Source organism: Yeosuana sp. (assembly GCF_057126245.1).
The window spans coordinates 1-46,807 of sequence record NZ_DBNGMQ010000092.1 but is presented as its reverse complement, the minus strand read 5'-3'; the positions used below and the strand labels follow the sequence as shown (position 1 = coordinate 46,807).

General features: G+C 31.7%; 43 protein-coding genes, 1 other RNA gene and 1 pseudogene. 20 read left to right on the top strand and 25 right to left on the bottom strand.

Going from position 1 to position 46,807, the window contains the following annotated elements; all coding sequences use genetic code 11:
* Together AC15TD_RS13075 and AC15TD_RS13070 are read left to right on the top strand one after the other, a co-directional pair.
* On the top strand, positions 1 to 692 hold a 692-nt coding region (locus tag AC15TD_RS13075; protein WP_484452599.1), incomplete at its 5' end, for a putative nucleotidyltransferase substrate binding domain-containing protein.
* Position 693: 1 nt separating this feature from the next.
* Positions 694 to 1,359, top strand: coding sequence for a 3'-5' exonuclease (locus tag AC15TD_RS13070; protein ID WP_484452598.1), 666 nt, complete (start codon positions 694 to 696; stop codon positions 1,357 to 1,359).
* A 49-nt stretch (positions 1,360 to 1,408) separates the two neighbouring features.
* Here AC15TD_RS13070 and acs read toward each other — a convergent pair whose 3' ends face one another.
* The 9 genes from acs to AC15TD_RS13025 all read right to left on the bottom strand — a co-directional run bounded on the left by acs (position 1,409) and on the right by AC15TD_RS13025 (position 12,701).
* Positions 1,409 to 3,316 (bottom strand): acetate--CoA ligase, encoded by a 1,908-nt coding sequence (gene acs / locus AC15TD_RS13065; protein WP_484452597.1) that lies wholly within the window; start codon positions 3,314 to 3,316, stop codon positions 1,409 to 1,411.
* 14 nt (positions 3,317 to 3,330) lie between these two features.
* Positions 3,331 to 5,223 carry an acetate--CoA ligase gene (locus AC15TD_RS13060; RefSeq protein WP_484452596.1) on the bottom strand — a complete coding sequence of 631 codons (1,893 nt, stop codon included), beginning with the start codon at positions 5,221 to 5,223 and terminating at the stop codon, positions 3,331 to 3,333.
* Positions 5,220 to 5,444 (bottom strand): hypothetical protein, encoded by a 225-nt coding sequence (locus tag AC15TD_RS13055; RefSeq protein WP_484452595.1) that lies wholly within the window; start codon positions 5,442 to 5,444, stop codon positions 5,220 to 5,222. The genes AC15TD_RS13060 and AC15TD_RS13055 overlap by 4 nt, the downstream gene beginning before the upstream one ends.
* A gap of 51 nt (positions 5,445 to 5,495) precedes the next feature.
* Positions 5,496 to 5,861 carry a response regulator transcription factor gene (locus AC15TD_RS13050; RefSeq protein WP_484452594.1) on the bottom strand — a complete coding sequence of 122 codons (366 nt, stop codon included), beginning with the start codon at positions 5,859 to 5,861 and terminating at the stop codon, positions 5,496 to 5,498.
* Between the two features lie 20 nt (positions 5,862 to 5,881).
* Entirely contained in the window at positions 5,882 to 8,572 is a 2,691-nt protein-coding gene (locus tag AC15TD_RS13045) for an ATP-binding protein (protein WP_484452593.1), read from the bottom strand.
* Between the two features lie 273 nt (positions 8,573 to 8,845).
* Positions 8,846 to 10,621, bottom strand: coding sequence for a sodium:solute symporter family protein (locus tag AC15TD_RS13040; RefSeq protein WP_484452592.1), 1,776 nt, complete (start codon positions 10,619 to 10,621; stop codon positions 8,846 to 8,848).
* A gap of 36 nt (positions 10,622 to 10,657) precedes the next feature.
* The gene (locus tag AC15TD_RS13035) at positions 10,658 to 10,918 is read right to left on the bottom strand and encodes a DUF4212 domain-containing protein (RefSeq protein WP_484452591.1); all 261 of its coding nucleotides are present in this window, start codon (positions 10,916 to 10,918) and stop codon (positions 10,658 to 10,660) included.
* An 11-nt stretch (positions 10,919 to 10,929) separates the two neighbouring features.
* A complete protein-coding gene (locus AC15TD_RS13030; protein WP_484452590.1) occupies positions 10,930 to 12,174 on the bottom strand; it encodes a hypothetical protein in 1,245 nt (414 codons plus the stop codon).
* A gap of 107 nt (positions 12,175 to 12,281) precedes the next feature.
* Complete coding sequence (locus tag AC15TD_RS13025) at positions 12,282 to 12,701, bottom strand: transposase (protein WP_484452589.1); 420 nt, start codon at positions 12,699 to 12,701, stop codon at positions 12,282 to 12,284.
* Between the two features lie 160 nt (positions 12,702 to 12,861).
* On the opposite strand from AC15TD_RS13025, the gene AC15TD_RS13020 reads away from it, so the two are divergent.
* Positions 12,862 to 14,781 carry a DUF294 nucleotidyltransferase-like domain-containing protein gene (locus AC15TD_RS13020; RefSeq protein ID WP_484452588.1) on the top strand — a complete coding sequence of 640 codons (1,920 nt, stop codon included), beginning with the start codon at positions 12,862 to 12,864 and terminating at the stop codon, positions 14,779 to 14,781.
* Positions 14,782 to 15,447, top strand: coding sequence for a 3'-5' exonuclease (locus AC15TD_RS13015; protein ID WP_484452587.1), 666 nt, complete (start codon positions 14,782 to 14,784; stop codon positions 15,445 to 15,447).
* Positions 15,448 to 15,452: 5 nt separating this feature from the next.
* Here the strand turns inward: AC15TD_RS13015 and AC15TD_RS13010 are convergent, their stop codons facing one another.
* The gene (locus AC15TD_RS13010) at positions 15,453 to 16,811 is read right to left on the bottom strand and encodes an alanine/glycine:cation symporter family protein (protein WP_484452586.1); all 1,359 of its coding nucleotides are present in this window, start codon (positions 16,809 to 16,811) and stop codon (positions 15,453 to 15,455) included.
* 100 nt (positions 16,812 to 16,911) lie between these two features.
* Here AC15TD_RS13010 and AC15TD_RS13005 point away from each other — a divergent pair, with 100 nt between their 5' ends.
* The 3 genes from AC15TD_RS13005 (at position 16,912) to AC15TD_RS12995 (ending at position 21,316) form a co-directional block, all read left to right on the top strand.
* Positions 16,912 to 18,000 carry a heparan-alpha-glucosaminide N-acetyltransferase domain-containing protein gene (locus tag AC15TD_RS13005; RefSeq protein ID WP_484452585.1) on the top strand — a complete coding sequence of 363 codons (1,089 nt, stop codon included), beginning with the start codon at positions 16,912 to 16,914 and terminating at the stop codon, positions 17,998 to 18,000.
* A gap of 263 nt (positions 18,001 to 18,263) precedes the next feature.
* Positions 18,264 to 20,138 (top strand): M1 family metallopeptidase, encoded by a 1,875-nt coding sequence (locus tag AC15TD_RS13000; protein ID WP_484452584.1) that lies wholly within the window; start codon positions 18,264 to 18,266, stop codon positions 20,136 to 20,138.
* A 386-nt stretch (positions 20,139 to 20,524) separates the two neighbouring features.
* Positions 20,525 to 21,316 carry a carbonic anhydrase gene (locus AC15TD_RS12995; RefSeq protein WP_484452583.1) on the top strand — a complete coding sequence of 264 codons (792 nt, stop codon included), beginning with the start codon at positions 20,525 to 20,527 and terminating at the stop codon, positions 21,314 to 21,316.
* 139 nt (positions 21,317 to 21,455) lie between these two features.
* Here the strand turns inward: AC15TD_RS12995 and AC15TD_RS12990 are convergent, their stop codons facing one another.
* Both AC15TD_RS12990 and AC15TD_RS12985 read right to left on the bottom strand, forming a co-directional pair.
* The gene (locus AC15TD_RS12990; protein WP_484452582.1) at positions 21,456 to 22,409 is read right to left on the bottom strand and encodes a phosphoribosylaminoimidazolesuccinocarboxamide synthase; all 954 of its coding nucleotides are present in this window, start codon (positions 22,407 to 22,409) and stop codon (positions 21,456 to 21,458) included.
* Between the two features lie 168 nt (positions 22,410 to 22,577).
* The gene (locus AC15TD_RS12985) at positions 22,578 to 23,531 is read right to left on the bottom strand and encodes a PhoH family protein (protein ID WP_484452600.1); all 954 of its coding nucleotides are present in this window, start codon (positions 23,529 to 23,531) and stop codon (positions 22,578 to 22,580) included.
* 243 nt (positions 23,532 to 23,774) lie between these two features.
* Between AC15TD_RS12985 and AC15TD_RS12980 the strand changes: the two genes are divergently transcribed.
* The 6 genes from AC15TD_RS12980 to dnaN all read left to right on the top strand — a co-directional run bounded on the left by AC15TD_RS12980 (position 23,775) and on the right by dnaN (position 29,141).
* Entirely contained in the window at positions 23,775 to 24,611 is an 837-nt protein-coding gene (locus tag AC15TD_RS12980; RefSeq protein WP_484452581.1) for an SAM hydrolase/SAM-dependent halogenase family protein, read from the top strand.
* A 6-nt stretch (positions 24,612 to 24,617) separates the two neighbouring features.
* On the top strand, positions 24,618 to 24,914 hold the full coding sequence (locus AC15TD_RS12975) for a putative quinol monooxygenase (protein WP_484452580.1): 297 nt from the start codon (positions 24,618 to 24,620) through the stop codon (positions 24,912 to 24,914).
* A gap of 103 nt (positions 24,915 to 25,017) precedes the next feature.
* The gene (gene gldF / locus AC15TD_RS12970) at positions 25,018 to 25,728 is read left to right on the top strand and encodes a gliding motility-associated ABC transporter permease subunit GldF (RefSeq protein ID WP_484452579.1); all 711 of its coding nucleotides are present in this window, start codon (positions 25,018 to 25,020) and stop codon (positions 25,726 to 25,728) included.
* A 4-nt stretch (positions 25,729 to 25,732) separates the two neighbouring features.
* Positions 25,733 to 26,224 carry a hypothetical protein gene (locus AC15TD_RS12965; RefSeq protein WP_484452578.1) on the top strand — a complete coding sequence of 164 codons (492 nt, stop codon included), beginning with the start codon at positions 25,733 to 25,735 and terminating at the stop codon, positions 26,222 to 26,224.
* Complete coding sequence (gldG, locus tag AC15TD_RS12960) at positions 26,211 to 27,848, top strand: gliding motility-associated ABC transporter substrate-binding protein GldG (protein ID WP_484452577.1); 1,638 nt, start codon at positions 26,211 to 26,213, stop codon at positions 27,846 to 27,848. Before AC15TD_RS12965 ends, gldG begins: the two co-directional genes overlap by 14 nt.
* A gap of 174 nt (positions 27,849 to 28,022) precedes the next feature.
* Complete coding sequence (gene dnaN / locus AC15TD_RS12955; RefSeq protein WP_484452576.1) at positions 28,023 to 29,141, top strand: DNA polymerase III subunit beta; 1,119 nt, start codon at positions 28,023 to 28,025, stop codon at positions 29,139 to 29,141.
* Between the two features lie 94 nt (positions 29,142 to 29,235).
* Here dnaN and AC15TD_RS12950 read toward each other — a convergent pair whose 3' ends face one another.
* Together AC15TD_RS12950 and AC15TD_RS12945 are read right to left on the bottom strand one after the other, a co-directional pair.
* Complete coding sequence (locus tag AC15TD_RS12950; RefSeq protein ID WP_484452575.1) at positions 29,236 to 29,574, bottom strand: DUF4870 domain-containing protein; 339 nt, start codon at positions 29,572 to 29,574, stop codon at positions 29,236 to 29,238.
* 90 nt (positions 29,575 to 29,664) lie between these two features.
* The gene (locus tag AC15TD_RS12945; RefSeq protein ID WP_484452574.1) at positions 29,665 to 30,504 is read right to left on the bottom strand and encodes a universal stress protein; all 840 of its coding nucleotides are present in this window, start codon (positions 30,502 to 30,504) and stop codon (positions 29,665 to 29,667) included.
* A 262-nt stretch (positions 30,505 to 30,766) separates the two neighbouring features.
* Between AC15TD_RS12945 and AC15TD_RS12940 the strand changes: the two genes are divergently transcribed.
* The 5 genes from AC15TD_RS12940 to AC15TD_RS12920 all read left to right on the top strand — a co-directional run bounded on the left by AC15TD_RS12940 (position 30,767) and on the right by AC15TD_RS12920 (position 34,401).
* Entirely contained in the window at positions 30,767 to 31,420 is a 654-nt protein-coding gene (locus tag AC15TD_RS12940; protein ID WP_484452573.1) for a DUF3108 domain-containing protein, read from the top strand.
* A gap of 13 nt (positions 31,421 to 31,433) precedes the next feature.
* On the top strand, positions 31,434 to 31,775 hold the full coding sequence (locus AC15TD_RS12935) for an FUSC family protein (RefSeq protein WP_484452572.1): 342 nt from the start codon (positions 31,434 to 31,436) through the stop codon (positions 31,773 to 31,775).
* 55 nt (positions 31,776 to 31,830) lie between these two features.
* On the top strand, positions 31,831 to 32,877 hold the full coding sequence (locus tag AC15TD_RS12930; RefSeq protein WP_484452571.1) for a M28 family peptidase: 1,047 nt from the start codon (positions 31,831 to 31,833) through the stop codon (positions 32,875 to 32,877).
* A 24-nt stretch (positions 32,878 to 32,901) separates the two neighbouring features.
* Positions 32,902 to 33,912 (top strand): M28 family metallopeptidase, encoded by a 1,011-nt coding sequence (locus AC15TD_RS12925; RefSeq protein ID WP_484452570.1) that lies wholly within the window; start codon positions 32,902 to 32,904, stop codon positions 33,910 to 33,912.
* 252 nt (positions 33,913 to 34,164) lie between these two features.
* Positions 34,165 to 34,401, top strand: a complete 237-nt coding sequence (locus AC15TD_RS12920; protein ID WP_484452569.1) for a DUF2007 domain-containing protein — start codon at positions 34,165 to 34,167, stop codon at positions 34,399 to 34,401.
* Between the two features lie 13 nt (positions 34,402 to 34,414).
* Here AC15TD_RS12920 and AC15TD_RS12915 read toward each other — a convergent pair whose 3' ends face one another.
* A complete protein-coding gene (locus AC15TD_RS12915; protein WP_484452568.1) occupies positions 34,415 to 36,040 on the bottom strand; it encodes an ABC-F family ATP-binding cassette domain-containing protein in 1,626 nt (541 codons plus the stop codon).
* Positions 36,041 to 36,377: 337 nt separating this feature from the next.
* On the opposite strand from AC15TD_RS12915, the gene AC15TD_RS12910 reads away from it, so the two are divergent.
* A complete protein-coding gene (locus AC15TD_RS12910; RefSeq protein WP_484452567.1) occupies positions 36,378 to 37,796 on the top strand; it encodes a TlpA family protein disulfide reductase in 1,419 nt (472 codons plus the stop codon).
* Positions 37,797 to 37,854: 58 nt separating this feature from the next.
* Here the strand turns inward: AC15TD_RS12910 and fsa are convergent, their stop codons facing one another.
* The 4 genes from fsa to ffs form a co-directional block, all read right to left on the bottom strand.
* Positions 37,855 to 38,508 (bottom strand): fructose-6-phosphate aldolase, encoded by a 654-nt coding sequence (gene fsa / locus AC15TD_RS12905; protein ID WP_484452566.1) that lies wholly within the window; start codon positions 38,506 to 38,508, stop codon positions 37,855 to 37,857.
* 111 nt (positions 38,509 to 38,619) lie between these two features.
* Complete coding sequence (locus tag AC15TD_RS12900; protein ID WP_484452565.1) at positions 38,620 to 39,045, bottom strand: hypothetical protein; 426 nt, start codon at positions 39,043 to 39,045, stop codon at positions 38,620 to 38,622.
* Between the two features lie 49 nt (positions 39,046 to 39,094).
* The gene (locus tag AC15TD_RS12895) at positions 39,095 to 39,898 is read right to left on the bottom strand and encodes an SDR family oxidoreductase (RefSeq protein WP_484452564.1); all 804 of its coding nucleotides are present in this window, start codon (positions 39,896 to 39,898) and stop codon (positions 39,095 to 39,097) included.
* 69 nt (positions 39,899 to 39,967) lie between these two features.
* Positions 39,968 to 40,066, bottom strand: an RNA gene (gene ffs / locus AC15TD_RS12890) — signal recognition particle sRNA small type.
* Positions 40,067 to 40,153: 87 nt separating this feature from the next.
* On the opposite strand from ffs, the gene AC15TD_RS12885 reads away from it, so the two are divergent.
* Positions 40,154 to 41,188 (top strand): glutaminyl-peptide cyclotransferase, encoded by a 1,035-nt coding sequence (locus AC15TD_RS12885; RefSeq protein ID WP_484452563.1) that lies wholly within the window; start codon positions 40,154 to 40,156, stop codon positions 41,186 to 41,188.
* A gap of 330 nt (positions 41,189 to 41,518) precedes the next feature.
* On the opposite strand, the gene AC15TD_RS12880 is transcribed toward AC15TD_RS12885, so the two are convergent.
* The 6 genes and pseudogenes from AC15TD_RS12880 to AC15TD_RS12855 all read right to left on the bottom strand — a co-directional run.
* A complete protein-coding gene (locus AC15TD_RS12880; protein ID WP_484452562.1) occupies positions 41,519 to 42,655 on the bottom strand; it encodes an MFS transporter in 1,137 nt (378 codons plus the stop codon).
* Between the two features lie 138 nt (positions 42,656 to 42,793).
* A complete protein-coding gene (glgP, locus tag AC15TD_RS12875; protein ID WP_484452561.1) occupies positions 42,794 to 44,437 on the bottom strand; it encodes an alpha-glucan family phosphorylase in 1,644 nt (547 codons plus the stop codon).
* 207 nt (positions 44,438 to 44,644) lie between these two features.
* On the bottom strand, positions 44,645 to 45,421 hold the full coding sequence (gene proB, locus AC15TD_RS12870; protein ID WP_484452560.1) for a glutamate 5-kinase: 777 nt from the start codon (positions 45,419 to 45,421) through the stop codon (positions 44,645 to 44,647).
* A 1-nt stretch (position 45,422) separates the two neighbouring features.
* Positions 45,423 to 46,223 carry a pyrroline-5-carboxylate reductase gene (gene proC / locus AC15TD_RS12865; protein ID WP_484452559.1) on the bottom strand — a complete coding sequence of 267 codons (801 nt, stop codon included), beginning with the start codon at positions 46,221 to 46,223 and terminating at the stop codon, positions 45,423 to 45,425.
* A gap of 66 nt (positions 46,224 to 46,289) precedes the next feature.
* The gene (locus AC15TD_RS12860) at positions 46,290 to 46,481 is read right to left on the bottom strand and encodes a hypothetical protein (RefSeq protein WP_484452558.1); all 192 of its coding nucleotides are present in this window, start codon (positions 46,479 to 46,481) and stop codon (positions 46,290 to 46,292) included.
* Between the two features lie 211 nt (positions 46,482 to 46,692).
* Positions 46,693 to 46,807: pseudogene (locus tag AC15TD_RS12855) on the bottom strand (PorP/SprF family type IX secretion system membrane protein); the annotation flags it as partial.

The following is a 46,807-nucleotide window of genomic DNA, read 5'->3' as shown; positions in this document are numbered from 1 at the left end:
AGATAATTTCTAACGATTTAAATACGGTTGGGTATGAATATTGTCCGTCTGATATGATGGCTACTAATCCTAAATGGTGCTTATCAATTTCACAATGGAAACGGCAATTTCAACGATGGATTACAGTACCCGATGAAGACAATTTAATGCTGTGTACCATATTTTTTGATTTTGAATTAATTTATGGTGATTCTGCTTTGGTAAACATCATGTCTGATAGTATTTATAAATCAATTCATTCTCATGAAATATTTTTAAACTATTTAGGTGTAAACGCATTAAAGAATCCACCGCCATTAAGTTTTTTTAGACAGTTTTTAGTTGAACAAAGCGGCGAACACAAAGACCAATTTGACATTAAAGCAAGAGCCATGATGCCACTAGTAGACGCTGCTAGGCTATTAACACTTTCAAATGGGGTCAAGACTCACAATAATTCCATTATGCGATTTACAAAACTGGTAGAACTTGAACCACAAAACAGAGACTTGTATCTTGAATGTATTGAAGCCTTTAAAAATTTATTACTTTTTAGAACCGAACAAGGCTTAAAACATAATGATTCAGGGAGATTTATTGATCTGGAGTCATTAAGTAAATCAAACCGCTTAGAACTTAAACATTGTTTTAAAGTCATAAAAGATATTCAAGAATTAATTTCAGTAAGGTTTAATCTTTCTCAATTTTTATAAGATGAAATGGTTCAAAAAAACAGAATACCCTGAGTATTGGAACACCTATTTTGCACATTTTAAAATTAAGGAAGAGACTAATGTTGACAGAATTAGATTTGTTGTTTTTGATACTGAAACCACGGGACTAAACATTAAACAAGACCGTATTTTATCAATAGGAAGTATTGTAATTTTTGAAAATACAATTAAAGTATCAGACAGTTTTGAATGTTATTTGAATCAGCGCATATATAATTCCGAAAGTGCAAAAATACATGGTATTTTACAAGATGGACATCATGAAAAAATAGAAGAAAAAGAAGGCATTATTCAATTTTTAGATTATATAAAAAATTCGGTTTTAGTGGCACATCATGCGGCTTTTGATTTGGCTATGATTAATGGGGCTTTGAAGCGTTTAGGTTTGCCAAAACTTAAAAATAAAGTCTTAGATACTGGACATCTTTACAATAAAACTAGTTTGAACAATTCCAACAAAACCCATTTTAGTTTAGACGATTTATCAAAGAAATTTAATATTACACAACACGATAGACATACGGCATCTGGGGATGCTTATATCACAGCGTTATTATTTTTAAAAATTATATCACATCTAAAACTAAATAAAAACATCACGCTAAATGATTTACAGTCTCCTGTGAAACGAATAGGTTTACTATAAAAAAGCACCATTAAAATGGTGCTTTTTACTTGTAATACATATAAAAATATTATAAGGCATTATCAATAATTTCTTGAACAACTTCAGGGTTTAGTAAGGTAGATGTATCCCCTAAATTACTAATATCTTTACACGCTATTTTTCTTAAAATTCGTCGCATAATTTTTCCGCTTCTTGTTTTAGGCAACCCACTTGTAAACTGAATTTTATCCAATTTAGCAATAGGGCCAATATGTTCTGTGATAATTTGATTGATCTCATTACGTACATTGTCATGAAGTCGTCCTTCCCCAGTTTCTTTTAAAATAACATAACCATAAAGCGCATTTCCTTTAATATCATGTGGAAAACCAACAATGGCAGACTCAGCAACTGCAGGATGTTCGTTAATAGCATCTTCTATAGGTGCCGTTCCTAAATTATGACCTGAAACGATAATAACATCATCTACACGACCTGTTATTCTGTAATAACCTACTTCATCCCGTAAAGCACCATCACCAGTAAAATATTTATTTTCAAAAGTTGAAAAATAGGTATCCTTATATCGTTGATGGTCGCCCCAAATTGTTCTTGCTATCGAAGGCCATGGAAATTTAATACATAAACGTCCTTCTACCAAATTCCCTCTTAACTCTATTCCAGTTTCATCCATCAAAGCAGGTTGAATGCCTGGAAACGGTAAGGTTGCATAGGTTGGTTTTGTTGGTGTTGCAAATGGTATAGGCGTTATCATAATGCCTCCTGTTTCCGTTTGCCACCACGTATCAACAATAGGACTTCGCCTCTTCCCAATCACATCATTATACCAATGCCATGCTTCTTCATTAATAGGCTCTCCGACAGACCCTAGTACTTTTAATGAAGACAGATCGTGTTCTTCAGCAAAAGAAATATTTTGTTTTGCCAAAGCACGTATAGCTGTTGGTGCTGTATAAAATTGATTGACTTTATGTTTGGCAACTATTTCCCAGAAACGCCCAAAATCAGGATAACTTGGAACACCTTCAAACATAACCGTAGTAGCTCCATTTGCCAACGGACCATACACTATATAGCTATGACCTGTTATCCAACCAATATCTGCTGTACACCAATAAATGTCATCTTCTTTATATTGAAATACATTCTTAAACGTATATGCTGTATAAACCATATATCCAGCAATACTATGAACCATTCCTTTAGGTTTTCCTGTTGAACCCGAAGTATACAAAATGAATAATGGATCTTCAGAATCCATAATTTCAGGTGAAGAATTATTATCTGCTGCATCCAATAACGGTTGTAGCCAAACATCTCGCCCTTCTTTCATTTTTATTTCTGAATTGATTCTATTAACAACTAATACATTTTCAACACAAGGACAGTTTTCTAAGGCTTCGTCTACAATGCCTTTTAAATCTATTGATTTTGACCCACGATAAGAACCGTCTGAAGTAAGGACTAACTTACAATCGCTATCATTGATACGAGTTGCTAATGCTGTTGAAGAAAAGCCAGCAAATACAACAGAATGGATAGCTCCTATTCTGGCACAAGCCAACAATGATACAGCTAACTCAGGAATCATAGGCAAATAAATACAAACACGGTCTCCTTTTGAAATACCTTTAGATTTTAAAACATTTGCCATTTTACAAACACGGTCATGCAACTCATTATAAGAAATATGTAGTGCCTCTTCATCCGGATTATTAGGCTCAAAAATAATTGCGATTTTGTCCCCTTTTGTTCTTAAATGTCTATCAATACAGTTTTCGGTAATATTTAATTTAGCACCTTCAAACCATTTTATTTCAGGTTTTGAAAAATCCCAAGTTAACACGTTGTCCCATTTTTTTCGCCACATAAAATGCTCTTCAGCGACTTCTTCCCAAAAATTTTCTGGGTCTCTAACCGATTTTCTATAAACTTGATAATATTCTTCTAAATGCTTGATGTGATAATTACTCATGATTTAATTCGTTTTTAGTGTTTTCCTACTTTATGTGTTTTTAGTTTGTGTATTATTTCATCTATAATAGATGGGTCATCAATCGTTGATGGTACCTTAAAATCATCTTGATCTGCTATACTACGAAGCAATTTACGAAGAATTTTTCCAGAGCGTGTTTTTGGCAAGCGCTCAACAATAATCACTTGTTTTAAGGCTGCAACGGCTCCAATACTTTTTCTAACATCACGAACAACTTCATCCTGAATAACAGATTCTGCTATCTCATTTTCAGATTTTTTTACTGCTAATGCCAATGGTATTTGGCCTTTAAGGTCATCATGAATACCAATAACAGCACATTCAGCTACGGATGGATGCGATGCCACAATTTCTTCCATTTCTGCAGTAGATAATCTATGGCCAGCTACATTTATAACATCATCAACACGACCTGTAATATACACATACCCATCTACATCTTTATAGCCACCATCTCCCGAGAAATAATATCCAGGAAAACGATCGAGATAACCCGCTTTAAAACGTTCTGGATTACCCCAAATATTCATTAAATTCCCTGGAGGTAATGGTAGTTTTACCGCCACAAAACCCTCCATTCCTGCATCAACGATATCGCCTTCATCACTCAATATTTGAATATCATAACCGCAAACAGGAAACGTTGCTGAACCAGGTTTTACTTTAGCTAATTCTAAACCAGCCATATTGGCTAACATAGGCCAACCCGATTCGGTTTGCCACCAATGATCAATAATTGGTATTTTCAATTTTTCTTCTGCCCACTTAAGGGTTGTTGCATCACAACGCTCACCTGCTAAAAACTGATGTTTTAAACTTGAAATATCATATTCTTCTATAAATTTACCTTGAGGATCTTCCTTTTTTATGGCTCTAAAAGCTGTTGGCGCTGTAAACATCACTTTAACTCGATATTCCTCAATAATACGCCAAAAGGTAGAGGCATCGGGTGTTCTAATAGGTTTTCCTTCAAACAAAATAGTTGTATTTCTATTTAATAAAGGTCCGTAAACAATATAACTATGCCCTACAACCCAACCAACATCACTTGCTGCCCAATACACATCGCCCGGATTAACACCATACACATATTTCATTGAGAATTTTAAAGCTGTTGCATAACCACCAGAATCTCTAATAATACCCTTAGGTTTTCCTGTAGTTCCTGAGGTATATAAAATATAGGATGGATGTGTAGATTCAACTTCTACAGGATCGGTAGGCGTTGCTGTACTAACTGCTTTTTGGTAGTCGATATCATAAGGCTTTCCGGGTGTATCGGCACCTAAATGTCTTTGATAAATGATAACACTACTTGGTCTATGTTCTGATAATTTAATGGCTTCATCGACATAAGGTTTATAGGGTATGATTCTGTCTATTTCAATACCACTAGAAGCGGTTATAATGACTTTAGGTTTGCAATCATCTATTCTAATTGCTAATTCATTAGGGGCAAATCCGCCAAAAACAACAGAATGAATGACACCTATTCTTGCACATGCCAACATTGCATAAACTGCCTGAGGAATCATAGGCATATAAATTATAGCTGTATCCCCTTTTTTTAAGCCAATATCTTTAAGTGCGCCTGCTAATTTTGAGACTTCTTTTAATAACCTATTATAGGTAATAATCTCTTTAGAATTAGTTACTGGAGAATCATAAATAATGGCATTTTGCCTTCCAAAGCCATCTTCAATATGCTTATCAATGCATAGATAGCTTAAGTTTAACGTACCATCTTGAAACCATTGATGATAATTATCATCATTTTTTAAAAGTATATTTTTTGGGGTTTTATACCATGCTAATTGTTGAGCTTGTTCTCCCCAAAATTGTTCCGGATTATTTATACTTTTTGAATAAAATTCTTGATACTTCATGGCTTCGACTTTTTAGAATTAAACATACCAAACCAATTAGGATTTAATATCTTCAATTTGATAAGAACCCAAATAATAACCACGAAAGAAATACCCATAACTATGGAATTTAAAAAACTCACGTCTGTATTATTCTCTAATTTAAACCGAAAGTATAAGGTAACAACAACATAGACACTTATTAAAATATCTGATGTTAAAGGGTTTAACTGAAACTTCATTTTTACTTACTTAAATTAAACATTGGTTTATTATGCACACAAAACCAAAACTTAATTTAGTAGTTCAAGCACCTCTGAAACTATTTTTTTTACTGAAAACGGCTTTGTTAAATACTTATCTGCTCCTAGTTTTAAGCCTTTTTCAATATCTGAAGCTTTATTTTTTGCAGTTAAAAAAACAACTTTGGTATCTTTTAAACTATCTTGATTCTTAATATAATTTAATGTTTGATATCCATCCACATCGGGCATCATAATATCTAATAAAACAACATCAGGAGAATTGTTTTCTAAAATATGTAATGCCTCACTTCCATCTCTTGCTATAAACACTTCAAAATCTTGTTTTTTAAACGTATATTCAAGTGTCATCACGATGTTGGGTTCATCATCAACAATTAAAATCTTCTTTTTCATAACATATTAGCGTATACAATTTACTTAAAAGGTAGCATAAAACCAAAGGTTGCGCCATTTTTTTTAGATTTTTTTGCCCAAATTTTCCCATCGTGTTGTTCTAATATTTCCTTACATATGGCTAAGCCTAAACCACTACCTTGCGGTTTTCTTGTATTTTGATTTTTCGACTGATAAAACTTATTAAAAATATAGTCAAAATCTTCTTCAGGAATCCCTTTACCATTATCAATAACATAGACTTCAACTTTATTATTAATCATTTTGTATTCAATGATAATCTTGCCTTTCTTTGGTTTAATAAACTTTAAGGCGTTAGACAACAAATTGGTTAATACTTGAACAATTCTATCTTCATCATAAGAAAAACGAAAATCGACCAGATTATCATTTATAATATTTACTTCTTTATTGTTTGCTAATTGTTGAACGCCCGCAATCGCATAATTAATCGTTTTTCTAATGCTATTTTCTTTAAGATTTAAATCATCTCTTCCTGTAGCTAATTTTTCAAAGTCAAGAATATTATTAATAAGTCTTGATAGTCTATCTGAATCTTTTAGCATATTATTTAGAAACTGAGACTTCATTTCAGAAGGCATGTCATCGTCGTCATCCATTAATAATTCTGTGGCAGCCCTAATACCAGTTATTGGCGTTTTTAATTCATGGGCAACCGTATCTAAAAATTCATCTTTTTGTTTATCCTTGGTTATAAGGTCTTCATTCGCTTGTCTTAATTTTAAAGCTAAACCAGATAATTCTTCCGATTTTTCTTTTAACATTTTATTGTTTGCAATAGTTTTTTTTGACTCTTCTAAAATCTTCAATACTTCAACCAAACTAACTTGCTCCTCTTTTACAACGCTTGCAATAAGAATTTTTGCTGAGGCACTTCCTATACTACCCGTTAGTAGTTTTTCTGAAAAGTTAATTAATCTGCTATCAGCCATATGGGTATTTGGTGGTATTTTATATTTCATAAAAAACAAGTTTAAAGCACGTTCAGCTCTTGCTTCTCCTAAAAACTTGATGAGTACATTTTTAATGTCTGAAACATAAGCTTCTCCTTTCCATACCAAGGCATTGTCTTGTAATGACGAATAGTTTTTACTATCGATAAACATTTCGGCGTAATTGCGTTCACGATAATTCCCTTTAGAAGTCAAAGAAAAAATCAGATAACTCATAACGTTTGCAGACATACTCCAAAAAAATGCATGTGCTGGAGGAGATAGAAAATCAATTCCAAATAGTGCATAGGGCCTTAATTCAGAAATATTAAATAACCCATAATCAGTAAAATCATGCACACCGGTAAAAGCTTCTATAGTAAACGGTAAAATCAACGTGTAAAATGTAATGAAAAAGCCCACACATATCCCTATAATGGACGCTTTTGAAGATCCCCTATTCCAAAATAATCCGATAAAAAAAGAAGGGGCTATTTGCGATATAATTACAAATGAGATTAACCCAATGGAATATAAAGACAACTCAATTGAAAAATTAATGTAAAAAACGTATGCTAAAATGATGATAATAAAAATAGAAATACGACGAATATTCTTAATGTAATAAGAATTTGCATCTGGTTGGCCTTTAATAAACTTATCTAGAAACCCATAAGGAATAATGAGGTTATTACTAACCATAGTTGATAATGCCAAAGTAGAAACGACTACCATTGAAATTACCGCTGAAAAACCACCCAAAAACACTAATAACGCTAAAAACACATGATTATATTCAAGAGGTAATAATAATGCAAAATATTCCTCATTAACTGTATTACCAAAGGTTAGTTTTCCTGCCCAGGCTATAAAAATGACAAAAACATTAAATAACAATAAATAAAGTGGAAACATCCAAATAGCTTGTTTTAAATGTTTTTCTCTATTGTTTTCCAATACAGACACTTGAAATTGTCTTGGCAGTAAAAATATAGCAATAAAAGAAATCATAATCATAAAAAACCAATCAAAACCAGCTTCTAACCCACTAAGCTTTGTTAAGGGTTCAAAGTTTGGTGTATTAGCAATTTTACCATATATATCTGAGGTTCCATCAAAAAGAAAAAAGGTAACATAAACACCAATAATTAAAAAAAACATCAATTTTAAGATAGACTCAAAGGCAACAGAAACAATAATACCACGATGTTTTTCTGAAGCATCGGTTCTTTGGGTTCCAAAAAACGTTGCAAAAACCGCTAGTAAAACGGCAATATACAATGTAGAATCATCAATAATACTGTTTGACACATAACTTGTGTCATCTGTTAAAATCTCAAATGTTTCTGAAATAGCTTTAAGTTGTAACGAAATATAAGGTACAATTCCAATAAAACAAATCACCGTAATCAAGGCTCCTAGAAAGCGATTATTACCATATCTTAAAGACACAAAATCCGCTAAAGACGAAATTTTTTGTTGTTTTGAAATACGCATAATCTTTCTCAAAACAATAATCCATAAAGGAACTGCGATAACAGGGCCTAAATAAATAGGAAGAAAACTTATTCCAGAATTTGCCGCGATACCTACACTACCATAATAGGTCCATGCCGAACAATAAATAGCCAAGGAAAGTGTATATACAAAAGGATTATTAACCCATTTACTTTTAGAATTTTTTTCAGCTAGAAAGGCGATATAAAATAAGATCGCTAAATAACAAATGATAATACAGATTAAAGCATAATTACTCATAATGCCGCCTTAAAACAATAAATGATACAACTACTGATAGCAACCAGATTGAAAATATTGAAAAATAAAATATAGGAATACCAAAAACATCACCGTCTAAATTATAAACCAATAGAAAAGGAAGGTTAAATAATAAAAACAAACTTATAGAAAGTACGATAAGCTTTTGTTCATGACGTTTTTTCATCTGTTAAATTTATTTATTTTAAAAGTAAGAAAAAAACAGTATTGCAAATCCATGCAATACTGTTTATATAACCAACCAACCGGCTATTAATGAGAAGAGGCTTCGCCTGCTCCACTAGGGATTCTTATACTTTCAACAATTTCTTGAACGTCTGCCGGAGGCGGTGATGTTAATCTTGAAACAATTAAAGAAACGATAACGTTTATAATCATAGCAACCGTACCAAAACCTTCAGGTGATGTTCCAAACCACCACTCGCTAGCTGGTCTTGCATCCATAACACCTATCAATCCTGTTTTATAACGAATCATGTAAAATAACATAAGTGTTATACCTACTATCATACCAGAAATAGCACCTTGTTTATTCATACGTTTATCAAATATTCCCAATATAATAGCTGGAAAAAATGAAGCTGCCGCTAAACCAAAAGCTAAAGCAACAACTGCAGCTACAAAACCAGGCGGATAAATACCAAATAAACCGGCAATGATAATCGCAACTAAAATAGCAATACGTGCCGCCATCAACTCCCCTTTTTCAGAAATATTTGGCTTTAATTGCTTTTTAATTAAATCATGAGAAATTGATGTTGAGATTACTAAAAGCAATCCTGCTGCTGTTGAAAGCGCAGCTGCAAGTCCACCTGCTGCAACCAATGCAATCACCCAATTTGGAAGATTGGCAATCTCAGGATTGGCTAATACCATAATATCTCTATCTACATATAATTCATTTTGTTCATCATTTGCATTAGAAATCATTCGTTCACCATTTACTCCTCTAGCATCTGTGTAAACTGGTTTTTTTCCGTTTAAAGCACTACCCGCTACGTATTGAATTTTTCCATCTGCATTTTTATCGGACCAAGCTATTAAACCTGTATTCTCCCAGTTTTTAAACCATTGTGGAATTTCTTTGTATTCTTTATTACTTACCGTTTCAATTAAATTTGTTCTTGAAAATACGGCTATTGCAGGAGCTGTTGTATATAAAATTGCTATAAATAATAATGCTAAACCTGCAGATTTACGCGCATCTTTAACCTTTGGAACCGTAAAAAACCTAACAATTACATGTGGTAATCCTGCGGTACCAACCATTAAGGCCAATGTTATTGCAAACACATCCCAAGTCGATTTTGTTCCACTTGTGTATTCGTTAAATCCTAATTGTGTATGTAAAGCATCTAATTTATCAAGAAGAAAGACTCCACCTTCAACTTTTCCACCCATTCCTATTTGAGGAATGATATTTCCCGTCATTTGCATAGAAATAAAAAATGCAGGTACCATAAAAGCAAAAATCAATACACAATATTGTGCCACTTGAGTATATGTGATTCCTTTCATTCCACCTAAAAAGGCAAAAACAAGAACCACTGTCATACCAATGATAACACCAAGATTAATATCTACTTGTAAAAATTGTGAAAACACAATTCCTACACCACGCATTTGTCCCGCCACATAGGTAAACGACACTATTAAAGCGCATATTACTGCTACAGTTCTGGCAGTATTTGAATAATAACGGTCACCTATAAAATCTGGCACTGTAAATTTTCCAAATTTCCTTAAATAAGGCGCTAATAACAATGCCAATAGCACATAGCCTCCTGTCCAGCCCATTAAAAACACAGAGCCATCATATCCCATAAAAGAGATTAAACCTGCCATACTAATAAAAGAGGCAGCACTCATCCAGTCAGCCGCCGTAGCCATACCGTTTGCCAAAGGAGAAACACCTCCACCAGCTACATAAAATTCTTTAGTTGAGCCAGCTCGAGCCCAGATTGCAATTCCAAAATATAGGGAAAAAGTAACCCCTACTAATATCCAAGTCCACGTTTGTACACTCATAATTTTTAATTTTAAAAGTTTAGTTAAGTTAAGGGTTTACTCGTCGAAACCATATTTTTTATCTAATTTATTCATCAGTCTTACATATACGAAAATGAGAATAACGAATACATAAATGGACCCTTGCTGTGCAAACCAAAAGCCTAACTTAAAGCCTCCTAATCTGAACTGATTTAATTGTTCTCTAAATAGAATCCCACATCCATAAGAGACTATAAACCAAATGGATAACAAAATCACTAAATATTTTAGGTTTTCTCTCCAATAGGCAGTTGCATGTTTTTGTTTTTCTGACATAGTTTTAGTTTTTAAAGGTAAATCATGGCTTGAAGTGTTAGTGTTGCAACGGCATCATTATTGCCGTATTTGGTATTAAAATACTCTAAGGTAAGTTTTGAATTATGACCACTAAAATAAGTGTTAGCCCCAATTCCAAACGACGTTGCGGTATCGTTAATAGCATCAATTTGACGGTTATCTAACTGGATATAAGGTTGAAATTTCGTTTTATTTTCGGTAGGAAGCACATATCCAAAATGACCGTGAATTAACGACCCCGTTTCATAGGTAGTTCCTAATGTATAATTTCTACCGTAATCATTAAATTGGACTAAAGCATACGCCGTAATAGCACCTCCATTACCCCCAACAGGTGCGTCATAAAAAGCATCCACGGCAAAAATAGAAACATCCTCATCAGATAAATTTCCGGAATTATCTGCCAGAACAGATCCTTTTGGATGTAAGAAAAAACCAGCACCAACATTAAACACTTTTTTCCCACCTAGGTAACTACCCACCTTATATGGTAAAAAATTAGATTCTTGATCTAAAAAGTTGTAATCAAAGTAACCAGCATAGACTTTTCCTGCATCTTTCGAGCCTAATAAGCGTCTTCCAGAATATACAGCAGCGCCGCCATTAACTGGGGTAGCTGAAGCTTGTAAATTATTGGTTATCGCTTCATTAATTGCAACGCGGTATTGTAGTTTTCCAAATTTACCCTTTAAATAAACTCCAATATGGCGTGCAAATTGATCTGTTAATCCAAGGGATGCCCATGCCTGACGTTGGTTATCTAGCATAAGTAAATTTAAAGTACTTTGATTGTTAGCACGTGAGATGCCATTCCAATAATGCAAGCCACCACCAATGGCATGGTCTTTACCTAAACTGTATTGTCCCCATACATCATGAAAGAATAACTGTGAACGCTCACCAGTTCCTATGGGAGACATATTATTTGCATTTAAACTGTTAAGTCCAAAATGAGTCAAGATTAAAAAATCTTTATTTATTTGGGCATACATTAAGACACGGGCACGACGTAAACTGAAGTCTGTATTAGACTGTTCATTTCCGTTGCCATCTAGAGCTTTGTCTGAGTTGTATTGTCCCCAAATTTGTGCCCAGGAAATGATTCTGAAATATTTAGAACCATCTTCATTTAAATTCACCTTTAAGCCACCATTATAATCTGGCGAACCTTGTGAAAACATGAACTGAACAAAAAACAAGGATAAAACTATCAGCGCGTTGAACTTTTTTTTCATAAATTTCTGAATGATTAGTTAACAAATTGGTTTTGTGTGCCTTGCTAATCTCCAAAAAAGTTACTGTTAAAAAAAAATCAATATATATTTCTGTTAAATTAATATAGTTATTCTCTAAAACGTTCCCATTTTATCAACATAAACTTATCTCCGAGTTCCGTTACAACAACCCCTGCTCCAGACAAATTATTAGTATTCTGAAAATAGTTTGAAAGCTCATTTGCACTTAATATTTTATATGTTGGATGATAGTTTGAACCGGAAGGCCGTTTAATATTATATTTTTTTACCCAGTTCATAATGCTTACATGAGAAATACCCAAAATACGCTCAATTTCTCTATATGTTAATCCTTCTAAATACAGCTGCAATGCCTTATTAACATAATAGTCATCAATTTTCTTGCCAATCTTATTAACAGTGAAATAATACCCACAATACTTACATTTATAGCGCTGTCTCTCATTTACAATGCCACTCTTAACATATCTGCTTGAGCTACAGTTTGGACAAAGATCAATGGTCATATATATTATTTTAGCATAAATATATTAAATTAGCAATATAAATAAAAATAGAATAGCTATTAACTTTCAAAAAATGATTACATGCTCTTTATAATATATTTAAGACTTAAAAACATTTTATTCAAAAAAATTATTAGCTACGATTTTATAAATTAGCACTATGAGAAACTCTATCGCAGAACGTGTTTTTGATTTTTTGAAAAAATACCCTCCTTTTAACATCTTAAAAAATGATGACTTGCTAGAAATTTCTAAACAAGTATCTATTGTATATCTTGAAAAAGGAGATACTGTATTTAAAAAAGGTGACAATTTTAATTGTGATTTTTATTTAGTTAGAAATGGAGCCGTAACCTTATTTCATAGCGACATTAACAACGAGCAAGAAGTTTTAAATATCTGCGATGCTGGCGACGTTTTTGGTGTTAGACCCCTTATAGCAAAAGAAAATTATAAATTAACCGCCACTGCTAACGAAGAATCTATAATTTACGCCATACCTATTGATATTTTTCAAAGGGTGACCAGCGAAAATGCTGCTGTTTATAAATATTTAATTACAGCTTTCGCAACTAATGCCTATGATCCATATACAGCCGAAGAAACTGATAAAATTTTTGTTGACTATTTACCACATAAGTCTCAAGACATGGTGAATTTTCAATCGGCTAATTATACAAAAAGACCTATTACCTGCAATATCCATTCAACCTTAAAAGATGCCGCAATAAAAATGAGTACTCATAAAATAGGATGTATTATTGTTATAAATGAACTTAAACATCCTGTTGGTATCATTACGAACAGTGATATCAAAAATAAAATTGCCACGGGCTTATTCCCTATAGAAACACTCGTTAGCAGTATTATGAATTCTCCTGTTATTACAGCTAAAAAAGGTCTAACAGTTGCAGATGGACAGTTACAAATGATAAAACATGGCATTAGCCATTTGTGTATTACAAAAGATGGCACCGCTAATTCCCGACTTACCGGTGTTTTAACACATCATGATATATTGGTATCATTAGGAAACAATCCATCGGTTATATTAAAAGCAATAAAACGAACTAAACGAACGAGAGAGCTTAGAGCAGCTAGATTAAAAGCCAATAATTTATTAAAGAGTTATCTGGAACAAAACATTCCGTTATCTCACATAATAAATATCATTTCTCAAATTAATGATGCCGTTATCGCACAAGCCATAGTAATCACCTTAAAAAAAATGCCTAAACGGCCTCCCGTGTCTTTCTCTTGGATGGCGATAGGAAGTCAAGGAAGAAAAGAACAGTTGCTATTTACAGATCAAGATAATGCCCTTGTTTTTAAGGATGTTTCAGAAAGTAAATACAAAGAAACTCAGAACTATTTTCTAAAACTTGCCAAACTGGTTACAAAATCTTTAAACAAAATAGGGTTTGAATATTGTGAAGCAGATATGATGGCAAGCAACCCCGAATGGTGTAAGTCTATTACTGAATGGAAACTACAATTTAAAGATTGGATTTTAAAACCAGATGAAAAAGCCATATTGTTATCGTCCATTTTTTTTGATTACAGTCATGTTTATGGAGATGAAACCTTAGTAAATGAATTATCCGATTCTATTTACGGAAACCTACATAAAACGTCATTATTTATAAAATTTCTAGGTACTGATGCCATAAAAAGTCCCTCACCACTTGGCTTTTTTAAACAATTTTCAGTTGAAAAAGACGGTAAAAAAAAAGATCTTTTCAATATAAAAAGCAGAGCACTCATGCCTTTAATTGATGCTGCCAGATTATTCATGTTAAGTCATAAAATAAAAGGTATTAACAATACTTCTGAACGTTATGAAAAATTAGCAGAAATAGATTCTAAAAATAAAGAACTCTACGAATCTTGTTCTTATGCTTTTAAAGCCTTATTAAAATTCAAAACAAAACAAGGATTACTTCATAACACTTCTGGTAAGTATATAGAATTAAAAACCTTAACTAAAGAAGAACAATTAAAACTACGTCGCTGCCTTAAACCTATTCACGAAATTCAAGAAAGTCTAAAATTACAATTTGATTTAAAAAACTTTATATAAATGAAGTTACCTTGGTTCAAAAAACAGACATCTCATTATCCAGATTTTTGGAAAAACTACATTGATTCCTTTAAAGAACAAAATCCAAAAGATATCCAAAATACACGCTTTGTTGCGCTAGACACAGAAACTACTGGTTTTAAAGTTAAAGAAGATCGTGTTTTATCTATTGGAGCTATTTCTTTTATTGATAAAAAGATTCAAGTGAGTGAGAGCCTAGAGCTATATTTAGAGCAAGATATTTTTAAACCAGAAACCGTAGAAATACATGGTTTAATGAAAAAAGGTACCTTAGAAAAGATCACAGAATTAGATGCGATCAAATTATTTTTGGCGTATATAAAAAATGATATTTTGATAGCTCATCATGCCAATTTCGACAAAAACATGTTTAACGAAATGCTTTTAAGACATGGTATGAAAGAACTAAAAAACAAATTTATAGACACTGGTACTTTATATAAAAAATCGAAGCACATTATTTATCAGGAAAATCTTAAACCCATTTCTTTAGACGATTTAGCTAAAGAACTTAATGTTCCTGTTGTAGATCGTCACACAGCCACTGGAGACGCGCTTATAACTGGTCTTATTTTTTTAAAAATTTTAGCACGATTAGATAAACGCAAACAACTAAAATGGGACTATTTATTAAATAAAGAATAGCATTTTTATTTAATTCTTTTTTTATAGCCATTAAACTCCTTTATAACTCGCGGTGCCAATATAAGGGTCGAAACCATCGTAGGTATTGCCATTAAAGCAAACACACCATCAATTAAATTTAGCATCATACTAAAAGGAGTCATAACTGCAATAATGATACTTGAAATATAAAAATAATTAAAATAGTGCTTTTTATCATCTCCAATTAAAAAAGATAAACATTTTGTGCCATAATAAGAATATGAAAATAGTGATGATACACTAAAAATGAGCACACAGACCATAAGTAAATACTTACCATAAACAGGGATGGCAGCATCAAATGCAGACGCCGTTAAACTCACACCGTTGTCGGACGTTGTTTGCCAAACACCTGTTACTAAAATAGCCAAAGCTGTTAGCGTACAAACTATCAACGTATCAATGGCAGGTCCTAACATAGCCACCAATCCTTCACGTACTGGCTCATCGGTTTTTGCCGCTCCGTGAGCCATAGGAGCAGTACCAATACCCGCTTCATTTGAAAAGGCCCCACGACGAATTCCTAACAAAACCAAAGCTCCTAAAACACCTCCAAAAAACGGATCACCTTTAAAGTTTTCAGCGGCGAATGCATCTGTAAAAATCATAGCAAAATATTTAGGAACCTCATCATAGTTAGTAATTAAAATAATTAACACTAAAATAAAGTATAATATCACCATGGTAGGCACCATTTTAGATGCTGCATTGCTAATACTTTTTAAACCACCAATAATAATAATGGATGTTGCAACAACTAAAACTAACGCTATAATCGCATTTGAGGTAAACCCAACCTCAACACCATTAGGTGTTAAAACAATATCATTAATTGCCTGTGTTAATTGATTCACATTAACTACAGGTAAAACACCTATCATCCCAAAAAAACTAAACATCACAGCAAGTGGTTTCCAAGATTTACCCAAACCTTCAACAATAAAGTACATAGGTCCTCCTTGTAATACACCAGCACTATCTTTACCTCTATACAAAATAGCCAATGTAGACGTGAAAAATTTAGTCGACATCCCTACAATAGCACTTATCCACATCCAAAACATGGCTCCAGGACCACCCATAGAAATAGCCACAGCAACACCGGCAATATTACCCATACCAATGGTAGATGACAATGCGGTTGTTAATGCTTTAAAATGACTTATCTGTCCTGGATCATCCGGATCATCATACTTTCCTCTAAGCACTTGTATCGCATGCCCAATATATCTAAAAGGTAAAAATTTAGATAAAATCAACAGATATAATCCGCCGCCAATTAACAATATAACTAAAGGCAAACCCCATGCGTATGAAGAAAATTTTTCAATGAATTGTTCCATGTAGTATTAAATTTTTAAGTATTATTTTATAAATATATTACTTTAGCCGTATCTAGCTTTAATTTTTAAAAGTATATTTATCACAATAAACGAATCACTTTTGAATCCTAACCGATTATATTTTATTGATGCCGTTAGAGCTTTTGCTATTTTAATGATGCTACAAGGGCATTTTATTGATACGCTTATTGATCCTGTTTTTAGAGATAACACGAATACCATTTACAATATATGGTCTTATTTTAGAGGCATTACAGCACCTGTATTTTTTACTATTTCTGGTTTAGTATTTACCTATTTGCTTTTGCGTGCTAATGAGAAAGGAAGTGACAAACCTCGAATAAAGAAAGGATTTTTTAGAGGACTTTTGCTTATTATTATAGGGTACAGTCTTCGTATAAATCTTTTAAGTTGGTTTGATGGTTATTTTAGTCCGTATTTTTTAGTTGTAGACGTGTTACAATGTATTGGTTTGTCACTCATTATTTTAGTTGGCCTACATATTGTATTTAAGCACCATAGTTATATTTTTTCGATAGTACTTTTCATTTTAGGATGTTTATGTTTTATTTCTGAACCCTTATACCGAAATTTAGCAATCGACAATTTACCGCTTATTATAGCCAATTATATGACCAAAATAAATGGCTCGGTCTTTACCATACTTCCATGGTTTGGGTATTCGGCATTTGGAGCTTTTTTATCTACCGTATTTTTTAGGCACGCGCATCGCAACCTGTTTAAAGTGTTTACAATAGCCATCTTTTTTGTAGTCGGCTTATTCTTAGTATATTATTCCTCATGGTTTTTATTGGAGTTAAACGAATTTACAGGTATTGAATTATTAAAACTAAGTGCCGACTATAATTACTTGTTTACACGCTTAGGTAATGTATTAATCCTATTTGGTGTGTTTTATGCTTTTGAACGTTTCTTAAAACAATCTATCATTGCAAAAATTGGAGAAAAAACACTGTCTATTTACGTGATTCATTTTATTATTCTCTTTGGAAGTTATACAGGTTATGGCTTAAAACGGTTTCTAAACCATTCGCTAAATCCTTCGGAGGCCATAATAGGGGCGCTATTATTTATTATTGTGGTATGCATTATCTCCTTTCACTACGCACGCACAAACCATTTTGTATATAGTCTAGCCCGAAAAATTACCGATAGAATAAAAAAATAAAGTATGAGAGGCTAATGGTTTTTCCAACTCCAGATTTTTTTATACCGAAAAGGCCTTGTCTAATTATTTAGATTTAGGATTGCCTTTTAGTCGTACGGATAAAGCGAGTGAATCACAAAAGAAAAATTAGCACCATTTGATTGCTATTTTTCAAATAAATACGCTGCAACATACCAATTCTTAAAATTTTAAAGTCTAAATTGACCCATCAACTAATATTATTTACTTAAACAGATTGATATCTAAATAACTACCATTTTAATATGAAAAAATATCAAATTTTTATAATTGCATTCATTTCTCTAAATCTGTATTCTCAAAGTCATTTATACATGCCCATTGAATTTCAAAAGGCTTATAAATTATCTACCAGAGCCTTAGATGGCAACCCAGGTGACCAATACTGGCAAAACTTTAGTTCTTATACTATTAACGCAGCTATAGAACCAGGAACTTGGAAAATAAAAGGTAGTGAGGTTATTGAATACGTCAATAATAGTCCGGATACTTTAAAATCTATTTATATAAAATTATATCCTAATCATTACAAAAAAGGAGCCCCTAGAGCAAATTCTATTCCTCTTGAAGATATTACGGATGGTTTACAAATAAGCAAGTTAACCATTAACAACATCCCTTTCGATGTTAACAAAAGTAGACAAATTAGAATGAGAGGGACTTATATGATTGTGCGTCTTAAAAATGCTATACTACCTAAAAGCACTGCGGTTCTGAGTATGGATTGGACCACTGAAATGCCTCAAACTTATGTGAATCGGATTGGGGCATACAATAGTTCGAGTGCTTTTATGGGTTACTGGTATCCTCAAATTGCAAGATACGATGATATAGATGGCTGGGACAGGATGGAGTATTTGGCAAGTCAAGAAACCAACAATGACTTCTCTGATTTTAATGTGACTATTGAAGCACCTGATACTTACAACATTTGGGCAACAGGTGTTTTACAAAACCCAGAAGCCGTTTTACCGACAGAGGTATTGCAACGCTACAATAAGGCCAAAACATCTGAAGTACCCATTACCATATTACCAGGTTGGAGTGAACCCCAAACGAATAATAAGGTTAAAAAACAGTGGCATTTTAAGGCAGACTATGTACCCGATTTTGCCTTCGCAGTGAGTAATAATTTTACATGGATTAGCAACACAGTAACCATTGAGAATAAAAAGATTGCATCTCATTTAGTTTTTGATAAATCTCAAGCATCTTCCGTAGCATACTTAATCGGTGCACAGAAAAAGTCCTTACAATATTCAAGTACGGTTTATCCTAACGTTATATATCCTTATCCGCAATTTACAACCTTTATTGGTGTGCCAGAATTTGACGGGATGGAATTTCCAATGATGGCAAATAACGGTGTTAGTGATAAAGACTACGAAAATACAGATGTGACCTTTCATGAATTAGCACATACCTATTTTCCATTTCTTACTGGAATTAATGAGGTAAAATACTCATGGATGGAGGAAGGTTGGGCTACCTTTTTAACTATAAAATTTCTTAAAGAGTATTATAAAAATACCCCAAAGGATAATATGGAACTTAAAAGAAACTTAAACAGTTATAATGAAAATGCAGGGAGTATGTGGGATGTACCACTTATAACCCCTTCGTATTTATTAACATTTGGACCTGCTCACAGTCAATTATCGTATAGAAAACCAACATTTATGTACTTTACTTTGGAGCATTTATTAGGAGAAACTGTATTTAAAAATTGTTTAAAAGACTACATAAAACGCTGGACAGGAAAACACCCTACCCCTTATGACTTTATGAATTCCTTTAATGATATTAGCAATACCAATTTAAATTGGTTCTGGAACAAATGGGTATTCGAACAAGGCTATGGCGATTTAGGAATAGATAAAGTTGAAAATTCGAAAGTGTATATTCAAAACTTTGGCGGATTGCCCTTACCTATATTTCTGCAGTTTACTTACAAAAATGGGAAACAAGTTATTATTGAAAAAACTGCACGTATTTGGAAGGACATTGACCAAAATAAAGTAACCATTGATATTTTAGACGCTGATAATTTATTAGACATTAAACTAATTGATGATTTTTATCCAGACGCCAACAAGACAAATAATTTCTTAAAAATATAAAAGTAGTAACTTATAAACTTATAAGGTTTAGTTTTTAATTCAACTTCTTAAAGAACTTTGGCTACTCCTTTAATTAAATTCGTGTTCATATTTTTAATATGATTTATGGCCTTCAGAAATTCTTTTATTAACCGCAAAAGTAAGCTCCTCTTTCATGCCACCTATCTTTTAAATACGACGATTATTAAACAAAACATCAAGGAGAGACGTTTAGGTACACAAGCAATAATTATTATGAAACACAAGTAATTCGCATTAGCTATACCTATAAATTTTAGTAAAAAAAGTACAAAACTGATAAAAGTTAGCTTTTAAATATAAGGAAGTTACTAATTTTATCACATATTAATTAGAGTTCATCTAGAACGTCTTTAATTTTAACCAACATGAATAGTAAACTTACTAAAGTTATATGCAGTATCTTGTTAGTAATTATAGCTTGTAAACAACAAGAAAACACAACACACACAGGCGAAACTGAATCAGAAAACGAGCACCACTGGAGTTATTCGGGCGAAACATCACCAGAACATTGGATAGAGATTGAAAAAAATTCAGATTGCGATGGCAACCACCAATCACCCATTAATATCATTCACAAAGACACAGATTCGGTCGCTTCAAAAGATGATTTAAAAATATTATATACCCCAACCACACTTATTAGCGAAGTTGAAAATAACGGGCATTCCATTCAGTTTGACTTTGAAGCCGGAGACTCTATCAACTACAAAAACCAAACCTTTTATTTAAAACAAATTCATTTCCATGAGCCTTCTGAACACAAAATAAACGGTGTAATTTACCCCATTGAAATGCATCTGGTACACGTTAATAAAGCAGGAAAAATAACAGTCTTAGGTATTTTAGGAGAAGAAGGCGATGAAAGTCAGTTATTTGAATTTTTTGAAAGCTTTTTACCTATAAAAAATGGTGTAACAAAAGATATACACCAAAACATTGATTTATCTGGTTTATTTTTGGAAGATAAAAGCTATTATGCATACGGAGGCTCTTTAACAACACCACCATGTACTGAAAATGTAAACTGGATTGTTTTTAAAAACCCTTTTATTTTGTCGGTTGATGAAGTTTTAAAACTGAAAAACAACATGCCGCTTAATAATTACCGCAACGAACAACCTTTAAATGAGCGTATAGTGACACTAAATTATTAAGGCTTGAAAGTTGATAACTTTTCTTTCAGAACAGTCTACAACTATTGAGTTTGTAATTTTAAAACTTTAAATTTGCTTATCGACTGATATAAATCATTGAAACGACGTCATATCAATGAAGATAAGCGCAACCAAAAAACTATTTTGCTAAATACGCCAAAACATTGGCTTCAATACGCTCTTGAATGTTAGACACATCGGCCTTAACAAAGGTTTCTCCGGTAATGTTTTCATATAATTCGATATAACGGTCTGAGACCGTTTCTATATAGTCGTCACTCATAAAAGGTACTGTTTGCCCTTCTAAGCCTTGAAAATCATTAGAGATGAGCCACTGGCGCACAAACTCTTTAGAAAGTTGCTTTTGAGCTTCACCCTTATCTTGACGCTCTTGATAGCCATCGGCATAAAAATAGCGCGAAGAATCTGGTGTGTGTATTTCGTCTATCAATACTATTTTACCATCTTTAGTTTTTCCAAACTCATATTTTGTATCGACAAGAATCAAGCCTCTTGAAGCTGCAATTTCTGAGCCGCGTTGGAATAATTTACGAGTATAATCTTCTAAAACTAAATAATCCGCTTCAATTACAATACCACGTTTAAGAATTCCTTCACGAGAAATATCTTCATCATGGTTACCCATTTCTGCTTTGGTAGCAGGTGTAATAATAGGCTCTGGAAAGGCATCGTTTTCTTTCATGCCATCTGGCATTTCGATTCCACAAAGCATACGTTTACCCGTTTTGTACTCACGTGCTGCATGACCAGACATATACCCACGAATTACCATTTCTACCTTAAAGGGCTCGCATAAATAACCAACGGCAACGTTTGGGTCTGGCGCAGCCGTTAACCAGTTTGGGACTAAATCTTCAGTGGCTGCCATCATTTTGGTAGCGATCTGATTGAGTATTTGTCCTTTATAAGGAATGCCTTTTGGCATAACGACATCAAACGCCGAAAGTCTGTCCGTCGCAATCATAACTAACTCTTGGTCGTTAATGTTATAGACTTCCCTAACTTTTCCTTTGTAAACACTTTTTTGTCCTGGGAAATTAAAATTGGTATCGATGATGGTATTATGACTCATGTTTATTCGTTTATGAGTTAATTTGTTTATGATACACTTCGTCTGCGCTCATTATGACATTTATATTCATTTTAGTTCGTAAGCCCTAGCCCCGATTGCAGCGGTATCCTTTTTTGCTATTAAAAGTAAAAAAGATATAGTGGAAAGCGGGACATAGCTTCTAAAAAATTATTCTCTGTTTTCAATACTTTTATAGGCTTCAATTACCTTTTTAACCAGTTTATGACGAATCACATCTTTATCGTCTAAAAATATCATACCCACACCGTCTACATTCTTCAAAATCAACAAGGCTTCTTTTAAACCAGAAATGGTTCGCCTTGGTAAATCGATTTGTCCCGGATCTCCTGTTAATAAAAACTTCGCGTTTTTCCCCATTCGGGTTAAAAACATTTTCATTTGGTTGTGTGTTGTATTTTGACCTTCATCTAAAATCACAAAAGCATTATCTAAGGTTCTTCCACGCATAAACGCTAATGGTGCAATTTGTATGGTGCCCTTTTCAATATACATTGAAAGTTTTTCGGCAGGAATCATATCCCGTAAGGCATCATACAACGGCTGCATGTATGGATCAAGTTTTTCTTTTAAATCGCCAGGAAGAAAGCCTAGATTCTCACCTGCTTCAACCGCAGGCCGGGTTAATATAATACGTTTAACTTCTTTGTTTTTTAAAGCCTGAACGGCTAATGCCACACCTGTATACGTTTTACCTGTACCTGCAGGACCAATGGCAAAAACCATATCGTTTTTTCGCATAAGCTCTACCATTTTACGTTGGTTAGCCGTTTGCGCTTTAATTAACTTTCCGCCAACACCATGAACAATTACTTCGCCACTTTGTTTAGACGTAGAATAGTCATCGCTACTTTGACTCGTTAAAACACGTTCGATCACATTTTCGTCTAGTTTATTGTACTTTGCAAAATGCTTTAAAAGCATGGTAATTCTCTTATCAAACTCTTCAAGAAGTTCTTCATCACCAAATGCTTTTAATTTATTACCTCTTGCAACAATTTTTAATTTGGGAAAGTATTTTTTTAATAATTCAATATTGATATTATGTTCTCCAAAAAACTCTTTTGGAGTAATCTCTTCAAGTTCAATAATAATTTCGTTCAAAGGCGTTGTTTTTATTTTGAAAAATCCATCTAACTTATACTTCAAAAGCTGTGTCTAGATGAACAAATTTTTTGTTTTATTGCGTTAACTTTTACTTATTTTTAATTAGAAATTTTTAGCCAACATTTATTTTTTTTACTTCAAACTTAAAATTGAAAACGAAAAAAAATATGTAGGTTTGTAAAAGTCAAAAATACATAATTTTGATTGAGGTCTCATTAAAAACATATCAACAATTTTAATATGGCAATTATCACATTAACATCTGATTTTGGTGAAAAAGATCACTTTGCTGGTGCGATAAAAGGTGCCATTTACAGTGAGATGCCCGAAATACGAATTGTTGATATCTCACATTCTATTTCGCCATTTAATATTTCTGAAGCTGCTTATATTATTCAAAATGCTTATCGAAGTTTTCCCAAAGGAACCATTCATGTTATTGGTATAGATTCTGAATTAAATAAAGAAAATAAACATATTGCTCTTAAACTTGACGATCATTACTTTGTTTGCGCAAATAATGGCATTATGAGTATGCTTTGTGCTGAGATAGTGCCAGAAAAAATTGTTGAAATTAATATTCATGATAAAATTCAAACTAGTTTTCCGGTACTTGATGTTTTTGTAAAAGTGGCTTGCCATATTGCCAGAGGAGGTACTTTGGAAATTATTGGTAAAACTATTACTAAAATAAAACCCATTAAAAATATTGTTCCTTATGTAAATGAGGATAAATCGCAAATTATTGGAAGCGTTATTTATGTTGATAATTACGGAAATGTCGTAACAAATATTAAAAAATCATTTTTTGAAATGGTTCAAAAAGGACGTTCTTTTGAAATTTCGGCCAGAAGCTACAAGTTTAGAGCTATTCATAAAAAATATAGTGATTTTATAAATTTTGAAATACCTGAAGACAAAAGACATGATGAAGGCCGTGGTTTAGTTGTTTTTAATTCTGGTAATTTTTTAGAAATTGCAGTTTACAAAAGTAATTCTGCGACTGTTGGAAGTGCTTCAACATTAATGGGATTAGGCTTAATGGATGCTGTAAGTGTTAATTTTTTAAAAGAATAATTACCTATGTTTGTAAGAATTGTAAAAATGCGGTTTTCTGAAGAACATATAGACGATTTTCTAAGTAATTTTGAAGACAATAAAAACAGGATTAGAAATTTTAAAGGTTGTAATTTGTTAGAACTTTACAGAGATAAAGAAAATCCTTGCGTGTTTTTTACATACAGTTATTGGAATAATGAAAGTGATTTAGAAAATTACAGACAATCTGAACTATTTAAAAGCGTGTGGTCTAAAACTAAACGTTTTTTTAATGCAAAACCAGAAGCGTGGAGTGTGGATAAAGTTGCGTCTTTACTATAATGAATGAAGAAAAACGAGATATGATTAACCAATGTAGAAAAACGATTTAAGAATTTTAAATCATTTTAAGGGAAACAAAAACTAACAACCATTAACAAACCCAATGCTAGCAATACTTAAAAAAGAAATAAATTCATTTTTCTCTTCACCAATTGGGTATTTAGTTATTGGAATATTCTTATTACTTAACGGCTTGTTTTTATGGGTATTTAAGGGTGAGTTTAATATATTAGATTATGGTTTTTCTGATTTATCATCGTTCTTTTTAATAGCCCCTTGGATCTTAATGTTTTTGATTCCTGCAGTAACTATGCGCAGTTTTTCTGATGAAAAAAAACAAGGTACTTTAGAACTTTTACTTACTAAACCCATATCAAAACTTCAAATAGTATTAGGAAAATATTTTGGAGCACTCATCTTAATTATGATTGCGCTTTTACCAACACTTCTTTATGTTTATACCATTTACCAATTAGGAAATCCGATTGGAAATTTAGATTTTGGTAGTACGCTTGGCTCCTATTTTGGTTTATTGTTTTTAATAGCCTCATATACAGCTATTGGAATCTTTGCTTCAACACTATCGGAAAACCAAATCGTCTCCTTTTTAATAGCGATTTCTATTTGTTTTCTGTTTTACATAGGTTTTGAAGGGCTTTCAGATTTTACCTCTAGCCTATTCTTAGAACAATTAGGAATGAGTTACCATTTTAAAAGTATGAGCAGAGGTGTTTTAGATAGTAGAGATATTATATATTTTTTAAGTGTTACCATTTTTTTTATTGTACTAACCAAAACAACTTTCAAAAAATAAGTACATGATTATTACCCCCGCTTTTATTATTCTTTTTTGCTTGGTTCTTGCGTTGGTCTGGATATTTGCGAGAACAATAGACAAGCGCAAATGGATAACTTTTTTAATTACTATTGTATTATCACCCATTATTTATTTTTATGTGTTTTATCCGTTCATTAATATCTTTACAAGGTATCATCATCAAAAATATTTTGACAGTGAAGTATGGCAGGAAAAACCAGCCTTGCGATATGAAATGAGTAATAATATGATTAATGATAGTTTATTTATGGGCAAAAATAAAAAAGAGGTAGAAACATTGCTTGGAAAAAGCGAATGGTATGGTTGGGATGATGCTATTAAGTCTAATTCTTCAGAAAAATGGAATTATAACCTAGGTTTTAAACCAGGTGCTTTTAATATGATGCAAGAGTGTATTGAGCTAGAATTTAAAAACAATATTGTTAAGAATGTGAGACAATATCAATTAGAAAAAACATTTGAAGAAAAATAGTAAACATATCATCCTAACATTACTAGTTTTAATTGTTATTAACTACCTGAGTAGTTTGGCTTTTAAACGTGTTGATTTAACACATGACAAACGTTATACCTTAAGTGCTGCTTCATTACATGTGATAAAAGATGCCACTTCGCCTATTGTAATTGATGTGTTTTTAAAAGGAGACGATTTTCCTTCAGAATTTAAACGGCTACAAAGAGAAACAGCCCAATTACTTGAAGAATTTTCAGCAGATAACAAGAATATTATTTTTCGTTTTATCAATCCATTAGAGGATGATCGAACCGAAGGGTTAATGCCAATGCAGTTGAGCGTTCAAGAGGATGGAAAAAGCACACAGGAGGTAATCTATCCATGGGCCTTAGTAAGTTATCAGGATAAAACGATACCAGTTTCTTTAGTTAAAAATAAAATTGGGGCTTCACAACAAGAATTAGTATCAAATTCTGTACAGCATTTAGAATATGTATTTTCTGATGCTTTTAGTAAATTAATAAAACCAAAAAGACGAAAAATAGCGGTATTAAAAGGAAACGGAGAACTTGAAGATAAATACATTTTTGATTTTGTGAAAAAACTGGGTGAATACTATTATATCGCACCGTTTACGCTTGATAGTGTTTCTGTAAATCCACAAAAAGCATTAACTAATTTAAACACATTTGATTTATTACTGGCCGCAAAACCAACAGAAGTTTTTACCGAAAAAGAAAAACAAGTTTTAGACCAATTTACCATGAATGGCGGAAAAAGTTTATGGCTTATAGACAAAGTAATCGCTGAAAAAGATAGCTTGTACAATGAAGCCGGAACAACCTTTGCTATAGCGAGGGATTTAAATCTTACCGATTTCTTTTTTAAATATGGCATTCGAATTAATCCGATATTAATAAGCTCGCTTTATTCGGCCCCAATTACATTGGCTGTTGGTGAAGGAAGTAATTCACAATTTCAACACTTACAATGGCCTTATTCACCCCTTGCATCAACGAATAGTACACATCCTATTGTTAATAATTTAAATTTTGTGAAATTTGATTTCGCCAATCAAATAGACACGCTAAAAAACAGCATTAAAAAGACTATTTTATTAGAAAGTGCTCCCTTAACAGCTCTTGAAGGAACTCCTAGAGAAATTAGTTTGGATATTGTTACCAGACAACAAGACCCTGCGCTTTTTAATAAAGGAAATCAACCACTTGCGGTATTGTTAGAAGGCCGTTTTACATCGGTTTATAAAAATAGAATTAAGCCATTCAACTTTTCAAAAGAAAAAGATGAAAGTAGTCCAACAAAAATGATTGTTATTGCAGATGGTGATGTTATAAAGAATGATATCGTTAGAAGTCAACCTCAAGAACTGGGCTTTGATAGATGGACTGGTAAAACCTTTGGTAATAAAGAATTTTTACTGAATGCCATAAATTACTTATTGGATGACGATGGACTTATAAACATTCGTTCAAAGGAAATAACAGTAGCCTTTTTAGATCCTCAAAAAATTACCAGACAAAAAACTAACTGGCAACTTCTTAATATATTGCTACCATTAGTGTTATTAGCACTTTTTGGTTTTGGTTTTAATTACGTAAGAAAGAAAAAATTCACCAAGTAAATGTTAATAAGTTTGTTTCCTTTATTAGTCTGTATGGAATATATTTGTAGGTAGTATTCTTTAAACGAAACAAAGAACAAATACGGGTAACATTCATTTTACTTAACTTTTGATTTAAGGTTATTAGAATTAAATGAATGTAATATTTGTCAATTAAAAAATATAAACGACCAAATGAAATTTATAGTATCAAGTACCTATTTATTAAAACAACTACAAGTTTTAGGTGGTGTGATTAATAACTCAAATACACTACCAATTTTAGATAATTTCTTATTTGAATTAGATCATTCAAAACTGACTGTTTCTGCAAGTGATTTGGAAACTACTATGGTTTCTGAACTTAGTGTTGAAAGTGATAATAAAGGTAGTATCGCACTTCCTGCAAGGTTACTACTTGATACCTTAAAAACATTTCCTGAACAACCTTTAACATTTAAAATTGAGGAGAACAACACGGTTGAAATAAGTTCAAATCATGGAAAATATGCTCTAGCATATGCAAATGCTGAAGAATTCCCTAAGGCTGTTGCTTTAGAAGACCCTAGTAAAACCATATTAACCGGTGATATTTTAGCTACAGCCATAAGTAAAACTATATTTGCGGCTGGTAATGATGATTTGCGCCCTGTGATGAGTGGTGTATTTTTTCAATTTGCTTCTGAAGGCTTAACATTTGTTGCCACAGATGCTCATAAACTTGTAAAATATACAAGAGAAGATGTAAAAGCAAATCAACCCGCCGAATTTATTATGCCTAAAAAACCATTAAATCTTTTAAAAGGCATTTTAGCAGGAAGTGAAGAAGAGGTCACCATTGAATATAACGACTCTAACGCCAAATTTACTTTTGAAAATTCTCAATTAATTTGCCGATTGATAGATGGAAAATATCCGAACTACGATGCTGTTATCCCTAAAGAAAATCCTAATAAGTTAATGATAGATAGAATTCAATTTTTAAATTCTGTACGTCGCGTGAGCATATTCTCAAATAAAACAACACATCAAATCAGATTGAAAATCGCTGGAGCGGAATTAAATATATCAGCTGAAGATATTGATTACAGTAATAAAGCTGAAGAACGATTGACTTGTGATTATCATGGAGATGATATGCAAATTGGTTTTAACTCCAGATTTTTAACTGAAATGCTCAACAATTTAAGTGCAGATGACGTTAAGCTAGAAATGAGCTTACCAAACCGAGCAGGCATCTTAACACCGATAGATGGTTTAGATGAAGGTGAACTTATTACAATGTTAGTTATGCCCGTTATGCTTAATAGTTAAACAAATTTTAATTTATATTTTATAAAAAAACGCTCACTAAATTAGTGAGCGTTTTTATTATCTCATATGAAGAGATTTAATATCTATAAGAAGTCTATTTTATAAACTGTATGGTCATAGGATAATCAGGGTTTTCACCATTATTTGCTTTTACAGCATTAATTATTGGAAAAATAACAGAAATTAAACCTAACAAAATTAAACCTAAAAGCCCTAATCCCAATAAAAGTATCAGAGGGATGCATATAATAGCATAAATAATTAAACTTAATTGAAAATTAACAATACGCTTTCCTTGCATATCCATATTATACACCTTTTCCTTTTGGGTAGCCCAAAGAATCAGAGGAATTATTAACCCTCCAAAACCAGTTAACACTGAAGCTAACTGACTTAAATGGGTAATTACTAAAAGTTGATTATCTTGTCTCATGATGGTTTGTGATTTTGATTGATATACATATATGACGTAATAATACACAAATTGTTACAAACAAAATATTTGACTTTCATGAGGCAAGGTTCAAGAATTTTCCATTACCAAAAAGGGAACATCAATATTATAAGCGAGTGTTTCTTCAGGATGTCTGTTAAATAATCGCTCTAAAAAAGTATGCTTTTTACGCATCATAGCAATTAGTTTTATATTGTTGGAGTGAATGTATTCAGACACGGTTTTATACAAATCTTTGTTGTAAGAATCTATGTTTTCATAAACTATATCATTAAAATATGTTCTCAAAAATACCTTATTTTCTTTTTTTTGATTCCCATTTCCTTCAATGTCATCAAAGTGTAACACATTTAATTTAGACTTATGAAGCGTTAAAATTTCTTTAAGAGGTTTTAATTCTTCAATGTTATGTAAAGTCTCATGATTGGTAGTAAAAGCAACCTCTTTTAAACCTGTAAATAAACAACCATTAGGTATTGCTAAAACAGGTGCGATACACCGTTGCATAACGTGTACTGTATTGCTTCCAAAAATCACTTTTTCTAAACCAGAAGCTCCCTTTGTACCCATTACTATAAGGTCAATATCATTTTTGACAGTTAATTGATTTATTGAATCTATAAAATTATCATAATCTACAACAGAATGAAATGTATGCTTTTCGTTTTTATATTTATTTTCAATCTTGGTTATTAAATTAGACAATGAACGTTTTGATACATCAATAATTGTTTGATATATAGTTGCCGAAGAAGCCATGACCATCATATCATCTGAGACGAAAGAAGAAGCCTTTTGAACATTTAACAAATAAAAATCACAAGCAACATCTTTAAACAATGACATTGCATATTTAATGGCGTTTTCAGAGTTCTTAGAGAAATCTGTAGGTAATAATATCGATTTCATCTATAAAATATTTTAAATTATAAATAAATTTAGTGTTTAAGCCCTTTAAAAACAATGACATTTGTTAGTTATTAAATACTTGTAAGCCTTAAAATAAAATTAGTATAATCGTCTAAAGGGTTGTATTTTTCGCTGCAATATATAATATATTCGTTATGAAAAAACGATTCATTTTTTTGGACTTAATAGAATCAATTTCAATTAAAGCTCAAAATAATGCTATTTCAACGGGTAAAAACTAACTTATACTACACCCTACAATATGTCAGGAATTTTAACTGATATAGCGCAAATTACTATGGAAACCAGTGAAGCTAAAACTTCTAAAACAACACTTTTAAGACTTAAATGTACAGCAACTACGTATAGTAATTGGGATATTTTTTTTAAAATTGTTGATTTGTATGAAAGTTATGTTAACCCAAAGAACTTAACACCTTATTTGTACAAGCGAGATATTAATGAAGGTAGCTATCACAAATTCATGAAATATACGTTTAACCAAAAAACAAATACCATAAATTCAATCCAAATAAAAAGAAACAATAAAGAGGAACAAAAAAGTTTCTCGATTAACTCGGGTACGAAAGACATATTCTCTACCTTATATAACATTAGACTTTTCGATTATAATATGAGTACCGGATCAATAAAAAGTTTCACTATAGTTTTTGATAGAGAAGAAGTTAAAGCTCTAATAGTATTTCCAGGTAAAGAAACCATTGACAATAATATTGGGGAAAAAGAGTGTTATAAACTAGCTTTAAGTTCAGGTGAAAAAGTACTTCAAGGAAAAAACAATAATCTTTTGTGGCTTACAGCCGATGAAAACAAAATTATTGTATATGGTAGGTTTAAAATTCCAGTTGGCAATGGCGAACTTAAAATTAAATCTGCACAAGGTCTTAAAAATTAAATTATTTAAATAAATGAAAAGATTATTTACCATTCTTGCATTAATAGCCGCAATTTTATCAGTCATATTATCGGTTCTTCCAGTATCATATTTGGCAATTTTTCCGGCAATATCAGCGTTGTTATTAGGTTCTATAGCTTATATTTTATCTAAGAAAATTGGAGATGTAAACAAGATTATTCAATTTATTTTTCTACTCACAATCATATCATTAGCCGTAACCGTATATAAAGGCGTATTTTTAAAAACAGACGTTGTATATACCAAAGAGTTAAAAGACATGGAAAAAAAATCAAAAGAAAATGCTATTAAAGAAATAGAAGAGCTTGATATAGATGATATTAGCATTGAATAAACAAGGAGTTTTTATGTTTTTTACATATATTTGAATCCCAAAAACTACTTTTTTAATGAAATCTTTCTTAATCGCCTCATTTCTAACGTTAGTTGGCTCTTGTGCAACTAAAAAATACACCGAAAAAGTACAGGAATTAAAAGACGGTATTCAACTAGTTGATAGTTCTTTAGTTGTTCAATATGCCAAAACAATAACGCCTAAAGAACTTAGTGAACATGTTTATACCATTTCTTCAAATGATTTTGGAGGAAGAGCGACTGGAGAATTAGGTCAAAAAAAAGCGGCAGAATTAATAAAAGAATTTTACCAAAACCTTGAAATACCATCCCCTTTGGGTAATGAAAATTATTTTCAGATAATACCTAAATCTTTTTTACCTGATAAAACCAATGCTTCTGAAAATATTTTAGCTTTTATAGAAGGTTCTGAAAAACCGGAAGAAATCATCATAATTTCTGCACATTATGATCACTTAGGTATAACAAAAGATGGTTTAATAAATAATGGTGCTGATGATAATGCCTCAGGAACATCTGCACTTTTTGAAATGGCTCAAGCGTTTAAAATGGCAGAAGCAGATGGATACCACCCGAAAAGAAGTATTTTATTACTACATTTAACGGCAGAAGAAATTGGAAAACAAGGATCAGAATATTATGTAACACACCCAATTTTCCCTTTAGAAAATACGGTAGTCAATTTAAATATAGATATGATTGGTCGTATTGACGATGAGCATATAAACAATAAAGACTATCTCTATTTAATTGGTTCTGATAGGCTAAGTAATGAGCTCCATTATTTGTCAGAAAAAGTAAATCATACATTTTTTGATATGAATTTAGATTACAAATACAATACAGAAAATGATAGTAATCGCTTTTATGAGCGATCTGATCATTATAATTTTGCTATACATAATATTCCTATTATTTTTTATTTCAACGGAACACATGCCGATTACCATAAACCAACAGACACGCCAGATAAAATTGACTATGAATTATTAGCACGACGTACTAAATTAATTTTTATAACCGCATGGCAACTAGCAAATTTAGATCATCGAATAACAGTTGATCATGGCGTTATCTATTAAAAATATTCAACTTAAAATAAATTAATGAAAAAATTATTAATACTTTTTTGCATTGTAGACTTGCTAAGTTGCAATTCTCAAAACAATTCAACGGTTTTAACCAATGAAGATTTTCATATATTAACATATACAAATACGATTACATCGTCTGAACTAAAAGAATCTCTTTATATGTATGCATCAGATGAATTTGAAGGTAGAAAAACAGGAGAGCCTGGTCAAAAAAAAGCTATAGAATTTATTAAAAATCATTATATAAGTAATGGAATCGCATCTCCTTTAGGCGATAATGACTATTTTCAAGAAATACCAGAAACGTTTTTTAGTAGTGGAATTAAAGCATCAGAAAATGTCTTAGCATTTATAAAGGGTAATCAATTACCAAATGAAATACTCGTTATTTCAGCCCATTTAGATCATATTGGTGTTTCTAGTGATGGATTAATAAATAATGGCGCTGATGATGACGGCTCGGGAACAGTTGCCATTTTAGAAATTGCCGAAGCTTTTAAAGCTGCTGTTGATGATGGGTACAGACCAAAAAGATCGGTCCTTTTTCTTCATGTAACTGGTGAAGAGTTAGGATTATATGGTTCAAAATATTATACGGATGTTGATCCTATTTTCCCTTTAGAAAATACTATTGCCAATTTAAATATTGATATGATAGGCAGGATTGATGCAAATCATATTGAAAATAACGACTACCTATATTTAATAGGTTCAGATAAGTTAAGCACAGAATTACATGATGTTTCTGAAGCCGTTAACAACAAATATTTTAATATGGAGTTTGATTACACCTATAATGATGATAATGATCCAAATAGGTTTTATTATAGGTCTGATCATTACAACTTTGCCAAAAACAATATCCCAGTTATTTTTTATTTTAATGGAACGCATACTGATTATCACAAACCAACAGATACTCCAGATAAAATAGAATATGAGCTATTAGAAAAAAGAACCCGATTAATATTTGCAACAGCTTGGGAACTAACCAATAGAGATAAAAGGGTTGCTCTTGATTGATAAAGCACTTTTATAAAATTACTTAAATAAAAAAGCCTGCATAAATGCAGGCTTTTACATTAAACTACATTTAATCCAACATTTAATTCTCTGAATTAAAACTGAATATGGTGACCGTCGATAATTTTTTCGATTAAACGAGACACATGATAAACTTTTAAATTGTAAAAAATATTTCAACTCCTATTGGGGTGATTACAACAATTCTTATTTAGAATTGTTGTATATTTAATATAACTTAATCTTTAAATCATGTCTGACTCAAACTATATAAAATTATACACCGGTAGCTTTATTATCGTACAACGTATGATTAATTCACTTAAAGAAATAGGAATTAATGCCGTCATTAAAGATGAAACAGAATCTGGCAGATTAGCCGGTTTTGGTGCTTCAATATCTGGTCAGCAGGAGCTTTTCGTAAATAAAGATGAAATTGACAAAGCTATTCCTTTAGTTGAAAGCATTATTGCTGATTTAAAGGACTAAACTCAATGAACTTTTAAGCTGTAACGTTATACATTTTATCTCTTAATTCCTTAACTTTCTTATCCTGCATATAATCATCAAAGGTCGTATATCTATCAATGATACCATTTGGAGTTAACTCCACTACTCTATTCGCCACTGTTTGAGCAAATTCATGATCGTGAGTCGTGAACAATATTGTACCCTTAAAATTCTTTAAGGAGTTATTAAACGCTGTTATACTCTCTAAATCTAAATGATTTGTTGGTTCGTCTAGCATTAAAACGTTAGCTCTAACCATCATCATTCTACTTAACATACAACGCACCTTCTCACCACCAGAAAGCACATTTGATTTTTTAAGAGCTTCTTCTCCACTAAAAATCATTTTTCCTAAAAAGCCTCTAATATAAACCTCTTCACGTTCTTCCTCAGTAGTTGCCCACTGGCGCAACCAATCAACTAAGGTTAAAGTATTATTAAAAAATTCGCTGTTATCAAGCGGTAAATAAGACTGTGTTGTTGTTACACCCCAAGCAAATTTACCAGCATCAGCTTTTTCTTTTCCATTTATTATTTGATAAAAGGCAGTTGTGGCTCTAGAATCTCTAGAGAAGACTACCACTTTATCTCCTTTCGCCAAATTTAAATCTATATTTTTAAATAAAACCTCTCCATCAATTGAGGCAGCCAACTTTTCTATATTCAAAATTTGATCTCCAGCCTCTCTATCACGTTCAAAAATAATGGCTGGATAACGACGGCTTGTTCTTCTAATATCAGCGATATTAAGTTTTTCAATCATTTTTTTTCTACTAGTAGCCTGTTTGCTTTTAGCAACATTGGCAGAAAAACGACGAATAAACTCTTCTAATTCTTTTTTCTTCTCTTCGGCCTTTTTATTTTGCTGTGCATGTTGGCGCGCCGCTAATTGAGACGATTCATACCAAAAGGTATAGTTTCCAGAATAATGATTTATTTTTCCAAAATCAATATCAGAAATATGCGTACAAACGGCATCTAAAAAGTGTCTGTCATGCGATACAACAATGACACAGTTTTCGTAATTAGCTAAGAAATTCTCTAACCAAGAAATAGTTTCATAATCTAAATCATTGGTTGGTTCATCCATAATTAACACATCTGGATTTCCAAAAAGAGCTTGAGCTAATAACACCCTTACTTTTTGTTTCCCATCTAAATCAGCCATTAATGTATAATGGTATTCTTCCTTAATACCTAGATTGGATAACATAGAGGCAGCATCACTATCAGCGTTCCAACCATTCATTTCTTCAAATTCTACTTGAAGTTCTCCAATTCGATCTGCATTTTCATCTGAATAATCTGCATATAACGCATCGATTTCGGCTTTAATTTTAAATAATGGTTTGTTACCCATTAAAACAGTTTCCAATACCGTATGCTCATCATATAGATTATGCTCTTGCTCCAATACAGACATACGTTTCCCTGTTTCAAGCGATACATGACCAGACGTTGGGTCTTGTTTTCCGGAAATAATTTTTAGAAACGTTGATTTCCCAGAACCGTTTGCTCCTATAATGCCGTAACAGTTACCACTATTAAAAGTAGTATTTACTTCATCAAAAAGAACACGTTTCCCAAATTGGACTGATAGATTAGAAACTGATAACATATTAGGTTGATTTTTAAATTTTTCTCAGATAATTTTTTTGATAATGAGCCTTGTAAAATTTACTTCTTAATAAAAAATATAGTTCTTGACATATACCCTTTTAAAGTTTCTGCAAAAGTAGAAAAATCAAACTTTTAGACGAAACTTACTTCATTTATTTTTAAAAGACTTTTTATACATCAATTAAACTATTGATTTCAGCATATAAACATCTGAAAATTAATATTCTACTAAGTCAAATAAAACATTTAACAGCGTATTAACAACACATTTTAATTACAACCTATAAATTTGTGACATATTGACTTGAAACACATAGTCATAAGAGGGAAAGAATATGAAAGTTTTTCTATTTAGTATACTAATAGTGTTATCCGTATTTGCTTGCAAAAATGATAAAAAAAATGCAAGTGAATTTGCATATCTAGGTGGTGAGATTATAAACCCAACTAATAATTCGGTGATATTATTACATTCTGAAGTTGTTTTAGATACTATTAAACTTGATAATCATAATAGATTTCTACATAAAATAGAAAACTTAATCCCTGGTTTTTATACGTTTAAGCATGGTAGTGAAATTCAAATGGTACTACTTGAACCACTAGACAGTATTATATTTAGGTTAAACACGCTAGATTTTGATGAGTCTTTAGTATATAGTGGTGAAGGCTCAAAAAAAAATAATTATTTAATCAATGAGTTTTTACAAAACGAAAATGTAGAGAAAAAAGTTTTTAAATTATGTCAATTAAACCCAATTGACTTTGAAAAGGAAATTAATCTTATCAGAGAAGATAAAACAAAGCAACTTAATAGGTTTATTAAAAAAAATGAAACCTCGAAATTATTCGATGAAATTGCAAAAGCCAATATAAATTATAACTACTACTCAAATAAAGAAATTTATCCAATTATAAATTTTGGATATAACAAACATAGTATTTTCAAAGAACTGCCAAAAGACTTTTACAGTTATAGAAAAGACGTCGATTATAATAATGAAGGATACGCAGACTATCTAAATTACAACTCATTTTTAAGATCAAACTTCAATAATTTAGCCCTAGAAGAACATATTAACCATTCAAAAGAAAGTCATTTTAAAAGTACATCGGTATGCTATAATTTTGATAGGTTAAACTTAATAGATAGTTTGGTAACTAATCATTCTATTAAAAATGATTTGCTCTACTATTTTACAATGTCCTTCTTATCAAAAAACAAAGCAGTTCAGAAAAATGATGCTATTACAAAATTGTTCTTAAGCAAGAGTACAAATACTAAAAATAATGAGATTATTGCTAGCCTCAATGAGTCAATAAATAATTTAAAACCAGGAAAATTATTTCCTAATATTGAATTACTAAGTGCAGAAAACTCTGGCCTATATTTTAATTCAATCATTTCAAAACCTACAGCGATTTATTTTTGGTCTCATAATTTTTATGAACACTTTAAGGAAAGTCATTACAAAGTACTTGAACTTAAAAATAAATATCCAGAAGTTGAATTTATAGCAGTTAATATTGATGATTTTAATTTAGAAGGATGGACCGACACTCTAAAAAGGAATAATTTTTCCTTAGCCAATGAGTATCAGTTTAAAAATCCTGAAGAATCTATGCAAACACTAGCTATTTACCCTATGACTAAGGTTATCATTATTAATAAAGACAATATTATTGTAAACAGTAACGCCAACTTGTTTTCGAGTAATTTTGAAGAACAATTATTAGGTCTGATTAATCAATAGATAATAATAAAAAAAGCCTCAAACAATTGTTTGAGGCTTTTTTTATTATTATATTATTTTAATTTCCCTTTTTATAATCTTCTAAAAATTTAGCTAAGCCAATATCTGTTAATGGATGTTTTAAGAGCCCTTCAATAGAACTTAAAGGTCCTGTCATAACATCAGCGCCAAGCTTAGCACAATCAATTACGTGCATAGTATGACGAACAGATGCAGCTAAAATTTGAGTCTCAAAAGCATAGTTATCATAGATATGTCTTATTTCTGAAATTAAGTTTAAACCATCCGTTGAAATGTCATCTAAACGCCCAATAAACGGCGAGACATAAGTGGCACCCGCCTTGGCTGCCAATAAGGCTTGACCAGGAGAAAACACCAATGTTACATTCGTTCTAACACCTTTTTCTGAAAAATATTTACAAGCTTTAATACCATCTTTAATCATAGGTAATTTAACAACAATTTGTTCATGCAATTCTGCTAATGCTTCACCTTCTCTTATCATGCCATCAAAATCTGTAGCTATCACTTCTGCACTCACATCTCCATCAACAATATTACATATGTCAACATAATGCTTCATAATATTATCATGACCTGTAATACCCTCTTTAGCCATTAATGACGGATTAGTAGTTACACCATCAAGTACACCAAGGTCTTGAGCTTCTTTAATTTGATTAAGATTTGCTGTATCTATAAAAAATTTCATTGAAAATAATTGTTTAGGTTGTGCTTAAAAAATAATTGCGAATTTACAATAATTAGGCACTTCTTCAGGCAATTTGTATTAAAAATATATTAACAAATGATTTACTAAAATTTAATTAACCACTATTGTATATACTTTACTTGTTGATTCTTCACATAAACCATCACAATCATTAAGTCTATTCTCACATGCTTCACTATAATTATATGACTGTTCTGCGCTTAACCATACTTTAAATTTATAACTTCCAGAATCTAAAGGTGTCCCCTCTAAAACAATTCTCCTTTCCTCAATAACATAAACAATTCCTCTCGGTAATTCACCATCAATGGAGAAATAATAGTCATAATTATCATCTAAAGGCTCATTCTTAATGTCTGCTGTAATTGTTTCAGTATAAAATTGATTAACCTGAGCTACTGCTAGTGTCTTACTGGTTAACTCTGGACGTCTATTTATAATACATTCAATGATATCTTGACAACTTATAAATGAAAAAACAATTAACAACAGGTGTAATATAGGCGATTTTTTCATAAGACATTCATTTAAAAAGAATTAGCATCTCAATATATGCAAATATTAATTATAACTTATAATGATTTAGCAATAACTTCTCATACATTTTATCAGGTAAAATTCGTTTTAAAACAATAGAAAATTTTTGCATAAATGCACCAACTTTATAATGCGTTTTCGGAGTTTTAGTATTTATAATTTCAAAAACTGCTTTTGCCATTATATTTGGGTTACTACCACAATCTACATGCGTATTCATTAAATCTAGTGTATTTCCGTAGGGTTTTTTGTATGGAGAATCTTCTAAAAGTGGTGCATGGTATCTTCCGGCGGCAATATTAGTCGCAAAATCACCTGGAGCTACGTTAGTCATCTGAATATTAAAATCTTTCAACTCCATTCTAAAAGCTTCAGTCACTAACTCTAAAGCGCCTTTGCTTGCACTATAAATACCTCTGTATGGCAATCCCATATAACCAGCAATAGAAGTCACGTTTATAATTAATCCTGATTGCTGTGTTCGCATTTGTGGTAAAACAGCCTTGATAACATTTATAGGGCCAAAAAAATTAGTTTCAAAATTGCCTATAATTTCTGAATTAGGAATTTCTTCAATGGGTCCCGTAATTCCAGCGCCTGCGTTGTTTATAACCACATCTAACTTACCTTCTTTATCAATGATGGTAACTACCGTTTTCTGAATGGTTTTAATATCTTTAACATCTAATGGCAAGATAGAAAATTTACTATCTGGATAGTTTTCTGGATTTCTACTGGTTCCATAAACAATGTACCCCTTTTCAGTTAAAAATTCCCCCATTGATTTTCCAATACCTGAAGAACCACCAGTAATTAAAACAACTTTAGACATGCCTACGTTTTAAATTTAGAATGTAAAGTTACTATTGTAATTGAATTTTAGGAAAGAAAAAGTCACAAAAAAAGGCAAGCTACCTACATCACACCGCTACGACCATTTACCTTTGCTTCGTTCCCGACCTGGAGGATTCAACAGGAGCTGGTTGTGTAGGACTTGCCAAGTGCAAAGATACAATCTTTTAAAATGTTCACAATGATTTTTTAAACTGATTTTAAATAAATATCTTGCTTAAAATTTACGATAACAATGAAAGTTTTCAATTACCTCACAATCATATTTTTAAGTTTAATAATTATTGCTTGTGGTTCTAATAACGGACAAAAAAAAAGCGATTTTAAATTAAGTACAAACTCAAAAAACAACACTTTTTCTAATAGTGAAACGTTAAACCTATCTATAGAAAATCCTAAAAATCATATAATTGATTCTATAACTTACATCATTGACAGTAAAAAAGTAAATGAATCTACTGCTTTAAGTGATTTTAAATTAGGAAAACAAACTGTTATTGCTAACATTTATTTTAACGATGAGCAACAAATAGTTAGTAAAAATATTATCATATTAAATAATGAACAGCCAAAGATATTCACTTATAAAATAATTAATGAATACCCGCATGATATTACGTCATATACCCAAGGGTTAGAATTTTATAATGATACTTTATATGAAAGTACAGGTCAATATAAAGAATCTAAACTTAGAAAAGTAAACTATCAAACGGGGGAGGTTTTAAACAACGTTAATCTGGCTGACGAATATTTTGCAGAAGGTCTTACTGTTTTAAACAACAAAGCTTATCAATTAACATGGAGAAAAGGTACTGGTTTTATTTATGATGTTAACACCTTTAAAAAAATTAATAGTTTTAAATATGGTGCTAGCAAAGAAGGTTGGGGGTTATGTAATGATACCAAGAAGATATACAAAAGCGATGGTACAGAAAAAATATGGTCTTTAAACCCTGAAACCCTTGTTGAAGAGGATTATATACAAGTATATACCAATAAAGGAAAAATAACAGAGATTAATGAAATGGAATATATTAATGGTGACATTTATGCGAATAGATACCAAAAAGATGGGGTTGCTATTATAAACCCTAAAAATGGAGCTGTGATTGCTGTGATTGATTTTTCCCCACTAAAGAAACTAGTAACTCAACATGAAGGTTTAGATGTCTTAAATGGTATCGCTTATAACCCAAAGACAAACTCTATTTTTGTGACTGGTAAACGTTGGGATAAATTGTTCGAGGTAGAAATTATTAAACCTTAGTTTATAAAAAACAATATTTAATACCCACTAAATTTAATGACTCAATAAAAAGCCCTTGATAAATCAAGAGCTTTTTAATTGATTTTACCCAAATGTTTCTTTTTAAAGGTCACCCTATTACTTTATGTTTCATTTAGTAAATACCAAAAATTTATGATTAAATAAATCCATATTTGTATCGTTAAAATTATAATTTTAAGAGCGATATTTATACAGTAATTTTACCCTATATATTTGTTATATTAACTAAAAAGAGAGCTCACTATCAAAAAGCACTTTTTCATTTTTAATAATGAGATTATTAATATCTATATTTCTCAGCTTAAAAAATTATCTAGATTGAATCATAAAAAACTTTCTTGAAACGGGAATAATTAAAAGTCCAACCACTACAAAAATTAAAAAGGCATATTTTAAGCCAAACGTGTGAGCTAAATATCCAATCATTGGTGGCCCAATGAACATTCCTAATATGCCATAGGTTGAAATGATAGAAATAGCGATGCCTGGAGCATATTTTTTTGAAGTGCCGGCAAGTGCAAAGGTCATGGGGAAAATAGCGGCCGTACCAAAACCAACCAAACAAAATCCTAAAAGTGCAGACCAAAAATATGGAAAAATAACAGCAATAGAAATCCCTGTTGTAATAACGAGTGAACTCCACACATAGATTTTTTTAGCACCAATTTTTTGTATTAACCGATCTGAAAAAAATCTTGATACTGCCATACAAGTCATAAAAGAGAGGTAACCATATGTAAAAACATTTTCTTTAATAACCTCTTTAAAGAATACGCCACTCCAATCAAACATACCGCCTTCACAAATAGCTGCCAAAAAAATAATGATACCCAAATACAAAATGAACGCATCTGGTTTTCCGAAAATTAATTTATTCCCTGTAGGTGATTTATCGTTCTTAATGGTATATCTGTACGCTGCTAAAACACCAATTAATGTAAACACAGAAACACTAAGTAAATGATGGGCGATACCTACGTTTAATTTTACCATTATGGTAGAAAATGCCACGCCTAACAAACCTCCCGTACTCCAGAGTCCGTGAAAAGAGCCAACAATGCGTTTTTCGAAATTTCGCTGTAATATAATAGATTGTGTGTTTACAGCAATATTTAAAATACGCATGAAAAATGAAAAAAAGCTAATAGCAATAATTAATGCAAATGTTGATTGCACGTAACCTATCCAGGTTAATGAAAAAATAAATAAAACAAACGCTACTATTAAAGGCTGCCTGCTATCGAATTTAGAAACTAACCACCCAGAAAATGGCAAACCTATTAAGGAGCTTATTGGCATTGCTAATAGAATAGTACCAAGCTCTGCATCATTTAAATTAAAAAATATTTTAAGCGTTGGAATTCTAGAAGCCCAAGATGCAAAACTAAGTCCTGATAAAAAAAAGTAGGCCCCTAAAGCAATGCGTTGTTTAACTTTTAATTCCACGTAATTATTAAAAAAATAAATGGTTGCAATATTACAAAATTTCAAAAATGTAATCTCTTTATTTTATTTAAAAAATAAAATAATGTAATATTTAAAAGACAAGTAAAAAAACTTGCCTTTTAAATAATAATAGTAGACTTATTTATATAAATCTTTATAATATTGTTCAGCCATTCTATGACTTGAAAATTCTGGAATAACATCATCTATTCCTTGAAAAACAATGTCTTGCCAGCCTTTAGGATTGTCGTAATAGGTAGGAATAACTTTGTTCTCAAGAATTTCATATAAGTTATTGGCATCTATTTTATCTTGTTCCCAAGCTGGTAAATTATGGTCTAACTCTGGTAACACGAAACAGTTTTCTCCATTTTTTTGAAACTCTGGAATCCATCCATCATTAATTGAAACATTTACAGAACCATTCATAGCCGCTGTCATACCGCTTGTTCCTGACGCTTCTCGTGTAATTCGTGGCGTATTCAACCACACATCAGACCCTTCTTTTAGCTTCTTAGATAAATCTATTTCATAACCAATTAAAACAGCAAGATTAGGAGCCGTTTTAGAATGATTTACTAAATGATTAAAAATATCAATAGCATAAAAATCTTTCGGATATGGTTTGCCTGCCCATATAATTTGCACCGGATACTTGCTGTTTGAAATGAGCCTTTTAAAACGTTCTAAATCGTGTAATAATAGATCGGCCCTTTTATAACCTGCGAAACGACGCGCCCAAACAAAGGTTAATACATTGGGATTAAACAATTTTTCGGTTTGATAAAGAACCTCATCAAATAATTGCTTTTTAAGTTCTCGCTTTCTCTTAGTGTATGCTTTAGTATTTCTTTTTTTCCAAGCTTTTTTTATATCATTATCCTGCCAGAAATTTTGATTTTGTGCATTCGTTATGGGGATAATTTTACAAATCTTGTCGTAATCTTTCCACATATTATTAGCAACAACAGCATGTAATTTAGATACGGCATTGGCTCTTTTAGCCATTCTTAATGCAGCAACCGTATAATTAATCATACCACCATTAACCGTTTCTTTTTCCAGCTCTTGATCTAAAAGCGTTTTGCCAAAAAACCCACAACGGTTTAAATGCCTGCCGTCTCGTTCTTCATTCCCTGCTTTTTCTGGTGTGTGTGTGGTAAAAACTAATTGTTGCTTTTTAATACCTTTATCTCTTAAATAATAAAAGGCTGGTAAACCATGTCCTTCATTTAAATGATAGATATCAGCACCTCCTAAAGCCTCTACTACTTTTGCACCTCCAATGCCAAGAATAATACTTTGAGAGACTCTGGTAACCTCGTTAGAATCGTACAAATGATTGGTAATCGTTCTTGATAAAAAGTCGTTACTGTCTATATCCGTACTTAATAAATAAATGGGGACAGAGCCAAATATTTCTGGCTTTAAAACATAAGCTCGTACTCTTACATTAGGATTATCATGTAATTTAACCGAAACTTCTATTCCTGTATCTTCTAAAAAGTTATATGTTTTTTCTATAAAGTCTGTACGAAGTGTTTGGTCTTCATTTCTAGCTTGATCATAATACCCATATTTCCAAAGCATTCCTATGCCTATCACATTCTGCTTAAGTTCGTGAGCCGAACGCATATGCGAACCGGCTAAAAACCCTAATCCTCCAGAATAAATTTTTAGAGCCTGATGGATACCAAACTCCATACTAAAATAGGCGACTTTCTTTTCAAAAGCTTTCACCGGTTTGTATGGATGGTGCCACTGTTTATATTCATTAACCATATTTGATATTTTTAAGACGTAAACTTATCAATAATTTGTCAATAGATTTCATGATGAAAATCATAATACATGATATTTTATAAAAAAACAACATTAAAAAACCCGTTAAGTATATTGATTTTGCAAACACTATTAAATGTGAATCAAATACACAACGGGATTTTTAGAAATTACTTAAATATATTGTTTAAGTTTTAAATGAAATATCTATAAAACGACCTTAGTTCCTATACTTTTCCCTTCAATAATATCTAAAATCGTATTATCGCCTTTTCCATTGGCTATAAATGTAGGAATGCTATTAGATGCAGCTTGTTTTGCATAATTTAATTTAGAGCCCATGCCGCCTCGGCCTTCGGCTTCTCCTTTATTATTTTTTTTAATATACTTATCTACATTTTCCTCCGAGCTTACTTCTTCTATTAGGTTACTACTTTCCAAATTTGGATTTCCATCATATAAACCATCTATGTCTGTTAAAATAATAAGTTTGTCGGCATTAACAAGTTGCGCAACCAAACTGGCTAACTCATCGTTATCGGAAAACATTGACATCGTTACCGAAACAGCATCATCCTCATTTAAAATAGGAATAACGCCTTCAGATAGTAAACCTTCATAACAATTAATCATGTTCTCTCTATGCACTCCAGGACTAAAATCTCTTTTCGTTGGTAGTACTTGGGCACACTTCATACCATAATCCATAAAAATATTATAATACAACCGCATCATTCTGGGTTGTCCTAAAGCAGAATATACCTGTCGTCTTTGTGTTTTATCTTTTATTTTTGATTTCCCTAAGACTTCTCGACCAGCTATAACAGACCCGGAAGACACAAGAATTGTTATAATATCCTGCTCATAAAGCTCTGCAATCTGTCTTACTAAGTTTCTTAAAACTGGCCTTACAATGCGTTTGTCCTTATTGGTCATAACGTTCGTACCAACCTTTATTACTATTTTTTGTTTATATTTATCCATACTATTTACCTAGTTCTACAGCTCTACTAAATGCTGCAAATGCGGCTTCTTTTATTAATTCATTTACATTATTATCTTCCATTGAGTCTAGAGCAGCTCGTGTAGTACCTCCTTTTGATGCAACCATATCCATCCAAGAATTTGGCGACAAATCTGATTGATTAAAAAGTTCTACTGCTCCCGTAAAAGTTTCGCTAACCAAAACCTTTGAAATATTTTTTGAAAACCCCATTTGAAGAGCTGCTTCCATCATACTCTGCATAAAATAAAAAACATACGCTGGACCACTACCCGAAATACCTGTTGAAGCATCAATAAAATTTTCGTTGCTTACTAAAATAGATTTTCCTGTAGTATCCAATAAGTTTTCCACCAATATCAGTTCTACTCTTGACACAGCTTCCGATGCTATATAAGATGTTAAACCTCGTCCTATCTGAGCAGGTAAATTTGGCATAGCTCTTACTACTTTATCAAGACCTGTTAAGTCTTTCATATAATCAATGGTGATACCTGCCATGATTGATATTAAAATTTGTTCTTTATTTAATAAAGGTGCTAAGGTTTTAAATAGTTCTTCTGAATGATATGGCTTCACTGCTACAAAAACAATATCTGCAAACGGAACACAGTCCTTTAAATCTTCATATACATCAAAATGAGAAATCTCATTTAATTCTTTAATTTTTTCTTGCGAAGTATCTAAAATCATAATATTCCTTTTTTTAAGAAGTTTTGATCTGGACATGCCTTGCGCATAGGTAAGCCCCATGTTACCTGCGCCAATTACTAATACTTTCATTAAATTGTTTTAAAATTTGGATAGAAATTATCTTAAATAGATAATATAATTATTGATTATTTATGACTAACGCGCGATACGACAATCGTCGCAATCTTTTACCATACCATAATAAGTTTCTCGGTATTTGTGAAGTGTTTTAATAGGCAACCCTAACAAGCATTTTTTTACATAAGTAACATTCGTTGTTAGCTCACCCATTTTTTTACTGTAACGCTTTTCTGTTTTGGTTTTTCTTTTAATTTGTATAAACTTCATAAGATCTTTTGTTAGGCCATAAGGTTAAAAAACCAAAGACAATCTGAAAGGATATTATGTTAAAATAGTGTTAAGAATTTAGAGATAACAACAAACTATAACGTTGTATTAACTTATAAATGATTGAATACCAATTTTTTAAAATATTAGGACAGATGTCATGCTAGCCATTTTTTGGGGAATTATACTATATTATCAAGAGTAAACCTTATTAATGTACAGGCCCCTGCGTACATGGACAATTACTAATACCTTGTAAGAAATCTAGACCTATAGTTACAACATGAGTTCCAGAATTATATCCAGATAAATCATTCATGGTTACT

Coding starts and splice junctions, on each gene's coding strand:
- AC15TD_RS12980 (WP_484452581.1), top strand. CDS start 23,775: ATGGCAATTATCACATTAACATCTGATTTTGGTGAAAAAGATCACTTT.
- AC15TD_RS12930 (WP_484452571.1), top strand. CDS start 31,831: ATGAAATCTTTCTTAATCGCCTCATTTCTAACGTTAGTTGGCTCTTGT.
- AC15TD_RS13040 (WP_484452592.1), bottom strand. CDS start 10,621: ATGAGTGTACAAACGTGGACTTGGATATTAGTAGGGGTTACTTTTTCC.
- AC15TD_RS13050 (WP_484452594.1), bottom strand. CDS start 5,861: ATGAAAAAGAAGATTTTAATTGTTGATGATGAACCCAACATCGTGATG.
- AC15TD_RS12925 (WP_484452570.1), top strand. CDS start 32,902: ATGAAAAAATTATTAATACTTTTTTGCATTGTAGACTTGCTAAGTTGC.
- AC15TD_RS13055 (WP_484452595.1), bottom strand. CDS start 5,444: ATGAAGTTTCAGTTAAACCCTTTAACATCAGATATTTTAATAAGTGTC.
- AC15TD_RS13045 (WP_484452593.1), bottom strand. CDS start 8,572: ATGAGTAATTATGCTTTAATCTGTATTATCATTTGTTATTTAGCGATC.
- AC15TD_RS12950 (WP_484452575.1), bottom strand. CDS start 29,574: ATGAGACAAGATAATCAACTTTTAGTAATTACCCATTTAAGTCAGTTA.
- AC15TD_RS12885 (WP_484452563.1), top strand. CDS start 40,154: ATGAAAGTTTTCAATTACCTCACAATCATATTTTTAAGTTTAATAATT.
- AC15TD_RS12915 (WP_484452568.1), bottom strand. CDS start 36,040: ATGTTATCAGTTTCTAATCTATCAGTCCAATTTGGGAAACGTGTTCTT.
- acs (WP_484452597.1), bottom strand. CDS start 3,316: ATGAGTAATTATCACATCAAGCATTTAGAAGAATATTATCAAGTTTAT.
- AC15TD_RS12860 (WP_484452558.1), bottom strand. CDS start 46,481: ATGAAGTTTATACAAATTAAAAGAAAAACCAAAACAGAAAAGCGTTAC.
- proC (WP_484452559.1), bottom strand. CDS start 46,223: ATGAAAGTATTAGTAATTGGCGCAGGTAACATGGGGCTTACCTATGCG.
- AC15TD_RS12975 (WP_484452580.1), top strand. CDS start 24,618: ATGTTTGTAAGAATTGTAAAAATGCGGTTTTCTGAAGAACATATAGAC.
- AC15TD_RS13015 (WP_484452587.1), top strand. CDS start 14,782: ATGAAGTTACCTTGGTTCAAAAAACAGACATCTCATTATCCAGATTTT.
- AC15TD_RS12935 (WP_484452572.1), top strand. CDS start 31,434: ATGAAAAGATTATTTACCATTCTTGCATTAATAGCCGCAATTTTATCA.
- fsa (WP_484452566.1), bottom strand. CDS start 38,508: ATGAAATTTTTTATAGATACAGCAAATCTTAATCAAATTAAAGAAGCT.
- AC15TD_RS12995 (WP_484452583.1), top strand. CDS start 20,525: ATGAATAGTAAACTTACTAAAGTTATATGCAGTATCTTGTTAGTAATT.
- AC15TD_RS13000 (WP_484452584.1), top strand. CDS start 18,264: ATGAAAAAATATCAAATTTTTATAATTGCATTCATTTCTCTAAATCTG.
- proB (WP_484452560.1), bottom strand. CDS start 45,421: ATGGATAAATATAAACAAAAAATAGTAATAAAGGTTGGTACGAACGTT.
- gldF (WP_484452579.1), top strand. CDS start 25,018: ATGCTAGCAATACTTAAAAAAGAAATAAATTCATTTTTCTCTTCACCA.
- AC15TD_RS13030 (WP_484452590.1), bottom strand. CDS start 12,174: ATGAAAAAAAAGTTCAACGCGCTGATAGTTTTATCCTTGTTTTTTGTT.
- AC15TD_RS12900 (WP_484452565.1), bottom strand. CDS start 39,045: ATGAAAAAATCGCCTATATTACACCTGTTGTTAATTGTTTTTTCATTT.
- AC15TD_RS12990 (WP_484452582.1), bottom strand. CDS start 22,409: ATGAGTCATAATACCATCATCGATACCAATTTTAATTTCCCAGGACAA.
- AC15TD_RS12940 (WP_484452573.1), top strand. CDS start 30,767: ATGTCAGGAATTTTAACTGATATAGCGCAAATTACTATGGAAACCAGT.
- AC15TD_RS13020 (WP_484452588.1), top strand. CDS start 12,862: ATGAGAAACTCTATCGCAGAACGTGTTTTTGATTTTTTGAAAAAATAC.
- AC15TD_RS13010 (WP_484452586.1), bottom strand. CDS start 16,811: ATGGAACAATTCATTGAAAAATTTTCTTCATACGCATGGGGTTTGCCT.
- dnaN (WP_484452576.1), top strand. CDS start 28,023: ATGAAATTTATAGTATCAAGTACCTATTTATTAAAACAACTACAAGTT.
- AC15TD_RS12920 (WP_484452569.1), top strand. CDS start 34,165: ATGTCTGACTCAAACTATATAAAATTATACACCGGTAGCTTTATTATC.
- AC15TD_RS12910 (WP_484452567.1), top strand. CDS start 36,378: ATGAAAGTTTTTCTATTTAGTATACTAATAGTGTTATCCGTATTTGCT.
- AC15TD_RS12965 (WP_484452578.1), top strand. CDS start 25,733: ATGATTATTACCCCCGCTTTTATTATTCTTTTTTGCTTGGTTCTTGCG.
- AC15TD_RS13070 (WP_484452598.1), top strand. CDS start 694: ATGAAATGGTTCAAAAAAACAGAATACCCTGAGTATTGGAACACCTAT.
- AC15TD_RS13035 (WP_484452591.1), bottom strand. CDS start 10,918: ATGTCAGAAAAACAAAAACATGCAACTGCCTATTGGAGAGAAAACCTA.
- AC15TD_RS12945 (WP_484452574.1), bottom strand. CDS start 30,504: ATGAAATCGATATTATTACCTACAGATTTCTCTAAGAACTCTGAAAAC.
- AC15TD_RS13025 (WP_484452589.1), bottom strand. CDS start 12,701: ATGACCATTGATCTTTGTCCAAACTGTAGCTCAAGCAGATATGTTAAG.
- AC15TD_RS13060 (WP_484452596.1), bottom strand. CDS start 5,223: ATGAAGTATCAAGAATTTTATTCAAAAAGTATAAATAATCCGGAACAA.
- glgP (WP_484452561.1), bottom strand. CDS start 44,437: ATGGTTAATGAATATAAACAGTGGCACCATCCATACAAACCGGTGAAA.
- AC15TD_RS12895 (WP_484452564.1), bottom strand. CDS start 39,898: ATGTCTAAAGTTGTTTTAATTACTGGTGGTTCTTCAGGTATTGGAAAA.